Genomic DNA, 43,635 nt, shown 5'->3' with positions numbered 1-43,635 from the left:
GGTGACCATGACGCTGGGCAACCTCGCGGCCTTCACGCAGGACAACGTCCGTCGGCTGCTCGCGTACTCGACCATCGGCCAGGCCGGGTACCTCCTCATCCCGGTCGCCGTGGCCGGACGCACCGACCTGGCCGAACCCGCGCTGCTGTTCTTCCTTGCCGCGTACGCGGTCACCAACCTTGGCGCGTTCGCGGTGGTCATCGCCGTCGGCCGGGACGACCTCGCCGCCTATGGGGCGCTGGCGCGCCGGTCCCGGCTCCTCGCCGTCTCGCTCGTCGTCTGCCTGCTGGGGCTCGTCGGCACTCCGCCGACGGCCGTGTTCGTCGGCAAGCTCCTGATGTTCGGCGCGGCGCTGGACGGCGGCCACGCGTGGCTCGCCGTGGTCGCCGCCGTCAACTCCGTCGCGAGCGTCTTCTACTACCTGCGCTGGATCGTCCCGGCGTTTTCGCGAGACACCACGTGGGAGGGCGACCTGGACCGCTCGGCCCGGTGGACGGCCTACCTGGCGGCGGCCGGATCCCTGGCCCTCGGCATCGGAAGCGGCATCGCACTCACCATCGGGTGACGGAATGACAGAAATGAGCGGCAGGGCACCCAGCGGCGGAAACCCGTGCCTGCATGCGCTCTCACTGATCAGGCAACCCCTCGCCTCGTAGCCGAAGGTGCCGTACTGGCGTGACTTGGATCACTCTCGTGGATCGCCTCGGTTGATCGGCGCAGGCCGAAGACGGTTGTGCGACTGGTTCACCGATCACGGAAGTCCAGCGGGCAGAAGTGGCTGCGAGGGCCCGTGTGGGGGGCCATGGGGGCGTCGGCAAGGGTCGGGAAGAGTCTTCCCGAGTGCATCTTGGCAGGTCCTTGGAAGGGGTTTGACCAGGGAAAAGATCGTTTTTGAGGTGGTTTGCTTTTCTTGGGGCGGTTGGTACCTTCGGGCCCATCTCGCAACGCGATCCATGCGTTGTGGCCGGCCGCGCCAAGGGTGCGGCCGCCGGTCGCGGAGCGGACCACGCACGCGACGCGCGCCATGCACGCGCGCCTCCTTTCGAGAGAGTCGCTCAGAGAAATCCGACAAGTCAGCGCCGCTGCGCGGCGTGAAGGCCGAGTCCGCACAGGCCCGCCAGGGCCGAGCGGAGCCGGGGACCCAAGTTCTACGGGGTGAATCGGTGCGCGAGCACCGTAGGGCTCTTCCATGCCCGAATCCGACAGCTAACCCGGTAGGCGTCATGGAAGTCGAGGAGATTCCCTGTATGACCGGTCGTTTTGAACGACTTAAGCAGTCCGTCAAGCGAAAGGCCCCCCAGGCCGCTTTCAAGGGTCCGCAGAACGCCGTCAAGCGCGCCGCCCCCGCACTCGCGCTCAAGCGCCTGAGCCCCGAAGAGCGAGCCGCCGGTCTCGCCGCCGGCGCGGTACTGGCCGGCGCCGTGGGACTGGCCGTCTTCAGTCCGCTCGGCGGTGCGAACGCGTCCACCGAGGATCTCGCGGCCACGGTGAACGTCAAGCACGCCGCGGCGGTGTCCCAGACCTCCGAGAAGTCGGCGTCGACGATGTCGCTCGCCGAGGCTCGGGAGCAGGGATGGAAGGTGCAGCCGCAGGCCGTCGAGGCCTCCGAGGTGATCGACCTGGCCAAGGAGCAGGTCGGTATCAAGGAGGAGGGGCCCGGCAACATGACCAAGTTCCATGAGTGGTACGTCTCCACGCCGCACGCCGAGTCGACCGCCGCTCGTGACGGCGGATTCTCGACCGCCGCCTACAACGGCGCTCCGTGGTGCGACATGTTCGTCTCCTGGCTCGGCTCGCAGACCGGCGTCAAGGGCATGGGCTGGGACGCCTACACCGTCCAGCACGCGAACTGGTTCAAGGACACCGGGCGGTGGGGCACCGAGCCCAAGCCGGGCGCGCTCGCCTTCTACGACTGGGGCAACGGCTCGAACGGCGACATCGGCGCCATCGACCACATCGGCCTGGTCGTCGAGGACAACGGCGACGGCACCATCACCAGCATCGGCGGCAACGTCGACAACGAGGTGAAGCAGAAGATCCGCGACAAGGGGCAGGTCGTCGGGTACGGCTACCCCGACTACGCCGCCTGATCCGCGACGGCGCGCGCCGAAGGCGTCCGGCTCACCGCCGGGCGCCTTCGGTGTGTTCGCGGCGAGAAGGAGCTACTAACTCCCTTAGGGGATTTGTGTCGCCTCTCGCGCCGTGTAGATCTATGACCAGCCCATGGAGGGCTTGTCGAGTGACCGAATGAGGGCGTGACCATGGGTCTTGTCTACTATCCTCCTTAGTTGTAGTGCCTTGGTCCGCGAGGTGCCCGTACCGCGAGTGAGGTGGCATTGCAGAGCACCCGTCCGTCCTCTACGGAACAGGGGAAAGCGCGGCGCGGTGCGCGGCTGCTCCTCGGCGTCAGGACCCGGCCCCGGCGCGCCACCGTTCTCGCCGTCACGATGATCGTCCTGCTTGTGGCCGTCGCATACGGAGCCGCCGCGGCGTACAGCGGTCCCCAGGTGCCTCGAGGAACGCGCGTGCTCGGCATCGATCTCGGCGGGCTCGACGAACGGGCCGCGGTCGAGCGGCTCGGGAAACGCGCCGCCGAGGGGGCGGCACAGCCCTTGCGCATCCGCGCGGGCGGCCATGAAGTGTCGCTGAAACCCGAGGAGGCGGGCCTTTCCCTGGACGCGCGCGCCACGGTGGAGGCCGCGATGGAGAACAAGTTCGGGTTCTTTTCCGTCTTCGACGCCGTCCTGGGCGGACGCGACGTGGACCCCCGTGTCAGGGTCGATGAGTCCAAACTGGCCGACGCGCTCGCCAAGGCGAACGCGCAGATCGGTGCTCCGGTAAAGCCGGGGGCCGTACGGTTCCACGGCACCACTCCAGAGGTCGTCCTCCCCCGAGCCGGCGTCGGCCTGGACCCGCGGCAGGCTGCGGCACCGATACGTGCTGCCTTCCTGCGGGCTCTCGCGGGGAAACCGGCTCCGCTCGACCTCGAGACTGGGCCGGTGCAGCCGAAGGTCGGCGCGGACGCCGTCCGCCGGACGGCGGAGGGGCCCGCACGGGTCGCCGTCTCCGGGCCGGTCACCCTGTTGTTCGGGGGCGAGCGGCTCACCATCGAGGCCGAAGGGTTCGCCCCGTTCCTGACGTTCGAGCCCGACGGCGCCGGAGCCATGCGGCCGCGGATCGACGGCGAGAAGCTGGCGCAAGCCATGGAGCCGCGGTTGCGCGAGGTCGAACGTCCCGCCCGGGACGCCACGTTCGAGATCAAAGCCGGTGGCCCGCGCCTCGTTCCCTCGGCGGCGGGGCGTGAGGCCGAACCGAAGGCGCTCGCCGACGCGGTGGTCTCGGCGGCCGTGCGCGCCCAGGGGCGGGAGGCGAACGTACCGTTGACCGCCACCGAACCTCGGCTGACCACCGAGGAGGCCCGCAAGCTCGGCGTCCGTGAGAAGATCAGCACCTTCACGACCCGCCACCCCTGCTGCGCGCCCCGGGTCACGAACATCCACACGATCGCCGACATCCTCGACGGCCACATCGTCCGTCCGGGTGAGACCTTCTCGCTCAACGGCATCGTGGGGAAGCGCGACAGGGCGCGCGGCTTCGTGCCCGCTCCGATGATCCTTAACGGGCGCTATGTGGACGACGTGGGCGGGGGCATCTCGCAGTTCGCGACCACGATGTTCAACGCGGTCTTCTTCGGTGGGCTGGAAGACGTGCAGCACATGCCGCACAGCTTCTACATCTCCCGGTATCCGGCCGGGCGAGAGTCGACCGTTTCCTTCCCCCAGCCGGACTTCCGCTGGCGCAACGACTCCCCGTACGGCGTCCTGGTCGACACCTCCTACACCGACACGTCCATCACAGTGACCTTCTGGAGCACCAAGCGGTACGACATCGAGTCGGAGAGTTCCGAGCGGTACGCGATCCGCGGCTTCGATAGCAAGACCGATACGGGAGAGAACTGCATTCCGATGCCGGGAGCGGACGGCTTCAAGATCGACGTCTGGCGGATCTTCAAGCAGGACGGCAAGGTGCTGCGGCGCCAGAAGTTCCACACCACCTACCTCTCCGAGCCCCGGATCACCTGTACATAGGACCGGACGGAGCTGCTGGGACCTCTGAGGTGATTCGTCCGATCGGCCACTTGGGTGGCGGATGAGGGCACTATCTCCTACGCTCCGTAGGAGCCATGGCTGGACGTCCCCACCGGGGACGGCGATGGCCGCGCCTAATCCCGCGGACCCCCGTCCCGGGAACCGGGGCCCCGATCACTGCCGCGGGATTTCCGTCCTCCGCACGGACGGAAGGGCGACTCCGGCCCGAACCCGGCGGCTCACCCGGTAGGCGGCACAGGAGAGGACAGTGCATGCAGCGACGAGCTGCCGAAGGACGAGCGACGGCCCGCCGCCGGATCACCCTCAGCGCGGCATGGACCGCTTCGATCGCCCTCACGACGGGGCTCATGGTCCCCGCGCCCGCGTGGGCGGAACCGGAACCCTCCCGCAAGGAGCTGACCGAGCAGCAGGAGAAGCTCGCGAACGAGGCGGAGCAGGCCAGCGAGCAGTACAACGGCCTGCGGGTACGTCTCGACCAGGCGAAGAAGGCCGCCAAGGCCGCCGAGGAGAACGCCGCGCGGAACAAAGAAGCGCTGGAGGAGGCGCGCAAGAAGGTCGCCGAGGTCGCGGCCACCAGCTACAAGAACGGCACGGTGGATCCGGCGGTCGAGCTTACGAGTTCCGCGGACCCCCAGGCGGTGCTGGACCGGTCGGCCACCCTCAACTACTTCGCGCGGCAGAACAGCACTCGCGTCACCCAGCTGCTGCAGACCATGCAGGCCGCCGAGCGCTCCCGAAAGATGGCCGAGATGCGCACCGAAGAGGTGCGGCAGGTCACGGGCAAGGCGAAGAAGAAGTACCAGGAGCTCCAGAAGAAGCTGCAGAAGGTCGAGCGCCGGTTGAGCGCCGCCTCCGGGACCAACGTAGGGCCCGCCCCCAACGTGGACCCGGGCGGGGCGTCCGCGAAGGCCATGGGGGCCGTCCGGGCGGCCTTGAGCCAGCGCGGCGTCCCGTACTCGTGGGGCGGCGGCAACGCGTCCGGCCCGTCCTACGGCACCGCGCAGGGCGCCAACATCAAGGGATTCGACTGCTCGGGGCTGACGCTCTACGCGTACGCGCAGGTCGGCATCACCCTTCCCCACTTCACCGGCAGCCAGTTCAACGCCGGGACACGGGTGTCCCAGTCGCAACTCAAGCCGGGTGACCTGGTCTTCTTCTACAGCGACCTGCACCACATGGGGCTGTACATCGGGGGCGGGAATATGGTGCACGCCCCGCAGACCGGCGACGTCGTCAAGATCAGCCCGATCGCCGGACGTCCGTTCGCGGGAGGTGTCCGGGTCGCCTGACCGCCGCCTCGCCGAGCCGCGTCCCCGTCAATCGCCCCCTGTGACGGGGACGCTCACGTCCGGTCGGCTCCGCGCAGTGCGTTTCTGCGGTCGCGCGGGTCGTTCACCGGGAGGTCGCAGGGCCACGGTCGTCTGCCCCGGGGCGTGCGTCCGCGTCAGCCGGGGAAATGGCAGTGGCGTTCGAGGAGGGCGGTGATCGCGGGGTTGGCGGCGAGCGCGAGCGGAAGGGCGGCGAGCAGCGCGATGCCCACGCCGCCGGTGAGGCGTTCCGTGCGGGACAAGGGGTCGTGCGGAGCGAGCAGACGCCGTACGCGCAGCAGCGCCGTGCCTCCGCCCGCGCCGAGCGCCATCGCGGGCGTCCGGCCGTTGGCGACGGTCACCAGCGCGGCCGCCAGGGTGACCCGATCGTGTTGGCGTGCCGCCACGTCGTCCGCGAGGAGTTCCAGCAGCCTGGGGACTTCCGAGCGAGCGGCCCGCAGGAGCGGGACGCCGGGGAACGCCCGTCCGAAGGCCATGGCCGTGTTGATCGCGAGGTGGTGACGGCCGGCCAGGTGCGCGTGCTCGTGCGCGAGCACCGCCGACACCTGCTCCTCGTCGAGATGCTCGAGGGCGCCCGTGCTCAGCACGACGCAGCGGTGACGTCCCGGCACGCAGTAGGCGAGCGGCTGGTCGTATTCGACGACGAGGGCGTCCAGGTCAACGTGTCTCCGGGCCACCATGGCGAGCGCGCGGGCGTGCCGGCGCCGCTGAATCGCCGTGGTGCCGAACGCGGCGACGATGTGCCCGGCCGTCCAGAGCAGGATCGCGCCGGACACGAGGATCCCCGTGTACCCGGCGATGGGTTGGGGAGCGCTCTCGTAGTGCACGCGAAGCATCAGGCGGCACGCCGCGAGCAGGTCGGACAAGGCGTGCGGAGCCTCGACGATCGGCACCGCCAGAATCAGCCCCGCGAGGATCACGGCGCCCAGAACCGACGCCCCGGCCGTCTGCCAGGCCAGGACGCCCAGCCGCGGGGCCCGCTCGGTCCAGCCGCGGGCGCGGAGCAGACGCGGCCCGAAGGCGCCCAGCAGGACGGCGTAGCCGAGCAGGGCCGTGACCGCGGTCACTCGTCGTCCTGGGGCCGCACGACCTTCAGGGCCGCCCGGAGTGCCTCGCTCTCCTCCGGGGACAGGTCGGACAGGAAATGCACCAGTGCCGCGGCCTGGTTGTTGCTCGTCGCGAGTGCCTCGCGCATCAGTTTGGCCGTGTAGCCCTCGCGTGAGGCGACCGCCTCGTAGACGTAGGCGCGTCCCGCTCGCTTCCGGCGCAACCACCCCTTCTTGCGAAGGTTGTCCATCACGGTCATCACCGTGGTGTAGGCGATCGTCCGCTCCTTCTGGAGGTCCTCGAGGACCTCGCGGACGTTGGCCGGCCGGGCGTAGGACCACATCCTGTCCATGATCGCGGCCTCCAGGTCGCCGAAGCGCTGCCCGGCCATGACGCACCGCCTTCCGGCATCCGAGGGCTGACCGCCCGCATACTACAGTCGATAGTAATTCCCCTTCATCGGGTGATGCCTGATCAGAGGACGTTCACGGCCCCCCACACCACTCCGATGCCCGGCAGAAGCTGCCGATGGCCCACGCTTCGGTATCCCGCGTCCTGGAGGGCCTCGATCCAGAAATCTCCCGTGGCCGGTGATTCGCGCAGTGCGTGGAGCGCCGCAGGGAAGAGCCGTCCGGCGCTCCGGTCGATCCTCCCTCTGCCGCCGTGCTCCGCTCCGCCCGCGCGCAGCCGTCGCGAACCGGACTCCTCCTGCCGGTGGCTCATCATGTCGCCGATCACCAGCCTTCCCCCGGGGCGAAGCCAGCGGCGGACCCGGGACACGAGGGCGCGCTTGTCGGCGTTCATGCAGTGGTGGAGGGCGAAACCGGACACCACCAGGTCGCAGCTCTCCCGCGGCATGATCAGCTCGGTGATCGGCACGGCCTCGATCCTGATGCCCGGAGGATCGAGTTCCTCCGCCCGGGCGGCGAGCACGGCCCGCAGTCCCTTGGACGGTTCGATCGCGATGACCTCGGCGACCTCGGCCGAGAGGGGAACGGCGAGCGAGCCGACGCCCGCGCCCAGGTCGATGCAGCGGTCCTGTGGGCGTGGAGCGGCCCTAAGCCGGATCTCGGTGCTCAGAGCGGCCGTCACACGGGCGGCGAGCACATGGTGATGCCATTGCCCGGCGGCGCCGGGAGCATGTTCGGCATCCGTGGCCATCGCACAACCTCCAGCCGTTACTAGTGTGCCTCGTAGGTGACGCCGATGACCGTTCGTCGACAAGGCCATTGGGACGTTGACCGTGGGGTTCTCAGAACACGGAGATGTGCGGGTGGTCCATGTGGTTCTGCGTGATGCCGCCGCGGTCTTCCATCTGGCGCCAGCCGCTTCCGCTACGGGCGTCCCAGATGCGCTGCCGCCAGATCACGTACTTGATGCCGAGCCGTCCGGCGTTGTCGACCGCGTAACGGGCGACCGAGTCACCGTGCGCGGTGGCGGACGCGGTGGGCATCTGACCGGCCGTGCTCTCCATGAAGTCGCAGGCACGCCCGGACCCGTGGTCCTGCGGGTCTCCCGGGCGGTAGCAGCCGATCATGGGGAACGGGCCGAACTTCTGGTCGATCTCGAGCATGACCGCGCGCATACGCGGCGTCATGTAGGTGCCCACCAAGGGAGACTTCGCCTTCCCCGAAACGCCGTCCGGACGCCCGCGCGACGGGTTCTCGGCGCGGTACTTGGCGAGCAGCTTCCGCACCTTGCTCCGCTTGCCCTCCAACTCCGCGACCTCGCGGCGGACCGCCTCGACCTTTTTCTCGGCGGTCCGGCGGGATTCCTCGGCCTCCAGGGCCAGTTCCGTGACGCTCTGGATGCGGCGGCCGCCGTCGCGTGCCAGGTACTCGAGCATGACGGCGCCGCGGAGAGCCGCTCCGTCACCGTCGAGCAGCGTCGGCAGCGAGTCGCGAGCGCCGGTCATGTAGCTGCCCGCCGCCAACGCGCGAACCTGGGCACGAGCCGTTTTCAGCTCGCGGTCGAGCCGAGCGGCTCGGCTCGTGGCCTTCGCGGCGCCGTCCTGCAGGTCTTCCAGGGTCTCGATCCGCCCCCGGTAGTCCTTTTCCAATGCCTTCTTGCGCTTCTCGAGATCGGCCAGCTGCTCGGCCGGATCCTTCTCGGGCCGGGTCGCGGCCGCCCTCGCGGCGGCCGGTTGCGCCACCGCCACGCAGGCGAGCGCCGCCAGGATCGCCGCGCAGCGGCGCGCCGCCCGTCCGCGGTGACCGTCCGAGAACGACGACCTAGACCACGCCATCAAGCGCCCTCCAGTAATCTACTATCGCCGATAGTAGATTACTGGAGGCAGGGAACATAGGCCAGAGAGGCATTATGGCCCGGCCGTGGCGTGCAGGTCGTGGCCATTTACTATCGTCCACCGCGATGTACGAGCTCGGTGCCGCTCGTCGTGGGTGGACGGACGCACGCGTCGACGTCCACCACGCCGAGCCGGGGATGATGACCCCGCTCGGGTACCCGGCATGAGAGGGGCTCTCCATGAATCCGCGCATCCAGCACTCCCCGGCAAGGCGGCCCCTCTTCGCGGTGGCCGCGGTCATGGTCTCGGCGGTCCTCGCGGCGTGCGGCGCCGGCTCGGAAGAAGACGGCACCGGCTCTCATGCCGAGACCGGCACCGGGCTCGGGCACGTGCACGCCGTTGCCATGGACCCGGCCGACGAGTCGATCTACGTGGCGGCCCACTACGGACTGTTCAAGGTCGAATCCCCGGAGCGGGCGACCCGGGTCGCGGACAACCGCCAGGACACGATGGGCTTCACCATCATCGGCCCGCGGACGTTCCTCGCCAGCGGTCACCCGGCGCCGGCGGATGCGGCCGAGGGGACTCCGCCCCACCTCGGCCTGATGCGTTCCACCGATGCGGGACGGACGTGGACGTCGGTGTCCGAGGTCGGCGAGGCCGACTTCCACTCCCTCCAGCAGGCCGGATCGATCCTGTACGCCTACGACAGCCAGACCGCGGGCGTTCGTCGCAGCCGAGACGGCGGCCGCACGTGGGTCGACGGGGCCCGCATCGAGGCGAACGACCTGGCCGCACACGAGCGGGAGCCGGAACGGGTCTATGCGGCCACGCAGCAGGGCGTTCAGGTGAGCGAGGACTCGGGGGCGACCTTCGAGGCCCTGCGGGAAGCGCCCGACCTGACGCATCTGGACGTGCTGGACGACGGGACCCTCGTCGGTGTCGCCCCCGACGGACGCGTCCAGATCGGCATGGAGAACAGTGCGTGGCGGAGCCCCGGGCAGATCCCTGGCGGACAGGTCTCCGCCTTCACCGCCGTCGATGGAGAGCACCTTCTCGCCGCGGGACAGGACGGCGCGGTCCATGAGTCCCGTGACGGCGGACGCACGTTCGACGTCGTCTACCGCGCAGATTGAACACGGCCCGCGGGCTCTGCCGGAGCCGCGCGCCGACGATGACCGTCCTCTCCGGCCCAACTACTAAGGATCTTCTTTAGAAGACCGACCGGAGAGGCGGGTTCGTCCTGGATGGATCGGCCATTTAATCGAGCGGAAACCACTCCACGGCACGACCCCTGATCTACTATGAAGCTTAGTAGATCTGGCGAAGGGGCGGCGGTGCGGATTCCCAGGCGAGTCGATGCTGCGTTGGGCTGGCTGGAGAAGCACGGGGCCGCCCTCGCGGCCACCGTTGCTCTCGCCGTCACGGCGGCGTCCGTCATCTGGTGGCCGCCTCTCGCCGGTTTCGTCCTCGGGCTCGCTCTCGGCGGCCTCGGTGTCCATCTGCGCATGACGAACCGGCTGGCCAAGGCCAAGAGGGAGATCGACAACCTGCTGCGGGAGAACGGTGCCCTCCGCCATCGCAACACCGTCCTGAGCAGTGGAGTCGTCGCTCAGGCAACGCAGGTGACGTACAAGTTCCGGCCCATCGTCGACGAAGTGGACACCGCTGACGGGCCGCACGGCACTCTCCCGTTGCCGGAAGCGGGCGACGAACCGGCGGGTCCTGAGACGTCGGAACCGCGGACCGAACCGAAATGACGATCACCTGCGGCGCCGCGACGTGAGGGCGCTGCGAGGCCGAAGCCGCGAGGACGAGGCGGGCGGCCGAGGGAGCGCACACCAATGCCGAAGCGGAGCCGACGGCGCCGGTCCATTGGCCGTCCCCGCAGGCCTGCTCTCGGACGAGAGGCGGATTTGGGGACGGCCGATGGCGACCTCTCCAGGTGGTCGTGGTGTCGCCGGGCCGGCGGGCACCTGAATCAGACGTGGTCGTTCACAGCATGGGGAATCAGCTTCCGTAGCCACACGTCGCGGCTGGGCCAGGGTTCGCGGCTGAAGACGGCCAGGTAAGGGGCGGTGATGGCGCGGGCGCTCATCTCGAGCCAGGTCAGCAGGACCGCGGGGGTGGTGGTGAGCATTTCCTGTTGCCAGCCACGGACGACGTCCGGCGTCGGTCGGGGTGAGACGAGGGCGCGGTGGGTCTCCGAGACGGCCTGTTGTCGTAGGCGTGCCGGTGGCGCGGCGAGGCACGTGCGGAGGGCGGAGGTCGGTGCGGACAGAGCGGCCATCGACCACGCCGGTCGAGCCGCCGTCGCGAGGGCTCTCCTCGTGGCCGGACATACGACGGAAAACACCTCCCGCGCGTTCTTCGCCGGTGTCACGCAGGCGCGTCGCGCAACTCCTCGGTGACCGGCCCCAGCGATGAGGCTCGACCGCAGCCAGGTGCTGCTCTCGTTCCTGGACCTGTACGGGGTGATCGTTCTCGTGATGTGCACGGCACCGCTCATCTCGAGTGTGAGCTCCTGACTGCGGGGCGGCGCTCAACCGGGGGCGCATGACGGCTGGTGGGCCGGCCGTCCCGCTTCAGCGAAGGCGGCTTGGTGACACGATGGACGCGACGTCGTCGCGGAGACTCGGGAGGGTCGGGGCGAACTTGTCGCCGCAGCAGTCGGTGTCGTTGAACTTCTTGTGCGGCACGATGGCGTCGTGCGGATCCAGGTCGTATTGCTCGCACAACCAGGCGCAGAGTTGCACCAGGGAATCGCGCAGGCGACGCGGTGGCAGGACGTCGTTGTAGGTGCCCTCGCACTCGATGCCCACCGTGAACTCGTTGGCTCCCGCCACGTGCGTGCCCATCACCATCTCGCCACGTTCGGCCGCGGCGAGGCTGCCCGTTCGTCCCTCCATGATGTGACCGCCGCGGCTGATGGTGAACTGCTGACCGGTGTCGCCCCACCCCCGGTCCTTGTGCGCGTTCTGGATGGCGCGGGCGAGGTAGCGGGCCCGCGCGATCGAGTCGTCGTCGACGTTGTCGGTCGAGGTGTGATGGACGACCACGTACTTGGGCGGACGCGACAGCACGGTCGCCTCCCGGTCGGGGTCGTCCGCTCCCCACTGGGCGGTGGGATGGACGAACGGCACGGTGGCCGAGGCTCTACGCGCGTTACCGGGGGCGCGCGACCGGCTTTGCTCGGACACCGCCTCGCCGGTTCCGGTGGCCGCTCGCCCGGCCGGTGAGCGTGTGAGCTCCTGGACGCCGACCGCGGCTCCGGCCGCGAGGAGGCCGCCCAGGAGAAAGGTGCGCCGGGGGGCGACACCGCTCATCGGGCCGCGGGGGGAACGATGTTTGCCGTCGTAAGTCATCGGGGTGTTCCTTCGAAGAAGTCATCCCGTGGCGCCGCCGATAAAAGAAAAACGGCAGGCCGATGAACAGGCGCGGGTCATCGCCTGTGAAGAGATGAGGGGTCGGGGAAGGGGGCACTAATCCCACGGCTCTGGCTTACGCCGAGCGTAGGCAAAGGGGGCGGGGCGACCGTGCAGAAGTGAGCTTGCGCGGGCATGCCTCACGAAGTGTGCGAAGCGTTCAATGGCGATCGCGCGTCAGCGGACGTCGCCGCATGCTCGGCCGTCGTGTGTCGCTATCGGTCTCGGCCCGGCGGAGGCGGTGAGGGGCGCGCGCTCGTCCGATGCTCGGGGGCGCGATCGAACCTGGCCAGGGGAGTGTCCTGCTCGTACAACGTTTCTCCTCTCCTTGACTGCCTACCGGGTTAGCTGACGGGTTCGGGCCAGGAGCAGGCCCTACCGCGACGGGCATCGCGGATTCACCCCAATAATGTGGGTCCCCGGCTTCCAGACGTCGGACGTCTTGGAATTAGGCGTTCGGCCGGTCGTCTTTCGATGGACGCCGGCCGAGTACTAAGGAAGATAGGACATGGAGCGCCGGGATTCCAACTCGGTCAGGGTAAAATTCAATGTTGATCTACCGGGGTGGCGGCGCGCAGCCGTCTTCACCGGCTCGACGCCGGTGCCCCGACCCGACGTTGCGTCAGGCCGGGGCACCGACGGCCATGGGGCCCGGTCTTGGTGATCCGTCGGCACCAGGGCTCATGCGTCGGAGGACGGCTGGTTGCCGGCGACCAGGTTGAAGGACCCGGTCAGCATGTTGAGGGCGACCAGGCCGACGATCTCGCTGATGACCCGGTCGTTCCAGCCGTGCTCGCGCAGAGCGGTCACGTCGTCGGAGGTGAGCGAGGACGGCTCGGTCAGGACCCGCAGGGCGAAGTCGACCAGTGCGGCCTCGCGGGCGTCGGCCGCGGTGCCCTGCCGGGCGAGGGCGATGTCGGTCTCGGTGAGCCCCGCGGCCCGGCCCGCCTCGATGTGCGCCGCCATGCAGGTGCCGCAGCCGATCCACTCCTGGAGGGCCAGCGAGATCTTCTCGCTCAGCGGGCGGGAGATCTTGGTTCTTTTCATGGCGCGGGAGAGGTCGAGGTAGCCCTGCAGGAGGGCGGGGGAGTGGGCCATGGTGCCGACCATGTCCCCGGCCGAGCCGTGCCGGGCGATGATGCCGGCGAGGAGTTCGCGGGACTTGGCGGGCGCCTCGTCGGGGGTGAGCGGCGGCAGGTTGCGCACGATCGTCTCCGTTCGCGGGGGATGGGGGGCCGCTGGACGCGGCCCCCTCGGGTGGTTGGGTCAGTGGCCCTTGGCCTTCTCGCGTGGTGCCGCGGGCGCCGGCTCCGGCGACGGGCGGGGCGTCCGCAGGGTGGCGGCGGCCAGTCCGGCTCCGGCGAGCGCGATCAGGCCCGCGCCGATGAAGGCGGCCGAGAAGCCGTCGGTGAGCGCGGGCGCGTTCCCCGGTTCGTCCGTGCCGAAGGCGGCGGCGATGGCGGTCATCGCCGCCAGCCCCAGCGCCGACCCGACCTGGTAGCTCGTGTTCACGATCCCGGACGCGAGCCCGCCCTCCTCGGGCGCGGCCGCCGACATCGCGGTGCCCAGTGTGGGGATGAAGGCCAGCGACATGCCGAGCGCCGCGACGAGCGAGGCCGGCAGCACGTCCGTCCAGTACGAGCCGTCCGGACGGACGAGCGACAGCCACCCCATGCCCGCGGCCAGCACCAGCAGCCCGGCGACGGTGATCGCCTTCGGGCCGAAGCGGCCGATGGCGCGCGGGGCCAGCACGATCATCCCGATCATGATCAGCGCGGTCATCGGGACGAGCGCCGCGCCCGACGGGAACGCGCTGTACCCGAGCACCTGCTGCAGGTAGAGGTTCAGGAAGAACCACATCGGGATCCACGCGCCGCCGAGGAGCAGTTGCGCGAGGTTGGCCGCGCCCAGGTTCGGCGCGCGGAAGATCGACAGCGGCATCAGCGGGGCGCGGCGGGACGCCTGCACGGCGAGGAACACCGCCAGCAGCACCAGCCCGCCGAGGAGGACGCCCCAGGTCGCGAGGGATCCCCAGCCGACCTCGGGGGCGCGGACGATCGCGAAGACGACCGCGCCGAGTCCCGCCGTGACCGTGAGCGCGCCGACCAGGTCGATCGAGCCGCGCGCCCCGCCCCCGCCGCCGGGCATGAGCAGCGGCGCGGCGACCAGCGCCAGGACGGCGATCGGGACGTTGATGTAGAAGACCCACGGCCAGGACGCGTACTCGGTGATGACGCCGCCGAGGAACACGCCCGCGGTGCCGCCGGCCGGGGCCGCGGCGCCGTACAGGGACAGGGCCTTGGTGAGTTCTCGCGGCGACGAGCCGAACAGCATCATCAGCAGGGTCAGCGCGGCGGGCGCGATGAGGGCCGCGCCGACGCCCTGCAGCGCGCGGCCCGTCAGCTCGACGGCCACGCTCCCGGCTGCGCCCGCCACGGCGGACCCGGCGAGCAGGACGACCCAGCCGGCGGAGAACAGCCGCCGTGCCCCGAAGAGGTCGGAGAGCCGTCCGCCGAGCAGGAGCAGGCCGCCGAAGGCGACGACGTAGGCGTTGAAGACCCACGACAGGTTCTCCTGCGAGAAGCCGAGGTCCTCCTGCATGCGGGGCAGCGCCACACCGATGATCGAAGTGTCCATGATCACGATGAACTGGGCCGTCGCGATCAGGGCCAGCGCCCACCAGCGGCGGTTCGCGGGCGGGGCGGAACGAGCAGACATGATCACTCCTTCTTACCCCTAGGGGGTATCTGTAGAACGCGGCATACCCTACGGGGGTGGCGTTCAAACTGCAACCCTTGGGACGGGAGGAAGTGAACCTCGGTGCTGTAGGCCGGTCGTCCTGCCTGTACGCGCAGATATGCATGCACCTGCAGTGCTGCGCCCCGGAGGTCCTCGGCTCGCCCCGGTCTTCAATTCAATGAAATAGATACGGGGTAGGGGTAGTTCGCCACGTCATCGCAGTCCCCGCCCGGCCTCGCAACGCGCGATCGGGCCCGACCGAGGAGGCATCGTGACTCACGTGGTACGCCGACCGGGCGTCGTGTCCGGTACGCGGATGGCGGTACTCCTGGCCCTCGTGCACGCCGTCAACGACGCTTTGACCGCCGTGCTCGGGGCGCTGCTGCCCATGCTTCAAGCCCGATTCGCCGCCGGTACCGCCACTCTGGCCCTGCTGGTGGCCGTCTTCAATGTCAGCTCATCGGTGACCCAGCCGCTGCTCGGCGCCCTGGCCGACGGAATCGGCCTCCGCCGCGTCGCCGCAGGCGGCGTCGCCCTGGCCGCGGTGTCGCTCAGCCTCGTCGGCACCGCTCCCGAAATCTTCCTCGTGGTCGCCCTGCTCGCCTTCGGAGGAATCGGTTCCGCGGCACTGCACCCGGTCTCCACCAGCATCGTCGGAGGGCCGACCGCCAAGAATCCCGGGCTCGCCGTGGGATTGTTCACCGCCGGAGGGATGATCGGATTCGCCGCCGGCCCGATACTGATCCTCTATCTGGTGGCGAGCCGGGGCACCGGAGCGCTGCCGTGGTTGATGCTGCCCGGACTCGTCCTCGCGCTCGCCCTGTTCGTCCTTCTGCCGGACTGGCAGCCGCACGGTACCCGCCTCGGCCGGTTCGTCGACCGCCGCGCTCTGACCGGGACGGTCGCGTGGCTGACGGCCGCGGCCACCCTCATCAGCCTGGCGTTCATCACCTTCACCAGCGCGGTTCCGCTCTGGCTCGTCACTGAGAGAGGCCTCGCCACCGACCATCCACTGCTCGGGAGAACCCTCGCCGCGTTCTCCCTGGCCGCAGGTCTCGGTGCGCTGCTGGGCGGTGCCGCGGGTGCGCGCTTCGGCTACGCACGGACCACGACCGTCTCACTGTTGGCCGCTGTCCTTCCGATGCTCGGCGTCCTGGCCCTGCCCGCGGGCCCGGGCACGGTCGCCGTCGCGGTCGTCGCCGGCGTGCTCGTGTATGCGAGTCAGCCACTGCTGATCGTCGCCGCGCAGAACGCCGCTCCCGATGCGCCCGCGGCCACCGCGGGCATCGTCATCGGCGTCGGTAACGCGCTCGCCGGCCTCCTCTACATCCCGGTCGGCGCGGCCCAGGGGGTGCTCGGACTCGCGCCGAGCATGGCGCTGACCTTCGGCCTGCTCGTGCCCGCCGCACTCATCGCGCGCCGCGCTCTGGGGGGCGTCCGGTGATGCCCCTGAGACCACGAGACCATTTCGACTTATACCCATACGGGGTACCTGTACAATGGCGCTATGACGACACCGAAGGCGCCCGCGCCGACTCGCGGGTACACGGCCACCAAAGAACAACTGCAGGTCCGCCTGCGCCGCATCGAAGGGCAGGTGAGGGGGGTTCAGTCGATGGTGGAGGAGGACCGCTACTGCATCGATGTCCTCACTCAGATCTCCGCCATCCAGGCGGCGCTGGACAAGGTCGCTCTCGGGCTCCTGGACGACCACGTCGGGCACTGCATGAGCCATGGAAGGGACGAGGGGCGCGAAGACGAGGTCAGGATGGAGATGATGGCGGCCGTCGGCCGACTCATGCGCAGGGGATAGCTCTCCTCGCCCGCGTCCATCCTCGGCTCTCACGGGGATCAACAGTTCGATAGTGCGCCCTGCCGGAGTATCTCCTACAACGTGTAGGTTCCCTTGCACGGCACGGTCCGGGGGCGCCGAGCTCCCCGGGGAAGATTTGGATGGAGTACTCCATGAGCACGCATGACCAGCATGTTCCGCCGTCCGAGGCGGGGCGCCAAAGCGATACCGGTCAGCACGACCATGCGGGACATCACCACATGGAGCACGACCATGCGCACCATGCCGGGCACGGCGAAGGCGCGGCGCACGGCCACGGCGGGACGGTGTCGTGGGGCATGGCCGCGCAGGCGACCCTGCACTGCCTGACGGGCTGCGCGATCGGCGAGGTGCTCGGCATGGTGATCGGAACCGCGCTCGGCTGGCCCAACCTCCCCACCATCGCCCTGGCCGTGGCTCTGGCGTTCTTCTTCGGGTACGCGCTCACCATGCGCGGCGTCCTCAAAGCGGGGCTCACGCTGCGCGCGGCGTTCAAGGTCGCGCTGGCCGCCGACACCGTCTCCATCGCGATCATGGAAATTCTGGACAACGGGGTCATGCTGATCGTGCCGGGCGCGATGCACGCCGGCTTGGCCAGCCCCCTCTTCTGGGGCGCGCTGGCGTTCGCCTTCCTCGTGGCGTTCGTCCTCACGACTCCGATCAACCGCTGGATGATCAGCCGCGGCAAGGGGCACGCCGTCGTGCACCAGTACCACCACTGAGCGCGCTGAGCCGAGCTCGACCCGACCGGACGTACAGTGAGACCCGGCGGGTTCGGGCTCAGCTCATCGGCCGCTTCCTCCCCGCTCATTCGGCAGAATGTCAGCGGGATCGAGGTGATCGTGTGGAGGGACTCGGCGGCTCGCTCGAGCGCGCCATCATGGACGTCCTGTGGGCCGAACCGGAGCCCCTGCGCGTCCGTGAGTTGCTGACGAGGCTGAACGAGAAGCAGCAGAAGCCGCTCGCCTACAACACCGTCCAGACGGTGGCGGAACGGCTCGCGCGCAAGAGCATGCTGGAGAAGATCCCGGACGGCCAGGCGTTCCGTTACGGCCCGACGTGCACGCGGGAGGACTACGTGGCCGAGGTGATGATCGACGCCCTGACCGCGACGACGTCCGACCACGGCGCCGTCCTGACCCGCTTCGCCGAGGGCGTGCCGTCCGAGGACGCGCGGCGCCTCCTGGAGGTGCTGCGCCGCCGCGCGGCCGACGAGCCCGGGTCCTGACGCGATGTCGGTCCTCCTCGTCGCCCTGCTCGCCACCGCTCTCCTGCTCGGCTGGGGAGCCGGTCCCGTGCTGGACCGGTACTCCTCCGGGACCCAGCCGGGCACGGCGATCGGCGCGTGGCTGGGCGCCGTGGCCGGGACCTTCGCCGCGGTGACCGGCGCCGTGATGATCGCCCTGCTGTGGCCGCCGACTCCGGGCCACGGGTTCGTCGAATGGCTGCACGGCTGCCTTCCGCATCACCGCACGGCGGCCACCGTCCTCGCCGGTGCGTTGAGCATGCCGCTGCTCTACCTGTGCGGACACCGGCTGATGCGAACCGTCCCCCGTCTTCGAGGGACGCTTCGGCGCCGACGCGACCACCGCGAGATGCTCCACATGGTCGCGCACGAAGACGAACGGCACTCGGACGTCCTCCTTCTTGACCATCCCATACCGGTCGCGTACTGCCTGCCCTCCCGGAGACGGCCGATCGTCCTGTCCACCGGCGCCCAACGCAGACTCAGTACGCGGCAACTGGCGGCCGTACTCGAGCACGAACGAGCACATCTGCGCCAGCGCCACCACCTGGTCCTGCTCCTGCTCGACGCCGGCCATGCCCTGCTGCCGTGGTCGCCGACCGTCCGACGTGCCAGGTCGCGCGTCCCGCTCCTGCTCGAGATGGCCGCCGACGACGCCGCCGCACGCACCGCAGGACACCGGACGCTCGCCGACGCGCTGCGGCGGGTCGGCAGCGCCCCGGAGTTCGCGGGAGTACTCGCCGCCTCGGGCTCGAACGGTGGAACGCTGACGAAGCGGCTGGCACGGCTGGAGGGAAGACCTCACCGCCCTGGCCGGGCGGGACGACCCCTCGCGTGGGCCCTCTCGATCTGCGCGACCATCGCGCCCCTGTTCACCGCCGCCGCAGCCGTCGGCCAGCTGATCCTCCCCTGCTGACACTGGCAAGCCGTTCTGTGGAAGCCGAACGCCAGCAGCTCGATGGGTGGTGTGCGCATTACCGGTGGCCCTGCGCGAGGCACCGTAGGTAGGTGACCGACCATTGCGCGAAACCCGTCCAAGTCGGCCAGTTCGTGCCTACGTCCAAGAGCGCAGCAGCCGGCGCGGTGCTCTTTACGTGGTGCGTCACTGTCTTGCCGCGATGAGGTGCTCCGGATGCCCTTCAGGATCCGGAGCACCTCACTCGACTGCTACGCGGGACGGAGACGGCGGTCAGGGGATGTGTGTTGGGCGATGGCCAGGTCGGCGATCATGTTTCGAAGGCGGCTGATCTCTTCGTTGGCGGCCGCGAGGGAGGCGTCCGCATCGGCATGGCGTGCATCCGCCGCCGACTCGCGGGGAGCGTTGCGTATCTTGTCCAGGGCCGCCAGGGCGGTCTCGTCGGCGGTCGGCAAGCTGTGCAGGTACTTCTCCGTGGTCGACAGCTTCAAGTGGCCGAGGCGCTCTTTGACGACCTGGAGATCGGCCCCTCCGGCGAGGAGCCAGGATGCGTGCGCGTGCCGAAGGTCGTGGATCCGGGGCTTGGAGGCGAGACCCGCGGCCTCCCTTGCCGGGTACCAGCAGTGGGTGCGGAACCAGGTTGCGGAGATGTGAGGGTCAGTATCGACCACTCGAGGCTTACGAGGGCTGTCCATCCCCTGCGCGCGACGCTTGGCCCGGTAGGCGGCGTAAGCCCCGCGGCAGCGGTCGCATTTGCATTTGCCGAGGTTGTAGGCCGTGATCGTGCCGTGGGTGTACGTCCTTCCGTTGGGCGCGATAAAAGTCAGGGGAGCTTCGACTGCGTTGAGATTCGCTGCGCTGGCCGCTGGCCGACGAGCGAAAAAGAGATCGTCAGGTTCGAGACCGTGCGCCTCGGCGTGCACCTTCAGCTTTCTCACGATCTGCGAGCTGAGCTTGAACCGTCGATGCTTCTTGTTCTTGGGGTATTCCTTGACGAGGAACCTCTTGCCGTCGGGATGATTCTTTCGGGTGAGTTCTACGACCGCCCGGCTCACTGTAAGGATTCCGGTCTCGAAGTTGAGGTCCTTGACGCGGAGCTCGCTCAGTTCTCCCCAGCGGAGACCGCTCTCGATATTGGTTTCGATGAGGAGTTGAGCGTCCGCGTCCGGGAGATTCTGATAGATGGCATCGAACTGCTCGGCAGTGATGATCTCGCGTATTTTCTCCGGCACGGGGTCGGTCTTGATCCCCCGGCTCGGATGGACGGAGATGACCTGGTCCCTGAGTGCCGTGGTGAAGATGGCATTAAGGACGGACACCTTGCAGTACTGGATCCGGCGAGGGCGTACGCCCCGTGCCTTAAGCCAGGTGATCCACTCCTGGACGTGCTCCGGGAAGATCTCGCGCATCCTCATGTTCCCAAAGAACGGCATGATGTGCTTGTAGATCGCGGAGAGGTAGTCCTGGCGCGTGCTCGGTTCCATGATGTGGTTTGGTAGCCACTTCTCCTCGACGTAGTTTCGAAATTTCTGCCTTCCCCGTTGAGGATCCCAAGGTTTTCCTCTTCGAACCTTGGCTTCCGCGTCCTGCCACGCCGTGTTGGCCGCCCTCTCCGTTGCAAAGGTGCCTGCCGAGCGAAGCTTGCCTTGGAGGTCGACGTACAGGGCCTGGTATCGGGTGACTCCGGCCTTCGTAACACGCTTGCGCGTACAGCCCATTTCGGACAGCCTCCAACCTTGATCGTTTGTCAATCTCATGTCAATGGATCATGTGTGACGCATTGACATGATCTTGGACCGTGCGACGAGCAACCCTTGCTCTGACCAGCAGTTTAGGTCGAGATGAACAGCGATGCCAACGTCCGAATTGGACGTAATTTAATTTTCCCAAGCTGACAGCGCGGGTTCGATTCCCGTCACCCGATCCACCAAGCAAGGCCCAAGTCAGGGAGCAAGTCCCCGACACTGGGCTTGATCGTTTCCGGCGCCGGGAGGCCACCGGGCAATTAGCGGGCGATTACGCCGGGACGAGGCAACCAGCCGCCCCGCCGCCCCCGTCATCGCAATCACGGTCGGCCTGGACGAGCGCGTCTAGAGCGTCAGCGATCGCGCGGTCAGCGTTGGCCGATCGATGCTGGTAGCGCAGCGCGGCCCGTTCGTTGTCGTGGCCCATCCTCGCCATGAGGTTCCGGTGGGAGACCCCCATGTCAGCGGCGAGAGTGTTGCCCGTGTGTCGGAGGTCGTGGAAGTGCAGGATCGGTACGCCGAGCGCCTTCACCACGAACGGCCATCGGGTGATCTCGTTGAAGCCGTTCCGCCGCAGTGGTCCCCCCTTGACGCCCGTGAAGACGAGCGCCTCAGCGTCCGGTCGGCGAACGCCGTGGGAACACAAGGAGCCGACACCCATCAAGCAGTTCATGTCCGGCGACCTGCACTGCGTGGAGTCGCCTGTACGACTCTGTGCCGAGTTCGGTCGAGCTTCGTGGAATCAGGGCCTCCCGGACTCTCCGAACGGAGCGCGTCCGTACGGGAGGGCGAGCCAAGGGTCGCAATCTTGTCCTACGGAAGTGCTAGAACACGGACAACCGGAACGCGAGGGGAGCGACCGTGAACACACGGGAGGCGGCTGAGCGGTGGGCGAACGCATGGGCCAAATGCTGGCCCGCTCAGGACGTTGACGGGATCGTCGCGCTACAGGCAAAGGATGGCGACCATTGGGCGTCGATGTTCCGCCCGTACCGGGGCCGTGAGGGGCTACGCAGCTACGTACGGGAATGCTTCGACGAGGAAACCCGTCCGGCGGAGGTCTGGTTCGGCGAACCCCAGGTCGACGGTTCTCTGGCGGCCGTCGAGTACTGGGCGGTGACCTACCCGAATGACCAGCCGCTCACCATCTCCGGCTGCACGCTGCTGCGCTTTGACGCTGACGGACTGGTGGCAGAGGCCCGCGACTACTCGCATGTCAAGGAGGGGCGCTTCCTACCACCCGCAGGACTGTGCAACGGCAAGGGGTGAGCGTGCGACCCCATGAACCCGCGCGCCGAAGTCCTCATTCGTGCGATGACGCCCTTGCCCGGCTGAGGCAGTCCGCACGAATAGGCACTTAGGAACGGGCTGCAGCACGGCGGCGCAGGTCGCCGGCTTCCGCGTCACGGCCGGTGCGCTCCAAGATGCCGGCCAGTTTGAGCATGATGGCGGTGTTGGCCTCGTAGTCGTCGTCCCTCTCGGCGGGGTCCTCCTTCACATGGCCCGCCTTGGCGGCGCGCCGGAGGAGGGGTTCCGCCTCGGAGAACTGCCCGTCCAAGTACAGGATCTCACCCTGTACGTGCACGTCCTTCATGATCGGTGCCTTACGTTGGGGGAATGGAGGCGGGCGAGCGCAGCTCGATGGCAGCGACCCATCTACTGAGGTTCCTTCCTCCCCAGTCGCGCTCAATCAAGATTCGGACTGCCTCCTGCCCGGACTTCACCCCACCAGGACTACGACGAGCGAAGGACGTCCGCGGCGAAGGATCGGAAAGCAGCACAACCCGCAGATCAGCGGGCCGTGAAGCGGTCGGGAGGCGTGCCCCTTGCGTCCCCGCCAGGGCGGACGATCATGGACGCTTGCGGTCGTCATCAGCATGGTGCCAGCGCTACGAGCGTCAATGAGCCGGCTACCCGGACCAGAACGCCAGGGAACAGCCCGCCCGCAGGAGTTGAGACCCTGCGGCGAGGTGGCCAAGGTGGGGGTTGACGTCCACGATGGGGGCCATGCCGCAGATTCTCATTGAGTACTCCGCCTGCCTTGCTGACGCATTCGACCGGCGCGGCTTCGCGTTGGCCCTGCACCCGGTTGCGGCGGAGTTGATCGGCAGCGCCCTCCCCGACTTCAAGACGCGCTTTCGCCCGATCGACGACGCGGTCATCGGGACGGGCGAAGCCACCGAGGCGATGGTTCACGTGGACCTGGCGATCCTGCCGGGACGTGATCCCGAACTCAAAGCCAGATTGGGAGACCTGACGCTCACGATGCTGTGCGATCACATCAAGCCGGGGTCCGGGCTCAACACACAGGTCACGGTTGAAGTTCGCGACATCGCGTCCTATCACAAGCGCGTCCTGACGTCATAGGCGCCGCCCGGGCTCCCGGTGATGCCGAATCAGCCCCTCCGGCTGTACGTTGAGTCCGTGACTCATTGATCTTGCCCGGCCTACTGCGTCGGGCGGCATCGCCGAGAGCGGGGCCATGCGAACCGAGGGCCGGAAAGCACCTGACGCCGGGTCGCCATGGGATGAAATCGTCCCGCTGCTGTGGATGGGCGGCCACTTCTACCGGAATGCGGAGGGGACGCGGCTACCGGTCGTTGTAGGCAGTGACTTCGCAGGTCCCGGACGCTGGGGCTTCGCTGTTCGCGGGTCTCGGGCTTCAGCTCTCGCGTGCCGGGGGCACGTCCGCGCGAATCCGTCTCGCGCCTCGCCGGTTGCTTGGGTGCGTTGCGGCTTCCGTGGTCCCGGGTCAGCGGCCGAACTTGGCGACCGCCTCTGGGGTGACGGGGGTGAAGAAGTTGACGAGGTTGCCGTCGGGGTCGCGGAACAGCAACGACCGGTTGCCCCACGGCATCGTGGTGGGTTCGGTGACGAACTCGCCGACGTGCCCGGTCAGGTTCGCGTGCACCCGGTCCACGTCGTCGACGAGGAACTCGATGATCACGCTGTGGTTGGCGGCGGGACGGGACGAGCCCGGCGCGAACAGCGGGACGGTGCGGGTGCTCGCGATCGCCAGGGTCGCGTGGCGGGTGCCGATCTCGGCGAAGTCCTCGGTGGACCAGTCCGCCCGCACACCGGTGGCCTTCTCGTAGAACTCGACGAGGCGGGCGACGTCCTCGGTGATGACGCGGATCGAAACGAAGTCCATGGCGGTTCCTCCCGGGGCGCGGTGCCGTGGTGCTTCGGACGTTAGAGGGGATAGTGGACAGAATCGGTCCACTATTTGCCATAGGCTCGGAAACATGTCCCGACCCACCGGCCGGGTGCTCACCCTCCTCGAACTGCTCCAGTCCGGCGGCACCCGGACGATCGCCGAGCTCGCCGACCGGCTCGGCGTCGAAGGGCGGACCGTCCGGCGGTACGTCGATCAGCTGGTCGACCTCGGCGTGCCCGTCGAGGCGGTGCGCGGCCGCTACGGCGGGTACCGCCTCGCGCGCGGGCACCGCCTGCCGCCGCTGATGCTCAACGACGACGAGGCGCTCGCCGTACTGCTCGGCCTGGCGGTAGGACGGCGCGCGGGCCTCGGCAGCGCGGCGGGGACCGCGAGCGAGACGGCGGCGGCGAAGATCCGGCGGGTGCTTCCCCCGGCCCTCGCCCGCCGGCTCGACGCCGTCCAGGAGTCGCTCGCGTTCACTCGGCCCTCCGGGGGGCTCGCCGCGCCGGACACCGGGACCCTGCTCACGCTCGCCGACGCCGTGCGCCACCGCCGTCCCGTCTCGTTCCGGTACGGCGACCGGGAGGGCCGCCGTACCGATCGCACCCTGCACCCGTACGGGATCGTCGGTCATTCGGGCCGGTGGTACGTGATCGGCGAGGACACCGGGGTCGGCGAGGACCGCACTTTCCGCCTCGACCGCATCACGAACGCCCGCACCCTGCCCGGCTCCTTCGAGGAGCCCGCCGGTCCGGACCCGGCGGAACGCGTCCTGTCGGGGTTCGTCACGGCGCCCTACCGGCACGAGGTGACCTTGCGCATCCACGGGACGGTCGAGCAGATCCGCGCGCGCTTCCCCGCGTCCATCGCGACCATGGACGTCCCCGCCGACGCAGACGACCCGGCGGCCGAGCGCTGGCGCCGCGTCGAGATGCGGGCCGAACGGCTCGACTGGCTGCCCGCGCTCCTCGCCTCGCTCGACCGGCCCTTCGCCATCGAGCGCCCGGACGAGCTCCGCGAGCTGGTCCTCGGCCTCGCCGGCCGGCTGTCCGAAGGGGCCCGCCGTCCGCCCGCCGGCTGATCCGGCGGGGGTGTTGCCTGTGCCGGAGGTCGGCGTGGGGCTCCGCTGTGCCTGTGGTGCGGGGTGCCTCCTACGGCGTGTAGGTTCCCCTGCACGGCACGATTCGGGGGTGGAGCCCCCGGGTCAGATTGGAGCGCTCCATGAGCACGCATGACCAGCATGTCCCGTCTCCCGAGGCGGAGCGGCGGGGTGATGGCGGCCGGCACGACCATGCGGGGCACGGGGAAGGTGCGGTGCATGGGCATGGCGGGAGCGTGTCGTGGGGTATGGCCGCGCAGGCGACCTTGCACTGCCTGACGGGCTGTGCGATCGGTGAGGTGCTCGGCATGGTGATCGGGACGGCGCTCGGCTGGCCGAACCTGTCCACCATCGCCCTCGCCGTGGCGCTGGCGTTCTTCTTCGGGTACGCGCTCACCATGCGGGGCGTCCGTAAGGCGGGGCTCACGTGGCGCGCCGCGTTCAAGGTCGCGCTGGCCGCGGACACCGTCTCGATCGCGATCATGGAGGTGCTGGACAACGGGGTCATGCTGATCGTGCCGGGGGCGATGCACGCCGGGCCGGCGAGCCCTCTGTTCTGGGGGGCGCTGGCGTTCGCCTTCCTGGTGGCGTTCGTCCTCACGACGCCGATCAACCGCTGGATGATCGGCCGCGGCAAGGGGCACGCCGTGGTGCACCGGTACCACCATTGAGCGCCCGACCGGCGGGTTCGCCTCCTCGCCTTCGGCACAATGGCGGTGAGGTGATCGTGTGGAGGGACTGGGCGGTTCGCTCGAGCGCGCCATCATGGACGTCCTGTGGGCCGAACCCGGGCCCCTGCGCGTTCGTGGGCTGCTGGCGAGGCTGAACGAGAGGCAGCCGAAGCCGCTCGCCTACAACACCGTCCAGACGGTGGCGGAGCGGCTCGCGCGCAAGAACATGCTGGAGAAGATCCCGGACGGCCAGGCGTTCCGTTACGGTCCGACGCGCACCCGGGAGGAGTACGTGGCCGAGGTGATGATCGACGCCCTGACCGGGGCGGGGTCCGACCACGGTGCCGTCCTGGCGCGCTTCGCCGAAGGGGTGCCGCCCGAGGACGCGCGGCGCCTCCTGGAGGTGCTGCGCCGCCGCGCGGCCGGCGAGCCCGGGTCCTGACCCGATGCCGGTTCTCCTCGTCGTCCTGCTCGCCGCCGTGCTGCTGCTCGGCTGGGGGGCCGGTCCCGTGCTGGAGCGGTTCTCGTCCGGGACGCACCCGGGCACGGCGCTCGGCGCCTGGCTGGGCGCCGTGGCCGGGACGTTCGCCGCGGTCACCGGCGCGGTGCTGATCGCCCTGCTGTGGCCGCCGACGCCGGGGCACGGGTTCGTGGAGTGGCTGCACGGCTGCCTGCCGCATCACCGGGCGGCGGCCACCGTCGCGGCCGGTGCGCTGAGCGTGCCGCTGCTCTGCCTGTGCGGGCGGCGGCTGATGCGCATGGTGCCCCGGCTCCGAGGAACGCTGCGGCGGAGGCGGGAGCACCGCGAGATGCTCCACATGGTGGCGCACGAAGACGAACGGCACGCGGACGTCCTGCTCCTGGACCATCCGGTGCCGGTCGCGTACTGCCTGCCCTCGCGTGGACGGCCGATCGTCGTGTCGACCGGCGCCCGGCGGAGGCTCACCGCGCGGCAGTTGTCGGCCGTCCTGGAGCATGAACGAGCGCATCTGCGTCAGCGTCACCACCTGGTGCTGCTCCTGCTGGACGCCGCCCACGCCCTGCTGCCGTGGTCGCCGACCGTCCGGCGGGCCGGGGCGCTCGTCCCGCTCCTGCTCGAGATGGCCGCCGACGACGCCGCCGCGCGCGCCGCGGGACGCCGGACGCTCGCCGACGCGCTGCGGCGGGTCGGAAGCGGCCCGGGGTTCGCGGGCGCACTCGCCGCGGCGGACGGTGGAACGCTGACGAAGCGGCTGGCCCGGCTGGAGGGGAGGGCCGAGCGCCCCGGACGGGCGGGACGGCCCGTCGCGTGGGCGCTCTCGGTCGGCGCGGCCGTCGTGCCGCTGCTCACGACCGCCGCGGCCGTCGGCCGGCTGGTCCCGCCCTGCTGACACCGGTCAGCCGGGCGCCCATTCGGCCGTGTGGGCGGTGACGAAGTCGGGGAAGGAGCGGGGCGGGCGGCCGGTGAGGTCGAGGACCGTGGTGGTGACGTGGTCTTCGCGGCCGGCCCTGATGCTCTCTTCCACGGCGGCGAGGGCGGCGGCGAAGTCGGCGGGCATTCCGGCGGCCCGGTAGGCGGCCGCCTGCTCGTCGACGCCGATGCGGACCGTGCGGACCGGACGTCCGGTGCGGGCGGTGATGATCGTCGCCGCTTCCGCGTAGCTCAGTGCCTTCGGCCCGGTGAGCAGGTGGTCGCCCTGGTCGATGCCGGGGGCGGACAGGAGGACGGCCGCGACGGCCGCGATGTCGCGGGCGTCGATCCAGCCGAGGCGTCCGTCGCCCGCGGCGGTGCGGATCTCGCCGTGCCGCCGGATCCGCTCGCCCAGGGGGTGGGGGCTCAGGAAGTTCTGCATGAATCCGGACGCGCGCAGCACCGCCCATCCGGGGGTGGACCGCACTCGCGCGGCCAGTTCGAGCGCGCCGGGGGCGTTCGGCAGTTCGACGGCGGAGCCGAGGAGCACCACGCGGCGGACGCCGAGGCGTTCGGCGTCGTCCAGGAAGGGGCCGACGTGCGGCATCGGGTCCACGGTCGCGAGCGGGGGGACGAGGAAGATCCGGTCGATTCCGTGCAGCGCGGGCCCGTGGGTCGCCGGGTCGTGCCAGTCGAACCGGACCGTGTCGGGGCCGGGGGGCGGGGTGCGGCTCGCCACCCGGACCGGCGTGTTCCGGGCGCGCAGCAGTTCGACCAGCGCGCTCCCGGTCTTCCCGGTGCCGCCCGTCACCAGCACGCGGGTCATCGGACGGCCGCCGCGTCGAGCAGCTCGGGCAGGGTTCCGGACGCCGCGGCGGCGGCCAGGGGGTTCCAGTAGTCGCGGTAGCGGGTGATCAGGCCGTCCTGGACGGTCGTCACGACGATGTAGTCGAGCCGGTAGGGCTCGCCGGTGCGCACCGTTCGTCCGTGCGCGGTGAACTCGACGACGATGGTGTCCGGACGTTCGGTGCGGTGCACGGTGATGGTGGGGATCTCGCGCACGTCCATCAGCTCCGGGTAGCCGGCCAGGTAGCCGCGGACCTCCTCCCGGCCGTCCAGGCGCCGGGGTGAGGTGCCCGTGGCGAACGGGAACTCGGCGGTGCCGTGCTCCGCCCACAGGTCGGCGATGGCGTCCATGTCCTTGGCGAGCAGCAGGTCCAGGAGCCGGTGGAAGGTTTCTTCGGGAGTGCGTGGCACGGGTCCTCCAGGTGTGTCGGGACGACCCCAGGTTGGGTGCGCGGCGGGAGCCGGGGAACGGACGGTCGAGCCACGGACTGCCGGTACGTGGTCAAGCCCGGACCGCCCGTGCCAGCATGAACCGGGTGAGCAGGGACGAACTGGCCGACTTCCTGCGTCGGCGGCGGGAGGCGCTGCGCCCGGACCAGGTGCCGGCCGCGGCCGTCCATCCGCCGGGGCGCCGCGCCCGGCGCACTCCCGGGCTGCGCCGGGAGGAGGTGGCCGCGCTGGCGGCGGTGTCGGTGAGCTACTACGAACGGCTCGAGCAGGCCCGCGCGCCGCGCCCGTCCCCGGAGGTGCTGGCCGCGCTGGGGAGGGCGCTGCGGCTCACCGCGGCGGAGCGCGAGCACCTGGCGCGGCTGGCGGGGCAGGTCCCGCCGGGCACCGACGACGATCGGGGGCCGGTGCCCGGCGACGTCCGCCGGCTGCCGGACCGGCTCGGGCCGATCCCCGCCTACCTGGTGGACGAGCGGCAGGACATCGTGGCGTGGAACCGCGCGGCCGTCGAACTGATCACCGACTTCGGGCTGCTGCCCGCCGAGGAGCGCAACACCGTGCGCCTGTCCATCCGGCTGGACGGCGTTCTCTGCTCGGCGGCCCCGGGCGCGGAGGGCGCGTTCGCCCGGCAGTTCGCCGCCCGGTTGCGCGCGGCGCGCGTCCGCCGTCCGTCCGACCGGGTCCTCGGGGAGCTGGTGAACGCGTTCGCCGCGCACAGCCCGGACTTCGCCGCCGGGTGGCGCGAGCACGATGTGCGGCCCATGACGACGGTGCGCAAGCGCCTGCGGCATCCGGAGCTCGGCGAGCTGGAGCTGGACCGCCAGACCCTGCTGGTGCCCGGCACGGACCTGCAACTGGTGATGTACACGGCGGAACCGGGCACCCCGAGCGCCGCCGCCCTCGCCCGGCTCGGGGGGTGACCGGCGGCCTCACCGTGGGCGGGGGGTTTCGAGGGCTTCGGCCCGGCGGGTGAGGTCGGCGGCGATGCCGTCCCAGTCGGGGCCGTGCAGCAGCAGGTTGTCGGCGGCGCGGCGCAGCAGCGCGGGGTCGTCGGGGCGTTGCAGGAGCACGAGGCGGTACGCGAGGTTGCGCACCCAGACCGGCAGGCGGCCGTCGACGATGTTCGGGCAGAGCTCGTCCAGCATGGCGAGGATCGCGTCCGCGTCGGCGAACGTCAGCTCTTCGACGAAGTAGTGCTCCCGGTCGCACGCGGGCGTGGGCCGGTAGTCGTCCCCGTAGAGGCAGCGGGCGTGCTCCGTCAGGGTCCCGTGCATGCCCGGCAGCCTAAGGCCGGCGTGACCCGGGGGCAGCCGTCCGGGCAGCCGGCCGATGTCGCCGTTCACGGCGGTGCCGCCTGAGTGGAAGGTTGTTCTCGCAGAAGGTGAACGGCTTCCGCGTTCCGTCGCTCGCGATGGGACGGTCTGTTTGCCTCTCGTCACTCGGGGTAGTCGATTGCGGATCATCGATCCATCCCGGTCGTCGGCGAGAGGGGGACGGGCCGTGCGGATCCCGGGAACGTCCGTGGTCGGGACGGTCCTCGCCACGGCGGGCACGGGCGTGCGCCGGGCGGCCGCGCTCGCCGCCGGGGGCCCGCGCCGCCGGGTGTGGGCCGCGGACGGACGCGCGCACGTCCAGGTGAACGGCCTGTCGGGCACCGGGCGGGCGCACCGCCGGTACGCGAAGGCGGTGACCGAGGCGGTGCGGCGGCTGGAGGGCGTCGACTGGGCGGAGGTCAACGCGGTCACCGGGCACGTCCTGGTGGCGTACGCGGAGGACGCCCTGGACGTCCGGGACCTCGTGTCGGCGGTCGAGGACGTGGAGGCGGCGCACGAGGCCGGCGGTTTCGACGCGTCCGCGCACACGGTGCCGCCGGACGACGAGATGGCGTGGGCGGCGGCGATGTCCGCGCTCGCGGCGGACTGCGCGGGGATCGCGGGCGCGATCGCCGGACGGCTGCTCGCGCGGCCGCCGCTGCCGAGCACCGTGCGGGCCGCGGTGTCGGCGGCGGAGTCGATCCCGCAGGTGCGGCGGCTGGTGGAGGGACGGCTGGGGGTGCTCCGCGCGGACGCCCTGCTGGGGGTCGCGAACGCCGTCGCGCAGGGCACCGGCCAGGGGCTCGTGCCGGTCGCGGTCGACGCCGTCCACCGGACCTTCCAGCTGTACGAGATCGCGGCGCGGCGGGAGGCGTGGCGGGCCCGGGAGCCGCGCCTCGGGACGCCGGGGCAGCCGCGCGAGTGCGGCGCCCGCGCCGTCCGCCCGTGCCCCCTGCCGGACGGGCCGGTGGAGCGGGCCGCGGACCGCACCGCGCTCGGGAACCTGCTCGGCGGCCTCGGCGTGCTGGCCGGGACGCGCGACGCGTCCGCCGCGGCCGAGCTGCTGATGGCGACCGTCCCGAAGGCGGCGCGGCACGGCCGGGAGGCGTTCGCGGCGGTGCTGGGGCACGACCTCGCGCGGCGCGGCGTGGTGCAGCTCGACCCGGGGGCGCTGCGGCGGCTGGACCGGGTCGGCGCGGTGGTGATCGACTCGGCGGTGCTGTGCGACGGGGAGCTGCGGCTGCTGTCGGCGGTCGCGACCGGCGGGACGCTCGACGACGCGGGCGTGTGGCGGGCGGCGGACGCGGTGCTCGCCGGGTACGGGCACGACGACCTGCGGGGCCCCGGACCGTGGCCCGGCGCGGACGGGTGGCGGCTGGCGCGGGCGGCGGACGCGCCGCCGGGCGGCCCCGCCGACCCGGACGGCGTCACCCTCGACCTCGTCGACGGCGACGGCCGCGCGTGCGGCCGGGTGCGGGTCGGGTCGTCGCTCGACCCGCTCGCCGAGGGCCTGCTCACCGCCGCGCACGGGGCCGCGGACGTCGTCGTCCTCACCGAGCACGCCAGCACCCGCGAGCTGCTGGCCTGGGGGGACGACTCCCCGGTGGCGGCGGGCGAGCTGGCGCGGTGCGTCCGCGACCTGCAACGCGACGGCCGGGGCGTGCTGGTCGTCGCGGGCGGGGACGACGCCGCGCTGGACGCGGCCGACGTGGGGATCGGCGTGCTGCGCGGGGACGCGCCCGCCGACTGGCGCGCGGACCTCGTGTGCGGGCCGGGGCTGGCGGAGGCGTGGCGGCTGCTGGCGGCGGTCCGGCCCGCGCGGCGGGCGAGCGAGCGGGCCGCGCAGCTTTCGCTGAGCGCGTCCGCGCTGGGCGCGCTGCTGATGGTGGGGCGGCGGCCGCGGAGCCGCGCCGGGCGGGGGCCGCTGGGCCGCGCGGTCGGCTCGTGGCGGGACGTCCCGCCGGTGTACGCGGCGTCGCTGTCGGCGATGCTGGCGAACGCCGTGACCGCGCGGCGGCTGAACCATCGCCCGCTGCCGCCCCCGGTGGTCCGGGACGCGTGGCACGCGCTGACCGCCGAGGAGGCGTGGCGCCGCCTGGCGCGCACCAAGGCCGGCCGGGCGGACGGGCGCGCGGACGGGCGCCCGCACGGGGAGCGGCGCGCGGTCGCGCGGCCCGTCGGGGCCGGGCTGCGGCTCGCCGCGGCCGTCCGGCAGGAGCTCGACGACCCGCTGACGCCCGTCCTGGCGCTGGGCGCGGCGGCGTCGGCGGTGGTGGGATCGAGCGTGGACGCGCTGCTGGTGGCCGGGGTGATGACGGGCAACGCGCTGATCGGCGCGGCGCAGCGGATGCGGGCGGAGCGGGCTCTCGAGGACCTGATGCTGGGGCAGCGGATCCACGCCCGCCGGCTGCGCGTCGAGCCCGGCGCGACCGGCGGGTTCGAGACGCTGCGCAACGCGGGAGGCGACCGGGTCACCGCGGACCGGCTGCGCGCCGGGGACGCGATCCTGCTGAACGCCGAGGACGTCGTGCCGGCGGACGCCCGGCTGCTGTGGGCGGAGTCGTTCGAGGTGGACGAGGCCACGCTGACCGGCGAGTCGGTGCCGGTCGGCAAGAGCGTCGAGCCGTCGCCGGGCGACGACCCGGCCGACCGGCACTGCATGGTCTACGAGGGGACGACGGTCAGCGCGGGCTCGGCGGTCGCCGCGGTCGTCGCGACCGCCGAGGCGACGGAGGCGGGCCGGGCCGCGGCGCTCGCGGGCGGCGCGGACCCGTCGTCCAGCATGCAGGCGCGGCTGGCGGAGCTGACGCACCGGGCGCTGCCCGCGACCGCGCTCGGCGGCGCGGCCGTCACCGGGCTCGGGCTGCTGCACGGGCTGAACCTGCGGCACGCCCTCGGCTCGGGCGTCGCGATCGCCGTCGCGGCCGTCCCCGAGGGGCTGCCGCTGGTCGCGACGGTGTCGCAGCTCGCGGCGGCGCGGCGGCTGTCGCGGCTCGGGGTGCTGGTCCGGTCCACGCGGGCGCTGGAGGCGCTCGGCCGGGTCGACACGCTGTGCTTCGACAAGACCGGCACGCTCACCGAGGGGCGGCTGCACGTCGTCCGGGCGTCCGGTCCCGGGCGTCCGCTGCCGCTGACCGGGGAGGACGGGCGGCGGATCCTGCGGGTCGCGGCGCGCGCGTGCCCGCCGCCGGGCGAGGGGCAGGCCCCGCACGCCACCGACCGGGCCGTGCTGGAGAGCGCGGAGAGCCTGCCGCCCGACACCGGGTGGCGGCTGGCGGAGGAACTGCCGTTCGAGACGACCCGGGGCTTCTCGGCGTCCCTCGGACACGATGGCGACCGGGCGGTCATCGCGGTGAAGGGCGCCCCGGAGATGCTGCTGGCCAAGTGCGGCCGCGTCCACGACGGGCCGCGGCGCCCCGACCTGAAGAACGCCGCCCGCAAGGGCGGCAGGGCCGCGGGCGGGGAGGACGCGCCGCTCACCGCCGCGCGCCGCCGGTCGGCCGCCGCGACCGTGCACCGGCTGGCCGGGCAGGGCCTGCGGGTGCTCGCCATCGCGGAGCGGACCGTCCCGGACGCCGACGGGGTGCGCGGCGAGATCGCCGAGCACGTCGACGACCTCACCCTGCTGGGCTTCATCGGCATCGCCGACACCCCGCGCCCCACCGCCGAGGAGGCCGTGCAGCGGCTCCGCGACGCCGGCGTCCGGGTCACCATGATCACCGGCGACCATCCGGACACCGCCGCCGCCGTCGCCGCCGAACTCGGCATCCCCGGCGCCGACCAGGTCCTCACCGGCGCCGAGATGGACGCCATGCCGGCCGCCGCGCGGGTGAAGGCGGTCGAGGTCGCGTCCGTGTTCGCCCGGGTGTCGCCCGCCCAGAAGGTCCGCATCGTCAAGGACCTGCACCGCGCCGGGCGGGTGGTCGCGATGACCGGCGACGGCGCGAACGACGCCGCCGCCATCCACCGCGCGGACGTCGGCATCGCCGTCGCTGGGCGCGGCTCCGGCGCCGCCCGCAGCGCGGCCGACCTGGTGCTCACCGCGCCCGACACCGCGCTGATCCTGGACGCCCTCCGCGAGGGACGCGCGCTGTGGCGCAGCGTCCGCGACGCCGCGGCGATCCTCGTCGGCGGCAACGCGGGCGAGGTGGCGTTCACCGTCCTCGGGACGGCCCTCGAGGGGAACGCCCCGCTGAGCCCCCGCCAGGTGCTCGTCGTCAACATGCTCACCGACATGCTCCCGTCGCTCGCCGTCGCGATCACCCCCGCCGGGCCGGGCGCCGACCCGGCCGCGCCGCTCGGCGCCCCGGTGCGCGGGTTCACCGGCCGGGACATGCGGCAGGTCCTCGCCGTGCGCGGCACCGCGACCGCCGCGGCGGCCCTGGTGTCCTGGCAGGCCGGACGGATCGCCGGGTTCCTGCCGGGCGGGGCGCGGCGCGCGTCCACGATGGGCCTCGCCGCGCTCGTCGGCGCCCAGCTCGGCCAGACGCTCATCGCGCGCTGGCACAGCCCGCTCGTCCTGGCGACCTGCGCGGCGTCGGCCGTCGCGCTGTTCGGCATCGTCGAGACGCCCGGGATCAGCCAGTTCTTCGGCTGCACCCCGCTCGGCGCCGGGGCGTGGACGGTGGTCCTGCTGGCCGCCGCGGGCGCGACGCTCGGTGCCGCGGTGGCGCCGAAGCTGCTGCCGTCCACCGCCGGCCCGGCGCCGGTCCCGGCGGCCTGAACCCGCCGCGCGCGGCCGGCGGCGCCCGGGGCGGCGGGTCCCGGAGCGGCGCGCCCTTGTAGTGAAGGGGGACGAGCGGGTATGAATGGGATGCAGCGAAGGGGAGTAGTCCTGTAACACCGCTGGTCGACACACTGGACGTCTTCGGGCGTCCCGGCCATCGGGCCCGCGGCGAACGCGGGCGGACGAGACCTTCGGCCAGGCATGATGCGGCCCGCACGACCGTGCGGGGCGTTCCGTCGTGCCGGGCCGAGCGGTCCTCCCCCGGGACGCGGAGCGCTCTGCCCGGCCCCAGCAGAAAGCGCCCGCGAATGCACCTCGACCCGCTGGCGGTCCTCACCGCCTTCGGTCTGATCTTCCTCGCCGAACTCCCCGACAAGACGATGTTCGCGTCGCTCGCCATGGGCACGCGCATGCGCCCCCTGTACGTCTGGTTCGGCACGTCCACCGCGTTCGTCGTGCACGTGGCCCTCGCCGTGGGCGCCGGAAGCCTGCTGAGCCTGCTGCCCGGGACGGCCGTGAAGCTGGTGTCGGCGGCGCTGTTCGCCTTCGGCGCCGTCATGCTGTGGCGCGGCGGCGGCGACGACGGCGAGCAGGACGCGGGCGGGAGGACCGTGACGTCCTTCTGGCCCGTCTACACCACCGCGTTCACGGCCGTGTTCGTCAGCGAGTGGGGCGACCTGACCCAGATCACCACCGCGAACCTGGCCGCGACGAACGGCTGGCTGCCGACGGCGATCGGCGCGGCCGCCGCGCTGATGTCGGTGTCGGCGCTGGCGCTGCTCGCGGGCCGGTTCATCGCGAAGCGGGTCCCGCTGCGGACCGTCCAGCGCGTCGGCGCCCTGTGCATGGCGGCCCTGGCCGCCTGGACGCTCGTCGAGGCGTTCACCGGCTGACGGGTCACCGGCTGACGGGTCACCGGCTGACGCCCGGGGCCGGATCCGGTCCCTGACACGGCCTTGACCGCGAGTGCGGCGCCCGGAGGATGGAGGCGACCGGGCAGGCCGCGAAAGGACCGACGATGGGCCAGGGACGACCGCGGGCCGAGATCGGGCTCGACGACATCGACTTCTCCGACCTCGACTTCTGGGCCCGTCCCCTGGACGAGCGGGAGGCGGCGTTCGCGCTGCTGCGGGCGCGGCCGGGCGCGCCGTTCTTCGCGGAGACCGAGGACTTCGGCGCGGGCGTCGGCCGCGGCTACCACGTGCTGACGCGGCACGCGGACGTCCTCGAGGCGAGCCGGCGCCCGGACGTGTTCAGCTCCGCGCCGGGCGTCCGGATCGGCGAGAAGCCCGCCGAGTTCTTCGAGATCTTCGACTCGATGATCGAGATGGACGATCCCAGGCACGCGCGGCTCCGCCGGATCGTGTCGCGGGCGTTCACCCCGCGGATGATCCGGCGGTTCGCCGACGACGTGGAGCGCATCGCCGCGGAGATCGTGGACGTGGTGGCCGGCCGGGGGTCGTGCGACTTCGTCGCCGACATCGCCGCGCCGCTGCCGCTGCGGATCATCTGCGACCTGATGGGCGTCGACGCGAAGGACCACGCGTTCGTCTTCGACCGGACGAACGTCGTCCTCGGCGCCGAGGACCCCGAGTACGCGGCCGGGTACGCCGACCCGGGCGCGGCCATGCTCACGGCCGCGAACGAGCTCGGCGCCCTCGTCGAGGACCTCGCCCGGGCCCGCGCCGAACGTCCCACGGACGACCTGACCAGCGCGCTCGTCCACGCGAACCCCGACGGGGAGCGGCTGACCCGGCAGGAGCTCGCGTCGTTCTTCGTGCTGCTCGTCCTCGCGGGCAACGAGACGACCCGCAACGCGATCTCGCACGGCCTCGTGCTGCTGACCGGCAATCCGGAGCAGCGGGACCGCTGGGCGTCGGACTTCGACGGGTACGCGCGGACGGCCGTGGAGGAGATCGTCCGCGTCGCGTCCCCGGTCGTCTACATGCGGCGGACGCTGACCCGCGACCACGAGACGGCGGGCGGCCTGCGGTTCGCGGAGGGCGACAAGGTCCTGCTGTGCTACTGGTCGGCGAACCGGGACGAATCGGTGTTCGACGCCCCGTACCGGTTCGACATCGCCCGCGACCCGAACCCGCACGTCGGGTTCGGCGCGGCCGGGCCGCACTTCTGCCTCGGCGCCCACCTGGCCCGCCGCGAGATCACCGTGATGTTCCGCGAGCTGTTCCGGCGCGTGCCCGACATCCGCGCGTCCGGCGAACCGGACCGGCTGCGCTCCGCCTTCATCAACGGGATCAAGCGGCTGCCGTGCGCGTTCACGCCCGTCCGCTGAGGCTTTGTGTCCACTTTGAACGACCTGCGGTGCTCTTGGTGCGGTTGGGGGGAGGTTACGGGCGGTCGTACTTGATCGCCTACTTCTTGAGGAGTCGTGCATGGCAGCCGATCGTTCGACGAACACCACCCGGTCCAGCCAGCCGTGGCTGCACGTGGACGGGACGGAGATCCAGGAATTCGGGACCATGCGGATGTTCCCGCTCGGCCTCTCCCGGGACGCGAGGGAGTACTCCTGCCAGCGGCTCAACCAGATCCTGGCGGACTCCCAGATCCTCTACAGCCACTACAAGAAGCACCACTGGCTGATGCGCGGGCCGACGTTCTACCAGCTTCACCTGCTGCTGGACAAGCACGCCGGCGAGCAGCTCGAACTCATCGACGCGATCGCGGAACGCGTCCAGACGCTCGGCGGCGTCGCGGTCGGCGACCCGCGGCACGTCGCGGAGATCACCGTGATCCCGCGGCCGCCGAACGGCGTCGAGGAGGTCCCGGCGATGCTGTCCCGCCTGGTCGAGTCGCACGAGACCATCCTCGTGGCCTGCCACGACGCGGCCGCCCGCACGCAGGAGATGGGCGACGACGGGACGAACGACCTGCTCGTCTCCGAGGTCATCCGCACGAACGAACTCCAGGCGTGGTTCCTGATCGAGCACCTCGTCGACACCCCGCTCGTCGAACGCCCGCAGCGCGTGCCGCACACGCACAACTGACCGTCCGCGGGCGCGGTAGCGTGGCGCCGTCCGGACGTCGTACGGGGAGCGCGGGCGGTTGCACATCGAGCTGGTGACGATCGTCGTCGACGACTACGACCGGGCGATCGGGTTCTTCACGGACGTCCTCGGCTTCGACCTCGTCGAGGACTCGCCGGCGCGGACGGACGACGGCCGCCCGAAGCGGTGGGTCGTCGTCCGTCCGCCCGGCGGCGGGACCGGGATCCTGCTGGCGCGCGCGGACGGCCCGCGCCAGGCGGCCGCCGTCGGGGGCCAGGTCGCCGGACGCGTCGGGTTCTTCCTCCGCGTCGCCGACTTCGACGCCGAGCACGCGCGCCTGACCGCCGCGGGCGTCGAGTTCGTCGCGGCGCCGCGCACCGAGCCGTACGGGCGCGTGGCGGTCTTCCTCGACGTCGCGGGCAACCGCTGGGACCTCCTCGGCCCCGCGTGACCCCGGTACGCCCGGCGGCGACGCCGCCCCGCACGCCGCCCCGCACGCCGCCCCGCACGCCGCCCCGCACGCCGCCCCGCACGCCGCCGGCCCGCATGTCGTGGCCGTGCACGCCGCCGACCTCGGTGGACCATGTTCGCCGCGCGGAGGGCTTCGCCGCACGGGTCCCATCGTGCCCGCGCGGGCGGAGGGGCGGCCGGATGCGGACGATCGGCGGGTGAATGCGCGGAGCCGCGCCCGAAGCGTCCGCCGATGGTGGTAGTCAGATGTCGATGCGGGCGGCGCGAGGGGGTTCGGGTGAGGATTCGGACGGGCGTGCACGGGTCGGCGCGGGACGCCGGGTGAGGTTCGGGAGCGTCCCGATGGGCGCCGACAGGTCCCGCCGGGCGGCGATCGAGGAACTCGCGGGACGGCTGGCCGACGCGGCGCGGGCGGCGTTCACGCAGGCGCGGGAGGCGCATCCCGGCGAGACGTTCTACTGCTACGGGCTCTACACCGGCCCTCTCTACGAGTACATCCTGCCGACCTGCAGTTCGGAGGAGGGGCTGCGGGCGGTGGCGCGCGTGTACGCGGGCGAGTTCGGGCGCATGGCGGGGGAGTACGCGGACGAGCTGCGGTGGAGCGCAGCCGACTCGCCGCACCACCTGCTCGGCGAGCACCATTTCGCCCGGGTCGAGGAGCTGCTGGAGAGCCGGGGCGGCTCCGGGGCGATGGACGGCGCCGAGGTGGAGGCCGAGGTGGAGGTGCGGCGGGAGGCGTGCTTCCGGGCGCTGGCCCGGCTGGACGACGAGGGGTTCTTCGGGCGCGGGGACGAGCGCGACCGGGTGGTCGTGACGGTGCTCCAGGGCGACCAGAGCGATGAGAGCCGGCTGGAGAACGCGCGGCGGCTCAACCCGGCGGCCGCCGTGGCCCGGCTTCGCGACGGGAACCGGAGAGCCCGCTGACCTGGACTTTCGTCGTTTGGAACGGTCCCGGCGGTGGGGTCGGGGCGACGGCGGGCGTCCACCCGTGCGGGCCGGTATGCGGAGCCGCCGGGCGCGGCGCCGTCGCGGACCGGTTCAGCCGTTCAGCCAGGGGCCCGGGTGGTCGTCGCGGAAGCGGTCGAGGGTCTCCTGGTCGCGGGCGCGGACGGAGAGCATGGCGCCGTCGTCGCACAGCAGCACGCCGAGGGCGGTGTAGAACGCCACCTCGTCGCCGGGGAAGGGCAGCGGCACGCGGGTGAAGCGCCGCGCGAGGTCGTCGTCGCCGTCGTCGAGGTCGCGGTGGTCGCACAGCTCCCCGGCCTGCGTGGCCTCGGACAGGACGATCTCCAGGCACGCGACGGAGAAGGAGTCGTACCACGGTTCCCACGGGCCGTCGTCGATGCTCATCCGGACGGGCGGGTCGGCGGCCGCCGTTCCGCCCCCGGCCAGGTCGGCGACGAGGACGCCCCAGGTCGCGACGCCCTGGTTCTCCTCGCGGAACACGACCCCGCCCGCGTGCAGGTAGAAGTCCTCGGGCGCCAGCAGGCCGTGCAGGTTGGCGTGCAGGTCGGGGCGGCGGCCGAAGAGCGCGTACGCCTCGCGCAGCGCGGCGGGCAGCCGGACGCCGAGCGCGTCCTCGGCGGCGTCCAGGTCGGGGCCGGGGGTGCCGTCGCCGGGGCCGAGCGGGACGCCCCAGTGGGCGGCGAAGCCCCGGACGTACGTCCAGGCGGCCTCCCGGTCGTGGAGGGCGGCGGGAAGGTCGCGGACGATGTCGAAACCGGTCACGGGCGCGAACCTACCGGTACCCGGACGTTCCTGACCGTTCGTCCGCCGACGACGATCAGGCCTTATGTACAGGGCGTACAGAGCGTACAGTTTGCTCATGCGATTGCTGATGCTCGGAGGGACCGAGTTCGTGGGCCGGGCCGTCGTCGAGGACGCCCTCGCGCGCGGCTGGGACGTGACCGTCTTCAACCGGGGCCGGAACGAGCCGCCGCCGGGCGCGGCGGTCCTGCGGGGGGACCGGACGGCGCCGGACGGCCTCCGGGCGCTCGCCGACGCCGGCGGCGAATGGGACGCGGTCGTCGACGCGTGGTCGTGGGCGCCGTCCGCCGTGCGCGACGCCGCCCGCCTCCTCGCCGGACGCGCCGGGCGGTACGTGTACGTGTCCAGCCGTTCCGTCTACCCGCTCCCGTCCCCGCCCGGAGCCGACGAGGACGCGCCCGTCGTGGAGGGCTCCCCGGACGACGAGGGGTTCGACGACTACGCGCGGGCGAAGCGCGGCGGGGAGCTCGCCGCCGTCGGCGCCTTCGGCGCGGACCGGACCCTGCTGGTGCGCGCGGGCCTGATCCTCGGCCCGTACGAGAACATCGGGCGGCTGCCGTGGTGGCTCGCGCGGATCGCCGAGGGCGGCCGCGTCCTGGCGCCCGGGCCCCGCGACCTCGGCCTCCAGTACATCGACGTCCGCGACCTCGCCGCCTGGACGCTCGACGCGATCGGGAAACGGCTGGCCGGCCCCTACAACGCGGTGAGCGCCCCCGGACACGCGACGATGGGGGAACTGCTCGACGCCTGCATCCGGACGACGGGTTCCGACGCGCGGCTCGTCTGGACCGACCCGGAACGCGTCCTCGGCGCGGGCATCGAGCCGTGGACCGAACTCCCCGTCTGGCTTCCGCCCGGCGAGCTGTACGACAGCCTGCACCTCTCGAACGCGGACCGGGCCCTGTCCGCCGGGCTGCACTGCCGTCCCGTGGACGACACCGTCGCCGCCACCTGGGCGTGGCTGCGGACGATCGGGGGACGCGCCCCGCAGCGCGCCGACCGTCCGTCCCCGGGACTGCCGAGGGAGAAGGAGGCGCAGGTCCTGGACGGCTGAGGCCGCGAGCGAGGCCGCGCCCGGCACGCGCCCGGCCCGCGCCCGGTCGGCGCCCCGCCCCGCACCGGGGCCGCGCGGGGCGGCGTGATCTTGCACTTGGGGTCGTCGTTCCGGTGGACGCGGCGGCCCCCGGGCCGGTAGAGAGCACATATGACCGCTTTGGTACTCGGGCCCCACCTCCGGCACGTGAGCTCCCGCACGGCCACGATCTTCGTGGAGGTCGACCGTCCCTGCGAGGTGCGGGTCGTGGGCGAGGGCGTGGACGCGGCGGCGCGCACGTTCACCGTGCACGGCCACCACTACGCCGTCGTGGACGTCGACGGACTCCCGGCGGGCGCCCGGGTCCCGTACGAGGTCATCGCCGGCGGCGAGACCGTCTGGCCGCTCAACGCCGAGTTCCCCCCGAGCCTCCTCCGGACCCTCCCGGACGGCGGGGACCCGCTGCGCATCGCGTTCGGCTCGTGCCGCCGCTCGCCCGGCACCGTCGAGATGTTCGGGCACGACGCCCTCACCGCGCTGGCCCGCCGCCTGCGCGCGTTCGGCGACGGCGTCGACTGGCCGGACGTCCTGCTCATGGTCGGCGACCAGGTGTACGCGGACGAACTGGGCGACGAGATGCTCGAGTACATCCGCGAGCGGCGCGGCGACGAGCCGCCCGTCGGCGAGGTCGCCGACTATGAGGAGTACGTCCGGCTGTACGAGCTGGCGTGGCGCGAGGACGCGGAGGTGCGGTGGCTGCTGTCCACCGTGCCGACCTTCACGGTCTTCGACGACCACGACATCCGCGACGACTGGAACACCTCCTACGCGTGGCGCGAGGAGATGTGGGCGCAGCCGTGGTGGCGGGCGCGCATCACCGGCGGCATCGGGTCGTACTGGGTGTACCAGCACCTCGGGAACCTGTCGCCGCGGGAACGCGCCGACGACCCGATCTTCGCGCAGGTGCGGGCCGCGTCCGACGCGACCGGCGACGCCGGGGACGTCCTGGACGCCTTCAGCGAGCGCGCCGACCGCGAGCCCGAGAGCATGCGGTGGAGCTACGCGCACGACTTCGGCGGCGTCCGCTTCATCGTCGTCGACAGCCGCTGCTCCCGCCTGCTCACCCCCGACCGGCGCGGCATGCTGGACGACCGCGAGTTCGCGTGGCTGGGCGAGCTGTGCCAGGGCGACGTGGAGCACCTCGTCATCGCCAGTTCCCTGCCGTTCCTGCTGCCGCGCGCCATCCACGACGCCGAGAACTGGAACGAGGCGATCTCGGAGGGCGCGTGGGGGCGGCCCGGCGCGGCGCTCGGCGAGAGGATGCGGCAGGCCGTCGACCTGGAGCACTGGGCCGCGTTCGACCGCTCGTTCCGGGAGGTCGCCTCGCACGTCCTCGCGGTCGGGCGGGGCGAGCGCGGGGCCGTCCCGGCGAGCATCACGTTCCTGTCCGGCGACGTGCACTTCTCCTACCTGGCGCGGGTCGACGCGCCGGGACTCGAGACGGAGATCGCGCAGATCGTCTGCTCGCCGTTCCGCAACCCGCTGGACGGCAAGATCCGCATCGCCCAGCGGATCGCCTGCATGTGGGAGACCGCGACGCCGTTCCGGTGGCTCGGCAAGCTCGCCAAGGTGCCCCCGCCGCCGCTGAAGTGGCGCGTCACCCACGGGCCCTGGTTCGACAACGCGATCGCCACGGTGACGCTGGCGGGCCGCGACTGCGACGTCGCGTGGGAGTCGCCCCGCAACGCGGGCACGCTCGTCGAGCTGGGCCGCGCCGACATCACCGGCTGACCCGGCGCCGGACCCTCCACCGGAGGGGTGTGGTGTGCTCGCTCCGCCCCCTCGCCGGAGCGAGCACACCCCCCGGTAGCGGACGAAGCCCCCTCCGGCGACGTCCGCGCATCATCCAACGGCATCGCGAGGTGTCCATGACGCGACTCCCGCGAAAAAATCCGGTCTCCCCGAATTGAACGACAAACCGTCGTCAAGGCGTCACAATGAGCGAGCAAGGTCGACGCGGCGCGTGGGGGCGCGGCCGCGGAACGGCGGCAGGCGTGCGGCGCGAGGGGGGCGGTGTGCACCAGGAGGAGCCGGAGACCGGCGACGCGGCGCTCATCTCCCGTGTCCGCGCCGGCGACACCGACGCCTACGGGACGCTCTGCGAACGGCACGTCCCGGCCGCGCGCGGCCTCGCCCGGCACCTCGCCGACGGCGACGCCGCCGAGGACGCCGTCCAGGAGGCGCTCGCGCGGATCCTCGACCTGCTGCGGCGCGGCGGCGGCCCCGACTCCGGGTTCCGGCCCTACCTGCTGACGGCCGTGCGGCGCGCCGTGTACGACCGGTACCGCGCCGAGCGCCGCGTCCGCCCGACCGACCGGATCGACGACCTCGACCGCGGCACCCCATTCGAGGACCCGGCGCTGCGCGATCTGGAGCGGTCGATGGTCCTCGGCGCGTTCCACTCGCTGCCCGAACGCTGGCAGACGGTCCTGTGGCACACCGAGGTCGAGGGCGCCCGGCCCGCCGAGGTGGCCCCGCTGCTCGGCCTCACCCCCAACGGCGCCGCCGCGCTCGCCTACCGGGCCCGCGAGGGGCTGCGGCAGGCGTACCTGCAGATGCACCTGGCGGCGCTGCCCGTCGAGCGGGAAGCGTGCCGGGAGACGATCGGCAAGCTCGGCGCCTACGTGCGGGACGGCCTCGCCCGCCGCGACACCCGGCGCGTCCGCGGCCACCTCGACGGCTGCGCCGGCTGCAAGGCGGTCCACGCCGAACTCGCCGAGCTGAACGGCGCGCTCCGCGAGGCCCTCGGCCCGCTCGTGCTGGGCGCGGCGGCGACCGCGTACCTGGCGGTCGGCGGCGGCCTGTTCGGCTGGCTGGGGAACCTGCCCAAGCAGTGGCGGCAGGCGCTCGGCGCCGCCACCGTCGCGTGCGCCGTCGCGCTCGCGCTGGTCCTGGTGTCGAACGACGAGCCCACGCGGGAGCCGGAGCCCGTGCCGCCGGTCGTCGCGCAGCCGGTCGCCCCGGCGGGCCCGCCCGCCCCGGCGCCCGCCGATCCGCCGGCCCCGCCCGCGGCGGCCCC

43 protein-coding genes and 2 riboswitches are annotated in these 43,635 nt (G+C 71.8%); of the genes, 27 read left to right on the top strand and 16 right to left on the bottom strand.

Going from position 1 to position 43,635, the window contains the following annotated elements; all coding sequences use genetic code 11:
* The 4 genes from ACFQ11_RS24285 to ACFQ11_RS24270 all read left to right on the top strand — a co-directional run.
* Positions 1-565, top strand: a 565-nt coding sequence (locus tag ACFQ11_RS24285; RefSeq protein ID WP_378302448.1) for a proton-conducting transporter transmembrane domain-containing protein, incomplete at its 5' end; no start/stop codon positions are given.
* A gap of 540 nt (positions 566-1,105) precedes the next feature.
* Positions 1,106-1,235, top strand: a riboswitch (cyclic di-AMP (ydaO/yuaA leader).
* Positions 1,224-2,090, top strand: a complete 867-nt coding sequence (locus ACFQ11_RS24280) for a CHAP domain-containing protein (RefSeq protein WP_378302446.1) — start codon at positions 1,224-1,226, stop codon at positions 2,088-2,090. (Overlaps the previous riboswitch by 12 nt.)
* A gap of 240 nt (positions 2,091-2,330) precedes the next feature.
* Positions 2,331-4,088, top strand: coding sequence for a VanW family protein (locus ACFQ11_RS24275; protein ID WP_378302444.1), 1,758 nt, complete (start codon positions 2,331-2,333; stop codon positions 4,086-4,088).
* 272 nt (positions 4,089-4,360) lie between these two features.
* Positions 4,361-5,398 (top strand): C40 family peptidase, encoded by a 1,038-nt coding sequence (locus ACFQ11_RS24270; protein WP_378302442.1) that lies wholly within the window; start codon positions 4,361-4,363, stop codon positions 5,396-5,398.
* Positions 5,399-5,553: 155 nt separating this feature from the next.
* Here the strand turns inward: ACFQ11_RS24270 and ACFQ11_RS24265 are convergent, their stop codons facing one another.
* The 4 genes from ACFQ11_RS24265 to ACFQ11_RS24250 form a co-directional block, all read right to left on the bottom strand.
* Positions 5,554-6,504 carry a M56 family metallopeptidase gene (locus tag ACFQ11_RS24265; protein WP_378302440.1) on the bottom strand — a complete coding sequence of 317 codons (951 nt, stop codon included), beginning with the start codon at positions 6,502-6,504 and terminating at the stop codon, positions 5,554-5,556.
* Positions 6,501-6,875: a BlaI/MecI/CopY family transcriptional regulator gene (locus ACFQ11_RS24260; protein ID WP_378302438.1), complete on the bottom strand. Its 375-nt coding sequence runs from the start codon at positions 6,873-6,875 to the stop codon at positions 6,501-6,503. The genes ACFQ11_RS24265 and ACFQ11_RS24260 overlap by 4 nt, the downstream gene beginning before the upstream one ends.
* Before the next feature lie 83 nt (positions 6,876-6,958).
* Positions 6,959-7,645, bottom strand: a complete 687-nt coding sequence (locus tag ACFQ11_RS24255; protein ID WP_378302436.1) for a class I SAM-dependent methyltransferase — start codon at positions 7,643-7,645, stop codon at positions 6,959-6,961.
* A gap of 91 nt (positions 7,646-7,736) precedes the next feature.
* Positions 7,737-8,642: a hypothetical protein gene (locus tag ACFQ11_RS24250; protein ID WP_378302434.1), complete on the bottom strand. Its 906-nt coding sequence runs from the start codon at positions 8,640-8,642 to the stop codon at positions 7,737-7,739.
* A 326-nt stretch (positions 8,643-8,968) separates the two neighbouring features.
* On the opposite strand from ACFQ11_RS24250, the gene ACFQ11_RS24245 reads away from it, so the two are divergent.
* Positions 8,969-9,865, top strand: a complete 897-nt coding sequence (locus tag ACFQ11_RS24245; RefSeq protein WP_378302432.1) for a F510_1955 family glycosylhydrolase — start codon at positions 8,969-8,971, stop codon at positions 9,863-9,865.
* A gap of 231 nt (positions 9,866-10,096) precedes the next feature.
* Positions 10,097-10,489, top strand: coding sequence for a hypothetical protein (locus ACFQ11_RS24240; protein ID WP_378302429.1), 393 nt, complete (start codon positions 10,097-10,099; stop codon positions 10,487-10,489).
* 221 nt (positions 10,490-10,710) lie between these two features.
* Here ACFQ11_RS24240 and ACFQ11_RS24235 read toward each other — a convergent pair whose 3' ends face one another.
* From ACFQ11_RS24235 to ACFQ11_RS24220, 4 genes are all read right to left on the bottom strand, one after another.
* A complete protein-coding gene (locus ACFQ11_RS24235) occupies positions 10,711-10,869 on the bottom strand; it encodes a hypothetical protein (protein ID WP_378302427.1) in 159 nt (52 codons plus the stop codon).
* A 445-nt stretch (positions 10,870-11,314) separates the two neighbouring features.
* The gene (locus ACFQ11_RS24230; RefSeq protein ID WP_378302425.1) at positions 11,315-12,094 is read right to left on the bottom strand and encodes a peptidoglycan recognition protein family protein; all 780 of its coding nucleotides are present in this window, start codon (positions 12,092-12,094) and stop codon (positions 11,315-11,317) included.
* A 377-nt stretch (positions 12,095-12,471) separates the two neighbouring features.
* Positions 12,472-12,619, bottom strand: a riboswitch (cyclic di-AMP (ydaO/yuaA leader).
* A 216-nt stretch (positions 12,620-12,835) separates the two neighbouring features.
* Positions 12,836-13,360: a carboxymuconolactone decarboxylase family protein gene (locus ACFQ11_RS24225; RefSeq protein WP_378302423.1), complete on the bottom strand. Its 525-nt coding sequence runs from the start codon at positions 13,358-13,360 to the stop codon at positions 12,836-12,838.
* Between the two features lie 60 nt (positions 13,361-13,420).
* On the bottom strand, positions 13,421-14,872 hold the full coding sequence (locus tag ACFQ11_RS24220) for an MFS transporter (RefSeq protein ID WP_378302421.1): 1,452 nt from the start codon (positions 14,870-14,872) through the stop codon (positions 13,421-13,423).
* A gap of 337 nt (positions 14,873-15,209) precedes the next feature.
* Here ACFQ11_RS24220 and ACFQ11_RS24215 point away from each other — a divergent pair, with 337 nt between their 5' ends.
* The 5 genes from ACFQ11_RS24215 to ACFQ11_RS24195 all read left to right on the top strand — a co-directional run bounded on the left by ACFQ11_RS24215 (position 15,210) and on the right by ACFQ11_RS24195 (position 18,886).
* The gene (locus tag ACFQ11_RS24215; protein ID WP_378302419.1) at positions 15,210-16,337 is read left to right on the top strand and encodes an MFS transporter; all 1,128 of its coding nucleotides are present in this window, start codon (positions 15,210-15,212) and stop codon (positions 16,335-16,337) included.
* A 63-nt stretch (positions 16,338-16,400) separates the two neighbouring features.
* Positions 16,401-16,706, top strand: a complete 306-nt coding sequence (locus tag ACFQ11_RS24210; protein ID WP_378302417.1) for a metal-sensitive transcriptional regulator — start codon at positions 16,401-16,403, stop codon at positions 16,704-16,706.
* A 152-nt stretch (positions 16,707-16,858) separates the two neighbouring features.
* Positions 16,859-17,446, top strand: coding sequence for a DUF4396 domain-containing protein (locus tag ACFQ11_RS24205; RefSeq protein WP_378302415.1), 588 nt, complete (start codon positions 16,859-16,861; stop codon positions 17,444-17,446).
* Positions 17,447-17,568: 122 nt separating this feature from the next.
* The gene (locus ACFQ11_RS24200; RefSeq protein WP_378302413.1) at positions 17,569-17,952 is read left to right on the top strand and encodes a BlaI/MecI/CopY family transcriptional regulator; all 384 of its coding nucleotides are present in this window, start codon (positions 17,569-17,571) and stop codon (positions 17,950-17,952) included.
* A gap of 4 nt (positions 17,953-17,956) precedes the next feature.
* Complete coding sequence (locus ACFQ11_RS24195; protein WP_378302411.1) at positions 17,957-18,886, top strand: M56 family metallopeptidase; 930 nt, start codon at positions 17,957-17,959, stop codon at positions 18,884-18,886.
* A gap of 251 nt (positions 18,887-19,137) precedes the next feature.
* On the opposite strand, the gene ACFQ11_RS24190 is transcribed toward ACFQ11_RS24195, so the two are convergent.
* Positions 19,138-20,604 (bottom strand): tyrosine-type recombinase/integrase, encoded by a 1,467-nt coding sequence (locus tag ACFQ11_RS24190; RefSeq protein WP_378302409.1) that lies wholly within the window; start codon positions 20,602-20,604, stop codon positions 19,138-19,140.
* A 298-nt stretch (positions 20,605-20,902) separates the two neighbouring features.
* Positions 20,903-21,304: a tyrosine-type recombinase/integrase gene (locus ACFQ11_RS24185; protein WP_378302407.1), complete on the bottom strand. Its 402-nt coding sequence runs from the start codon at positions 21,302-21,304 to the stop codon at positions 20,903-20,905.
* A 188-nt stretch (positions 21,305-21,492) separates the two neighbouring features.
* Here ACFQ11_RS24185 and ACFQ11_RS24180 point away from each other — a divergent pair, with 188 nt between their 5' ends.
* Entirely contained in the window at positions 21,493-21,900 is a 408-nt protein-coding gene (locus ACFQ11_RS24180) for a nuclear transport factor 2 family protein (protein WP_378302405.1), read from the top strand.
* 88 nt (positions 21,901-21,988) lie between these two features.
* Here ACFQ11_RS24180 and ACFQ11_RS24175 read toward each other — a convergent pair whose 3' ends face one another.
* Positions 21,989-22,225: a hypothetical protein gene (locus tag ACFQ11_RS24175; RefSeq protein ID WP_378302403.1), complete on the bottom strand. Its 237-nt coding sequence runs from the start codon at positions 22,223-22,225 to the stop codon at positions 21,989-21,991.
* A gap of 413 nt (positions 22,226-22,638) precedes the next feature.
* Here ACFQ11_RS24175 and ACFQ11_RS24170 point away from each other — a divergent pair, with 413 nt between their 5' ends.
* A complete protein-coding gene (locus ACFQ11_RS24170) occupies positions 22,639-22,998 on the top strand; it encodes a 5-carboxymethyl-2-hydroxymuconate Delta-isomerase (protein WP_378302401.1) in 360 nt (119 codons plus the stop codon).
* Positions 22,999-23,383: 385 nt separating this feature from the next.
* On the opposite strand, the gene ACFQ11_RS24165 is transcribed toward ACFQ11_RS24170, so the two are convergent.
* Positions 23,384-23,782 (bottom strand): VOC family protein, encoded by a 399-nt coding sequence (locus ACFQ11_RS24165; protein ID WP_378302399.1) that lies wholly within the window; start codon positions 23,780-23,782, stop codon positions 23,384-23,386.
* 94 nt (positions 23,783-23,876) lie between these two features.
* Here ACFQ11_RS24165 and ACFQ11_RS24160 point away from each other — a divergent pair, with 94 nt between their 5' ends.
* The 4 genes from ACFQ11_RS24160 (at position 23,877) to ACFQ11_RS24145 (ending at position 26,928) form a co-directional block, all read left to right on the top strand.
* Positions 23,877-24,869, top strand: a complete 993-nt coding sequence (locus tag ACFQ11_RS24160) for a helix-turn-helix transcriptional regulator (protein ID WP_378302397.1) — start codon at positions 23,877-23,879, stop codon at positions 24,867-24,869.
* Between the two features lie 254 nt (positions 24,870-25,123).
* Positions 25,124-25,558: a DUF4396 domain-containing protein gene (locus ACFQ11_RS24155; protein ID WP_378302395.1), complete on the top strand. Its 435-nt coding sequence runs from the start codon at positions 25,124-25,126 to the stop codon at positions 25,556-25,558.
* Positions 25,559-25,616: 58 nt separating this feature from the next.
* Entirely contained in the window at positions 25,617-26,000 is a 384-nt protein-coding gene (locus ACFQ11_RS24150) for a BlaI/MecI/CopY family transcriptional regulator (protein ID WP_378302393.1), read from the top strand.
* Between the two features lie 4 nt (positions 26,001-26,004).
* A complete protein-coding gene (locus tag ACFQ11_RS24145) occupies positions 26,005-26,928 on the top strand; it encodes a M48 family metalloprotease (RefSeq protein ID WP_378302391.1) in 924 nt (307 codons plus the stop codon).
* Positions 26,929-26,934: 6 nt separating this feature from the next.
* Here ACFQ11_RS24145 and ACFQ11_RS24140 read toward each other — a convergent pair whose 3' ends face one another.
* Both ACFQ11_RS24140 and ACFQ11_RS24135 read right to left on the bottom strand, forming a co-directional pair.
* Positions 26,935-27,774, bottom strand: coding sequence for a Rossmann-fold NAD(P)-binding domain-containing protein (locus ACFQ11_RS24140; protein WP_378302389.1), 840 nt, complete (start codon positions 27,772-27,774; stop codon positions 26,935-26,937).
* Entirely contained in the window at positions 27,771-28,205 is a 435-nt protein-coding gene (locus tag ACFQ11_RS24135; RefSeq protein WP_378302387.1) for a nuclear transport factor 2 family protein, read from the bottom strand. Before ACFQ11_RS24135 ends, ACFQ11_RS24140 begins: the two co-directional genes overlap by 4 nt.
* Positions 28,206-28,330: 125 nt before the next feature.
* Here ACFQ11_RS24135 and ACFQ11_RS24130 point away from each other — a divergent pair, with 125 nt between their 5' ends.
* Positions 28,331-29,161 (top strand): helix-turn-helix transcriptional regulator, encoded by an 831-nt coding sequence (locus ACFQ11_RS24130; protein WP_378302385.1) that lies wholly within the window; start codon positions 28,331-28,333, stop codon positions 29,159-29,161.
* A gap of 9 nt (positions 29,162-29,170) precedes the next feature.
* Here the strand turns inward: ACFQ11_RS24130 and ACFQ11_RS24125 are convergent, their stop codons facing one another.
* Positions 29,171-29,515 carry a hypothetical protein gene (locus tag ACFQ11_RS24125; protein WP_378302382.1) on the bottom strand — a complete coding sequence of 115 codons (345 nt, stop codon included), beginning with the start codon at positions 29,513-29,515 and terminating at the stop codon, positions 29,171-29,173.
* Between the two features lie 226 nt (positions 29,516-29,741).
* On the opposite strand from ACFQ11_RS24125, the gene ACFQ11_RS24120 reads away from it, so the two are divergent.
* From ACFQ11_RS24120 to ACFQ11_RS24095, 6 genes are all read left to right on the top strand, one after another.
* Entirely contained in the window at positions 29,742-34,277 is a 4,536-nt protein-coding gene (locus ACFQ11_RS24120; protein ID WP_378302380.1) for an HAD-IC family P-type ATPase, read from the top strand.
* Between the two features lie 311 nt (positions 34,278-34,588).
* Positions 34,589-35,173, top strand: coding sequence for a TMEM165/GDT1 family protein (locus ACFQ11_RS24115; protein ID WP_378302377.1), 585 nt, complete (start codon positions 34,589-34,591; stop codon positions 35,171-35,173).
* 125 nt (positions 35,174-35,298) lie between these two features.
* Positions 35,299-36,573: a cytochrome P450 gene (locus tag ACFQ11_RS24110; protein WP_378302375.1), complete on the top strand. Its 1,275-nt coding sequence runs from the start codon at positions 35,299-35,301 to the stop codon at positions 36,571-36,573.
* 100 nt (positions 36,574-36,673) lie between these two features.
* Positions 36,674-37,285, top strand: a complete 612-nt coding sequence (locus ACFQ11_RS24105; RefSeq protein WP_378302373.1) for a Dps family protein — start codon at positions 36,674-36,676, stop codon at positions 37,283-37,285.
* A 58-nt stretch (positions 37,286-37,343) separates the two neighbouring features.
* Positions 37,344-37,736, top strand: a complete 393-nt coding sequence (locus ACFQ11_RS24100; RefSeq protein WP_378302371.1) for a VOC family protein — start codon at positions 37,344-37,346, stop codon at positions 37,734-37,736.
* 362 nt (positions 37,737-38,098) lie between these two features.
* Entirely contained in the window at positions 38,099-38,680 is a 582-nt protein-coding gene (locus ACFQ11_RS24095; RefSeq protein WP_378302369.1) for a DUF4303 domain-containing protein, read from the top strand.
* Positions 38,681-38,794: 114 nt separating this feature from the next.
* On the opposite strand, the gene ACFQ11_RS24090 is transcribed toward ACFQ11_RS24095, so the two are convergent.
* Complete coding sequence (locus tag ACFQ11_RS24090) at positions 38,795-39,484, bottom strand: hypothetical protein (protein ID WP_378302367.1); 690 nt, start codon at positions 39,482-39,484, stop codon at positions 38,795-38,797.
* 97 nt (positions 39,485-39,581) lie between these two features.
* Here ACFQ11_RS24090 and ACFQ11_RS24085 point away from each other — a divergent pair, with 97 nt between their 5' ends.
* The 3 genes from ACFQ11_RS24085 to ACFQ11_RS24075 all read left to right on the top strand — a co-directional run.
* Positions 39,582-40,577 carry an NAD-dependent epimerase/dehydratase family protein gene (locus tag ACFQ11_RS24085; RefSeq protein WP_378302364.1) on the top strand — a complete coding sequence of 332 codons (996 nt, stop codon included), beginning with the start codon at positions 39,582-39,584 and terminating at the stop codon, positions 40,575-40,577.
* Positions 40,578-40,727: 150 nt separating this feature from the next.
* The gene (locus ACFQ11_RS24080; protein WP_449193597.1) at positions 40,728-42,347 is read left to right on the top strand and encodes an alkaline phosphatase D family protein; all 1,620 of its coding nucleotides are present in this window, start codon (positions 40,728-40,730) and stop codon (positions 42,345-42,347) included.
* Between the two features lie 284 nt (positions 42,348-42,631).
* Positions 42,632-43,635: sigma-70 family RNA polymerase sigma factor (locus tag ACFQ11_RS24075; RefSeq protein ID WP_378302360.1), on the top strand; the 1,004-nt coding region annotated here is incomplete at its 3' end.

This window comes from Actinomadura sediminis (assembly GCF_042675525.1).
GTDB lineage: Bacteria > Actinomycetota > Actinomycetes > Streptosporangiales > Streptosporangiaceae > Spirillospora > Spirillospora sediminis.
The sequence above is the reverse complement of the archived record's forward strand: the minus strand, read 5'-3'. Positions and strand labels throughout refer to the sequence as shown.

Bases quoted from the DNA above. Each gene is read 5' to 3' on its own strand.
- ACFQ11_RS24280 (WP_378302446.1), top strand. From the start codon at position 1,224: ATGGAAGTCGAGGAGATTCCCTGTATGACCGGTCGTTTTGAACGACTT.
- ACFQ11_RS24270 (WP_378302442.1), top strand. From the start codon at position 4,361: ATGCAGCGACGAGCTGCCGAAGGACGAGCGACGGCCCGCCGCCGGATC.
- ACFQ11_RS24260 (WP_378302438.1), bottom strand. From the start codon at position 6,875: ATGGCCGGGCAGCGCTTCGGCGACCTGGAGGCCGCGATCATGGACAGG.
- ACFQ11_RS24255 (WP_378302436.1), bottom strand. From the start codon at position 7,645: ATGGCCACGGATGCCGAACATGCTCCCGGCGCCGCCGGGCAATGGCAT.
- ACFQ11_RS24245 (WP_378302432.1), top strand. From the start codon at position 8,969: ATGAATCCGCGCATCCAGCACTCCCCGGCAAGGCGGCCCCTCTTCGCG.
- ACFQ11_RS24235 (WP_378302427.1), bottom strand. From the start codon at position 10,869: ATGCTCACCACCACCCCCGCGGTCCTGCTGACCTGGCTCGAGATGAGC.
- ACFQ11_RS24230 (WP_378302425.1), bottom strand. From the start codon at position 12,094: ATGACTTACGACGGCAAACATCGTTCCCCCCGCGGCCCGATGAGCGGT.
- ACFQ11_RS24220 (WP_378302421.1), bottom strand. From the start codon at position 14,872: ATGTCTGCTCGTTCCGCCCCGCCCGCGAACCGCCGCTGGTGGGCGCTG.
- ACFQ11_RS24215 (WP_378302419.1), top strand. From the start codon at position 15,210: ATGGCGGTACTCCTGGCCCTCGTGCACGCCGTCAACGACGCTTTGACC.
- ACFQ11_RS24210 (WP_378302417.1), top strand. From the start codon at position 16,401: ATGACGACACCGAAGGCGCCCGCGCCGACTCGCGGGTACACGGCCACC.
- ACFQ11_RS24205 (WP_378302415.1), top strand. From the start codon at position 16,859: ATGAGCACGCATGACCAGCATGTTCCGCCGTCCGAGGCGGGGCGCCAA.
- ACFQ11_RS24195 (WP_378302411.1), top strand. From the start codon at position 17,957: ATGTCGGTCCTCCTCGTCGCCCTGCTCGCCACCGCTCTCCTGCTCGGC.
- ACFQ11_RS24190 (WP_378302409.1), bottom strand. From the start codon at position 20,604: ATGGGCTGTACGCGCAAGCGTGTTACGAAGGCCGGAGTCACCCGATAC.
- ACFQ11_RS24185 (WP_378302407.1), bottom strand. From the start codon at position 21,304: ATGAACTGCTTGATGGGTGTCGGCTCCTTGTGTTCCCACGGCGTTCGC.
- ACFQ11_RS24175 (WP_378302403.1), bottom strand. From the start codon at position 22,225: ATGAAGGACGTGCACGTACAGGGTGAGATCCTGTACTTGGACGGGCAG.
- ACFQ11_RS24170 (WP_378302401.1), top strand. From the start codon at position 22,639: ATGCCGCAGATTCTCATTGAGTACTCCGCCTGCCTTGCTGACGCATTC.
- ACFQ11_RS24165 (WP_378302399.1), bottom strand. From the start codon at position 23,782: ATGGACTTCGTTTCGATCCGCGTCATCACCGAGGACGTCGCCCGCCTC.
- ACFQ11_RS24160 (WP_378302397.1), top strand. From the start codon at position 23,877: ATGTCCCGACCCACCGGCCGGGTGCTCACCCTCCTCGAACTGCTCCAG.
- ACFQ11_RS24145 (WP_378302391.1), top strand. From the start codon at position 26,005: ATGCCGGTTCTCCTCGTCGTCCTGCTCGCCGCCGTGCTGCTGCTCGGC.
- ACFQ11_RS24140 (WP_378302389.1), bottom strand. From the start codon at position 27,774: ATGACCCGCGTGCTGGTGACGGGCGGCACCGGGAAGACCGGGAGCGCG.
- ACFQ11_RS24125 (WP_378302382.1), bottom strand. From the start codon at position 29,515: ATGCACGGGACCCTGACGGAGCACGCCCGCTGCCTCTACGGGGACGAC.
- ACFQ11_RS24115 (WP_378302377.1), top strand. From the start codon at position 34,589: ATGCACCTCGACCCGCTGGCGGTCCTCACCGCCTTCGGTCTGATCTTC.
- ACFQ11_RS24110 (WP_378302375.1), top strand. From the start codon at position 35,299: ATGGGCCAGGGACGACCGCGGGCCGAGATCGGGCTCGACGACATCGAC.
- ACFQ11_RS24105 (WP_378302373.1), top strand. From the start codon at position 36,674: ATGGCAGCCGATCGTTCGACGAACACCACCCGGTCCAGCCAGCCGTGG.
- ACFQ11_RS24095 (WP_378302369.1), top strand. From the start codon at position 38,099: ATGGGCGCCGACAGGTCCCGCCGGGCGGCGATCGAGGAACTCGCGGGA.
- ACFQ11_RS24085 (WP_378302364.1), top strand. From the start codon at position 39,582: ATGCGATTGCTGATGCTCGGAGGGACCGAGTTCGTGGGCCGGGCCGTC.
- ACFQ11_RS24080 (WP_449193597.1), top strand. From the start codon at position 40,728: ATGACCGCTTTGGTACTCGGGCCCCACCTCCGGCACGTGAGCTCCCGC.